A 57,671-nucleotide genomic window follows, 5' to 3' on the forward strand; every position below is an offset into this window, starting at 1 on the left:
AAATCAAATATTGTTGTATGTCCAAGTGATTTTGCTGCTCAGGAAATTAAAAGATATGGTTGCACAACACCAACAGTTGTTATATCTAATGGTGTGATATCAGAATACCGTGATTTGCATTTAGAAAAAAATGAAAATTATTTTACTTTGCTTACTGTGGGTAGAAATGCTGCAGAAAAAGGCAAGATATGTTGATTAATGCAGTGGCACAATCAAAATATAAGAACAAAATTAGAGTACAAATTATTGGTGATGGTCCAAAGCGAAAGTATTTAGAAGGCTTAGCCAATAAGTTGTTGCCCAATCAAGTAGAATTCAAATATTTGCCTACAGAAAAAGTAATTGAATATTATAACAAAGCAGATTTGTATGTGCATTGTGCTGCTGTAGAAGTAGAATGTATGACTGCGTTGGAAGCAATAGCATGTGGCTTACCTGCATTAATTTCAGACTCAGACTTGAGTGCTGCAAAACAATTTGCCATCAATAAAGAATTTGTATTCTCAGACATTAAAAATTTGGCTGAAAAGATTGATTTTTTCTATGAAAATAGAGACTTGTTGGCTGATGCAAAAACTCAATATCTTGAGAAATCTAAACAATTTAGCATAGAAAAATCATATCAAAAGTTGATTAATACATACAATTCTTTGTTGTAAAATAATTCTTTCTAAGTGCTGAATTCAAGTTACAAATGCAACTTCATTTAAAATCTTATTTTTATACTTTAGATGTCATATTGTTGTATCCACTTCTGATTTGCTTACTCTAACTAATATAATATTTATTTTTAAAAATATTTGAATTTACTTTCTTAACGCTATTTTTCTAATGCATTAACCTTTTATTATAATCTTATAAGTAATTAGAAATTTGGACTTATGGTAAACGTGACTCTAAATCTTTTGGTATCTGGTTTGTTTTTTTGTGTCAATCGCCAATTGAAATCTACTCTAAGTAGTTTTGCAATACTCTCGATACCAAAACCAATTTCTGCATAAAATCCATTTAATCCTTGTATATGATGTGGCAAATCTGAAAAGGTTACTTTGTTTTTGTCAAGACTACTGAATGCCATTTTAGTAAAAAATACTTCTCTTAGTCCTAATTTTTTCCATAGTGGAATTTTATTAAAGAAAAAACCATCAAAATGATGTTCTAAGTAGAATGAAATCTGTTGGTCTGCAGCAAATTCAGCTTCATTCATCATATTAAATCTTTTGTACTGTACAAGCAAAGATTGATTACCTGGATGTATAAACAACAATGGATATGGTGCACTTCCAAATAGTTTGCTGGCTTGTAGCTGCATGAGTGTTCTTCCTATTGGTGAGTTTAGTTTTTCTTCGATTAATAAATCTAATTTATGGAAACTGAAATCGCTGATAAAGCCTTTGAAACTACCAGTGTAGCTAAGTGTAAATCGTGGTAGATTTCCTTTTAAAAATATTTTTCTATTGCCTGTTTGCAAAAATTTTGCACCTGGTGTGGCAGAAATAATTAGCTGTGGTGAGAAAATATCAAAACTGTTGTGTCTTACTACTGTGCTGTCTGCTTGTGTTTTTACAAATTCTATTTTGCCAGGAACGGTGATGTATTTTTTATAATTAAATGAAAGATTAGTAGAGAAATTTGGTATCCATGTTCTTGCATAATATATGCTTGCATTTCTTACATATACTAAATCTGGAATATTTCTTCGTCTTAAAAGTGTATTGACAATATGGTCATATTCTAATGCATTTGGCTCTAATGAGAATCGTTGATAGTCATCTTTGTAACTAATACCAATGCTGTGTGCTTTATTTTTCTTATCAGGTAGTTTTGAGTTGACTTCTACGCCAAATTTGAATTTCTTATCTTTGGTGCCAATAGCTGCATAGGTTTTAAAATTTACCCATTCCCTCAATCTCCAATTGCTTCTAAAATTTAATCTTAATCTTACGCCTTCAACATCATTCCAACTTACTAATTGGTATAAATTTCCTAAATCAACTTTATTAAATCTATAATGTCCGCTCGAAAAAAAGGAACCAACTTTTGATATTCTTTTATAGAATTTTGTATTTTTTAATGAATCTATTAAGAAATAAACATTGTTTTCTACTTTGCTTAATGTATCATGTCTTTCTGCTACCCAAAAACTATCTGTTCTTCTTCTATAATCTTTTATTATAGTTGGGTTGCTTGGATTAAATATTGTATCAATAATTGGTTGGTTGAGTTTGATGTCATTTTTAGATTGATATCGATACAATCTAATGCTTTTTGATTTTTTTCGTTTTGTAAAAGCAACATTTGAGCTTCTTTCCTCTTCTTGTAAAAACCATCCTACATTCTTTTCTTCAACAAAAGTTTGTTTGAGCATGTAGTCGTTTATAAAATTTAAGTTGGAGCGTTTATCTATACTAATTTCTATCTTTTTTATTGCATAAGATGAATCTTGTATCCAAGCTCTGCCTAAGAATAATAAATCGCTTTTGCTTTTGGGAACAAAAGCTAATTGATATGTCCAAATACTATCAGCTGCTTTTACACTATCTACAAAATAATAATTGTATAATGCTAATCCGCCTTTTGCAAAAGGTAATACAAATGTTTTTCCACTTACTATGGTTTGTTCTCCATACATGTCTGTGTTGTCGTACACAATGTCTAATAAGTCAGAGAACCTTAATTGCTCAATTCCTGAAACTTTACTTGCTTTTAGAATGGCTTTGTCTTGGCTTGGCTTATCTGTGTGGTAGTGGTCTGTTATTGTTTCTTTTAATATTAGTGGAATATAGCGAACACCATATTCTGTAGTGTCTTGGTTTTCTAGTACAAACCTGAATGGTTTTAGTATTTTCCTTTTAGATAATTTTGGACTTATATTATACAAAGAAGCTACTGTTTTTGAATATTCTTCGTATTGGTAAGAATCGTATGCTTTAGGTTTATTTTCGTCTTTGTTTTTTACAACATTTCTAAATATTCTAATTGCAATGGTGTCTTTTTCTTTTACTCTGCGTTTGGCTTTTACTACAAATTCTTGTAGCATATAACCTTCTGGTTCTAATTTTATATCAAGTGTATCTTTTTTTAAATAGTCTTTGTTTTAGTGAAAGTTCTTTATATCCTAAATACGAAAAAATTACTGAATCTGTTTTGCCACTTACTTCAAATTCAAAATAGCCTAAATCATCAGTAAAATAAGTTTCTGTATTACTTACTGAAATGGTTACATAAGTTAATGGTTCTTTGGTTTTGCGTCTGTTACAAATCCTTTTAGAATAGTTGATTGAGCAAATGACTCTAGGAAACTTACAAGGATTAAAGAAATAAGTAATAAATTTTTGTTCATTTTGTAGTATTAAAACAAAAAACTTGCCAAAGACAAATATATTGTTTTACAACGTATTATATTATTTTTTTTAGTTATTATAATGTTACAAAACAACTAATTATGCTTGTTGCACTATTTCGCTTACAGCATCTACCCAAGTATCATTACTATTTAAACTTGGTACAAGTTGTAAAACTTCGCCACCATGTTCTTGGAATAATTCTAAGTATTCTTCTGTTATTTCATAAAGTGTTTCTAAGCAATCTGCAACAAATGCTGGCGACAACACCAATATTTTCTTTTTTCCTGATTTTGCTAGTTGTGGTAAAACTTCTACTGTGTATGGCTCTAACCAAACTTCTTTGCCCAATCTTGATTGAAATGATGTGCTATATTTTGATTTATCTATGTTTAGCTTTTCAGTTATTAATTTGGTTGTAGCATAGCATTGCGCTTTATAGCAATTTTGGTTTATTTCATTAATTACAATACAACAATCATCTTTTTGTAAGCAATGTTTTTTGGTGATGTCAGCATTTTTTAAATGTCTTGCGGGCAAACCATGGTAACTAAATAAGATATGGTCATAAGCATCTAAATCAAATGCAGCTAAGTTTTCTACAAACGATTGTATAAATTTTGGGTGACTATAAAAATGATTGATGTACGTAAGCTTTGGTAGCGATAGCCACGTATTGGTTATCTCTTGTACTTTTTGAATAACTGAGCCATTGCAAGCAGAAGAATATTGTGGAAATAAAGGCAATACAATAATTTCTGATACATTTTTTTGTCTAAGATTTTCAAGTGCTTTTTCTAAACTTGGATTTTGATAGCGCATTGCCATTTCTACTATTTTTGTATCTAGCTGGAACAATAATTCCTCTAACTAAAAGATTACGTTTTAACCAAGAAAAATCTATTACTCTTTTGTCTAATAGAAATTCAATTAAATACTTATAGACATCACTATTGGATGCTGAGTCTGGTGTGCCTAAATTGACAAGTAAAATACCTTTTTGATTCATTATTATATTAAAAAATTAAATAAAATAGGATTATTATTTATCGTAGTAAAATCAATATTATATTTTCTCATTCTATCTAATAAACCATCGTAATCTTCTTTATTTTTAAGTTCTATTCCAACCAACGCTGGTCCACTTTCTTTGCTATTTTTTTTAGTATATTCAAATAGTGTTATATCATCATCTGGCCCTAAAACTTTATTTACAAACTGTTTTAACGCACCAGAACGTTGTGGAAATTTTATCATGAAATAATGCTTCAAACCTTCGTATATCAATGATCTTTCTTTCATTTCTGGCATTCTTTCAATGTCATTGTTTCCACCACTTACAATACAAACAATATTTTTTCCCTTTAGTTCAAAATCTACAAAATCTAATGCTGAAATGGCTAATGTACCTGCTGGTTCTGCTACAATTGCATCTCTGTTGTATAGTTTTAATATCTGCGTACAGATTCTTCCTTCTGGAATTAAAACCATTTTATCAATATTGTTTTTGCATATCTCAAACGTTAGATGTCCAACTTGTTTTACTGCTGCGCCATCAACAAAATTATCTATTTGTTTGAGTTCTACCAGTTTGTTTTGTTCCAATGATTGTTGCATTGCTGGTGCACCCAAAGGCTCCACACCTATTATTTTTGTTTTTGGAGAATATTTTTTGAAATATGTAATTATTCCAGAAATTAAACCACCACCACCAATTGGAATAAAAATATAATCAAGTTTCTTTTTTCCTAATTGTTCTAATATTTCTAAGCCTACTGTTCCTTGTCCTTCAATGATAAGTGCATCATCAAATGGTGGAACAAATATTTTATCTTCTTTTTGTGCATATTTCTGAGCTGCATGTTTTGCGTCATCATAAGTATCGCCATATAGTTCTATTTCAATATATTCTTTACCTAATCTTTGTACAGAATTTACTTTTTGCTTAGGCGTAGTTTGTGGCATAAATACAACTCCTTTTATCTTTAATATTGCACATGATAATGCAAAACCTTGTGCATGATTGCCAGCACTTGCACATACTACACCATTCTTTCTTTGTTTAGAGTTTAGTTTTGAAATAAAATTATAGGCACCTCTAATTTTATAAGATCTAACTTTTTGTAGGTCTTCTCTTTTAAGATAAATATTTGCTTGATAAAGTTCTGAAAGATTAATATTCAGTTGTAAAGGAGTTTTTTCAACAATGTTTTCTAGTACTTTGCTTGCTTCTTCAATTCCTTCTGTTTTTGGTAGCCTTGTTTGCATAAGAGTAAATAATGAACAATATTACAAAAAACAAAGAATATAGAAGTAAAAATAAGTATTACAAAATTGCAAATCTATTGTAGTGAGCAAACCATACGTACTGGTTGGTGATCTGAATATGAGAAATCTACATCAATTCCTTGCACATTTATGAGTGAAACATTAGGCGATAATAAATAAAAGTCAATAACAGTTGTATATGTTTTATTTGATTCGTAAGGTTTATCTACTTTTCTATTTGTTGGTGTTTTTCCATCAAATGCCCAAGTCCAGTTTTTTGGTAAATATGAATTTGGAATTTCCATTTCTTCGTAGCCACTATTTTTATCTTTTGGTGTGTATCCTGGTGGAATTTGATTCCAATCGCCACCAACAATTACATAGTTTCCAGCATTGTATTCATCAACTAAATATTTTTTAAAATATTCCATTTCTTGTTTTTTTAGTGTACCACCATCATAAGCTGAATTATGTGTGTTGATTACAATAAGGTTTTTTCCATTTTTTAGTTTGAAAGTATGTTTTACAAAACATCTATCTAAAAAGAATAATCCTTTTGGAAATGAAAAATTTGATGGAAATTGATATCTGATTGGTGTATTTTCTAATTTATAAGGAAAAAATGTTGCAATGCCACCTAAAACGCCACCCATTGGATTTGTAATTGGAATTGGAACATATCTTACTTGATAGTTTTTTCCAAAAACTGCATTAAAATCAAGCATTTCTTTTATACCTTGTAGTTGATTTTGTCCCCAACTTCTTCTTGAGTCAACATCAACTTCTTGCAATAAAATAAAATCTGCATCTTGTTTCCATTTTAAAATAGTTTCTTTTACGCCAGCATAATTTTTGTTTACCAAATCTCTAGTTGAACGCACCATTTTTCCACCATCATAAAAGAAATCAGACTCAGCTCCTAAACCACAATAGCCAATATTCCAATCATAAAAAACCAAAGTATCTTTAGTAATACTGCTTATTTCGTTGTCTGTTTTTAATATTTCAGCATCAGATTCTGGTTTTGGTCTGTAATCTGTTATCCAAGCATATAGAATTGCCAATACAACATAGGCACCAAATGCAACCGCAGATATTAGCAATAATTTAATTAAAAACATAAATCTTTTTTTCATCTACAAAAAATTAGTAGTTTTATCTTCTAAAAATAGTAAAAATAATTAATATAATGAGTACAAAAGAAATAAATTGGACAACAAGTGATGGTATTTCTATTTATGGTAAAGTATGGAATACTACAGAAACACCCAAATATGTAATCTGTTTAGTACATGGAATGGGTGAACACATCAATAGATATGAGCATGTGGCTCATTTTTTCAACAAAAATAATATTGCAGTTTTTGGATATGACCAACGTGGACATGGTAAATCTGGTGGACAACGTGGACATTTCCCAAGTTTTGATATCTTCTTAGATGATGTGACATTGTTCATACAACAAGTAGATAAAGAATTTCCAAATATAAAAAAAATATTAATGGGACACAGTATGGGTGGAAATGTAATAGGTAATTATTTAATAAAGAGAAATCAAAATTTTAGTGGTGCTATATTTTCTTCTCCATATTTAGAATTAGCATTTACTCCACCAGCTATAAAACTAAGCTTAGGGAAATTAATGAAAGGTTTGTTGCCATCATTAGCATTGCCAAGTGGTTTAGACGCAAGTGCAATATCAAGAGATAAAACTGTAGTAGATAATTATCTTAAAGACAAACTAGTTCATGATAAAATTTCTGCGATAATGGGTGTTGAAATGATAGAAACAGGAAAAGATGTTATTAATCAAGCCAACAAAATAAAAATTCCAGTTTTAGTTTATCATGGAACTGCTGATAGACTCACATCACATGATGGTAGCCAGAAATTTGCCAAAAACGTTGGCAGTAATGCAACATTTATTAGTTATGATGGTTTGTATCACGAAACTCATAACGAACCAGAAAAGGATAAAGTATTTGAAAATATTATTCTCTGGATTGATAAACTATAATATTCTATGCCTAATAATGAATTTCTAAAAAAACTTTTAGTAAAGCTAAAAAGTGGCGATGCACGTTCTATACATTTGAATGCTTTACCATCGAACTTAGGTAGAATTGATATTTTTGATTTTGTAAATCTACATCAAAGTTTGCACCTACAATTTTTACAACAACTATTTACGCAACCAAAGTTTAGTTTTAATATTTCAGTTGACTCATCTTTATTGGCTAATAAAAATGATGACGAGAAAAAAGTTATCCAACAATTGATTAAAAAATTTAATCATCTTTATTTTCAAGATGAAGAAAATGAACAAGAGCATGGCTATCATTCATTTGGATTTGGCTATCCATTGTTGGTAAAAAGAGACAACACCAATAAAGACAAAATTATTAAAGCACCATTGTTTATTTGGTACTTAAAGATTGAGAAAGATTTAAGAAAAACCAATTCTTGGAATATTTCTAGAGATGAAGATTTGCCTGTAGTATTAAATCCAGTATTGATTTCTTATTTGCAGAGCAATGAAAATATTTCATTTAAGGAACTAGAAATTATGCTTGATGATGAAATGATTTCGGAAAAAGAACTCTTAGATGCTACACAAATTATTACAGAAAAATTAGGCAACAAACAACCTTTAGATAATTTTGTAGCAACTATTTTGCCATGTACCAACAAAGAATCTATTGAATTACTTACAAAAGACAATGCGTGGATACGATTTTCTGGTGTGTTTGGATTATATAAAACAATCAAACAAAGTATCATCAATGATGTTGAGCAATTGGTAGAAAGCAATACGATTGCAACATTGCACCAAGCAAACCATGAGTGTACTTACACTGATGTAATTGCAGCAAATGAATTAGATGATACACAAGAAGCAATTTTGTTTGCACTAAATAAAAATCAAAAAATTATTATTCAAGGACCACCAGGAACTGGAAAAAGTCAAACACTTACTGCAATTATTGCTAATACATTGTTGAATGAAAAGAAAGTATTAGTGGTTTGTGAAAAGAAAACAGCATTAGAAGTTTTACAACAAAATCTTAGTAAAATAAATTTGGCAGAACTTAGTGTATTGATAGAAGATGTACACGCTGACAGAAGAATAATTGTAGAGAAAGTTAGAGATTACATAGAAACAAAATCAACGCAAGAACTACGATTTAGACAACACGAATATGAGCAAACAAAAAATAAATTTAATGAAAATAGAAGCATCATTAATAATGCAATTGATGCTACCTATCCTGTAATTTTTGGTGATGACAATTGGATAGATTTATTATTATCTGTGAGTGAAACACAACAAAAAATAGATGTCTATAAAGCAAATAATATCCAACAACAAATTAAAAATGCTTTATTTCAATTTAATTATGATGAATACATTGCATTAAGAAATGTTGTACAAAATGCTAAAGATTTGTATCAAAAATGCAATAATTATACATCTTTCCAAAGCATAGACAATGAAGTAATTCAAAAATTTGATGCACCTTCAATTGAAAATGCAATAACTGAATATAATAAAGCATCTGATGAAATTATTGCAAACATCAACCAAAATAAAAACAATAAATATTATAATACACTCAGTGGCTGGTTGAGTTTTGTGTATAAGATTTTTGCCATATTTTCAAGCAACATCAGGCAACAAAGAGAAGCACAACAACATGATTTAAAACTAATCAATGATTTTATTTCAAAGTGGAATGCTTTACCATTGTTTGATTGTAGCTTTCAACAAGCAACTAATGTAGTACAAGAATTTGAACCGTCAATACACAATTGGAAACAGAAATTTCAAGCAATTTATAATAATACTACATATTTTAAAGAATACTATCAATATCAAAAATTTGTTTTAAACCAAAATGAAAACTCTAAACATATAATTCAAGTTTTAGAAAGTGCACAGTTGGATAATTGGTCTGAATATTATAATTATTGGTATCGTCACCAAATAATTAGCAACTACGCTTTTGAAAATAATATTCATCAACTCAATGCACAAAATATATCAGCATTGAAAATACATGATGAAGATGCAAAGAAAGTAATACCACAAAAAATTCAACATCTATGGGAAACAAAAAGGCAAAATTTAATTGCAAATAAAGACATCACCAATCTAAAATACTTATACAATCTTAGAAAGAACAAACAATTTGAATCTAAGAATACATTGAGAAAAGTAGTACAAGATGATATCGATTTTTTCACCACTTTTTTCCCAGTTATTTTTACCAATCCTAGTGTGTGTACTTCAATATTTCCTGCACAAGCAATTTTCGATATTATTATTTTAGATGAAGCATCGCAATTAAAAATTGAGGAAACATACAGTAGCTTATTGCGTGGAAAACAACATGTGATTTCTGGCGATAAACATCAAATGCCACCAAGTAATTTCTTTGGCAGCACACCAATTTTCTGGACAGAAGAAAGCGAAACAGAAAGCACAGACTTCTTAGCAGATAGCCAATCTTTATTAGAGTTTGCAGATGATGCTGGCTACAAAAATCATTACATAGATTTTCACTATCGTTCAAAACATCCAGATTTAATACAGTTTTCAAACCATGCATTTTATGAGTCAAGGTTGATTCCAATGCCAGCTTCCAAAAACTATCAAGCAATAGAATATTATGCTATAGAAGGAATTTATGAAAAAGGCACTAACCAATTAGAAGCACAAGCTGTAGTAGATTTTATTTTTACATTAGATATAGCTGCAGCTGTACCAAGCGTAGGTATTGGAACTTTTAATATTTTTCAAAGAGATTTAATTTTAGATTTAATCTATGAGAAAGCAGCAGAAAATACAAGCCATAATCAACAATTAGAAACATTGCTAGCAAAAGGATTGTTTGTCAAAAATCTTGAAAACATACAAGGTGATGAACGTGATATTTTAATACTATCAACAACATTTGGAAAAAATAAAGAAGGGAAATTTAGACAATTATTCGGACCACTATCACAAGAAAAAGGTTACAAATTATTGAATGTAATTATCACAAGAGCAAAAGAGAAACTCATCATTTTTACATCAATACCTAATGACAACATACAACAGTACCACGATGAAATAAGCACAAAAGGCAACACAGGAAAAGGCATACTGTATGCTTATTTAGCTTATGCAAGACAAGTTTCTGCAAACAACGAGCAGCAAAAGAACTTTATCTTAAATCAATTACAAAAAAATACAAAAAGCAATACATCAACTACAAATCATATTCAATACGTTGAGCATATCTATCAAACATTACACAATAAATTCGGAAACAATATCGCTAGAAATTTTTCATTAGGTGGCATACAACTTTCATTAATACTCAAAAAAGACGAACAAATTGTTGCCTACTTAAATCTTGTAGATGTTGATGTTTTGCCTAAAGAAAGCAATTATAGAAAGCACATACACTTAGAAAACATACTCAACAATTACAATATAAAAACGATTGTCATCACAAGCTATGAATGGCAAACAGCACAAGAAAAAATAATAAATGAAATTGAAAAGTATCTAAAATAAGATTATATATTATGAAACGACCACCAAAAATACAACGTTGTGCAACTGCCACCGATGTTGTGCGTTCGTTCATTTTATTTCGTTTCTTCTTTTAATAATATTTCAAGTCCTTCGTCAGCAACATCTACTACGTGAATTTTATTTTCCTCTGTGTAAAATTCTTTGTATTCGTCTATAAGTTCGTTTAGGTCTATTTTATTTTCTCTAATTGCGTTCAAAATTTCAAGTTTTTTGTCCATTGTTGTTTGATTGTACTCGCTTGAATTTGGGTCAAATAAAGTTCTCAAAGTTCTATGTTTCCATAAACTTCCTTTTCCAAATATTTTGTCTAATTTCTGTTGATAGTGCATATTAATTTAGTCCGTTTGTAAACCCAAACATATCAATAATTTTTGCTTTTGGGTAAGTTATGTTTGTCTTTTCACCTGTTAAAAAATCAGTTGTAAAAGTTTCGTTGGCAAGTTTGTCTATTGTCATTTGGTTGTTGTCGTAAAATTCTTTTAGACAATTAAGTGAGTTATTGTTCACAACAGTAAAGCCACATTTGTTATTAAATATTTCGTTGAAAGTTTTACAGAAATATTTGTCATAAGCAGGTATAAAACCAAAAACTCCTAATAAAATTTTCGTTGTCAAAGTCAAATGTGTATTATTTTCAATTATTACATTTTCTTTGGTCTTTTTGTAAATTTCAATGATTTTAGAATTGGTTTCAATAGAATATTTATCAACGTCAATAAGCCAAATATCTTTGTCAAGTGTTGAATAAAATTCAATTAATTTTTGAAAGTGTTTTGCACTCTTTTGAAGTAAAAAACTTGAACCTCTTAACATTCCCCAACTTGCTAAATAAAATCCCAAAACCAAACAACTTTTTTCAATGTCTTTGGTTAGGTCGTTAGTGTTTTTGAAATAGTTATAGCAATAGTCAAATGAAGTGTATCGGTCAGTTGCGGCTGCTTTGCTTTTAAACTCGTCAATATGTATTTCTAAATTTTCAATTTTCACGGTGTTAGTTTTGAATGACGCACAACGTGCATGGATTTGCGAAGTTACGAACTGCAAACGAAGTTTGCAAGTGAAGTAATTTTGCAAATCCGTTGATGTGTTGAAGGTCGAGCGTAGCGAGCCTAAACGCATCATCGGATGTAATCCGCGACGATGTGCAAAAGGCGAAGCGTAGCGAAGACTTTTGCACATCGGACAGGGCTTGGCGAAGGCGGGGGCTAAAAAGCACTTCCGCCAAACCCTGCACAAAATTTATTTAATAGCACTACCGTATAAAGTAGCACTTTCGCCCCCGCTTTTCGCCAAACCCGTGTTAGCGTAAATAACAAACCTTGTGTAATTAAATTCTTTGAAATGCCTATTAATAAAGGATTTATGAAAATATCTACTGCAAAATAAAGCAAATAAAAGCACACAAAATATTGATTTGTTGTACTAATTGTTGTACCTTTGTATCGTAATTCTTCCATTTGCATAGCCCAATAATTCAAGGCGAAATTTGCGAAGATGCTACAATGATTAACTATTAAAGTTTCAAGATATGGCAAGCGTAAAACTAATTTTAAGACAGCACCAAACAGACAAGGCAGGGCATAGTCCTTTGTATTTACGAGTTATCAAAGACCGTAAAACTAAATTCATTACTACCAGTGTAAAGCTATTACCAAACGAATGGGATGAAGCTAAACAGAAAGTAAAAAAGAACCACCCCAATAGTGCCAGGATTAATGCTTTTCTATCTCAACAGGTAGCCGATGCAGAAGGGCAAGTAGCAGACCTTGAAAGAAAGAAAAAATCTGTATCAGCCAAGAAGTTAAAAGAAGCTATCAAAGGAAAAGACAGCACTAATTTTTTTACTTATGCTTATGACCGTTGCGAAAAAATCAAAAGTACATTGGCTTTAAGAACCTATATGAATTACAAAAGGTACACAGAGAAGTTTGAAAAATTTGCAGGTACTAAAGAATTGTATTTTGATGATATTACAGTAACAATGCTCAAAGATTATGTCAATTATTGTAGTACAACTCTAAACAATGGCAATACCTCTGTAAGATATTCTATTATGATTTTGGCTATAATGTTCAAAGAGGCAATCCGAGAAGAAATAATACCTGCTAATGTGTACCCATTTTTAAGTATCAAATTACGAAAAGATAAGGGCAAAAGAATATACCTAAATGCAGACCAGTTACAGCGTTTCCAAGACCTTAAAATTACTTCTGAGGGCAAAGCTGAACTAAGCAGAGATAAGTTTGTATTCTCTGTATTTGGTGGTGGTTTAAGATTTGGCGATGTTATGGAGCTTCAATGGAAACATTTTGACGAAGAAAATAAGAAGATAAATAAAACCATTCGTAAAACAGGCAGACAGCATAGTTTCAAATTAGGCGAAACAGCTTTGAATATTTTGAAGAAATACAGAACACCACTAACCAAGCCAGATGATTTTGTTTTCAATATGATTAAAGATAGAGAAAGGTATTTAGCAGATGTAAATTATAAATATACCGAAACAGAAAGAAATGGACACATTGCAAATTTTCATTTAAGAAACATTGGTAAAGAGTTAGGTATTCCATTCAATGTAAGTTTTCACATTAGCCGTCATACTTTTGCTACTACAGCTCTAAACAATGGAATGAGAATTGAACACGTCAGTAAGTTAATGGATCATACCGACATTGGTACTACACAAATTTATGCAAAAATCATTAGTGAAGAATTAGACAAAGCCGTTGACCAGTATATTAAATAAGTAGTCTAAATTCTAAATAGTCTAAAAAGTATGGATATAATGGTAAATTTGCATTTTGATTTTTAGTAAATGAAATTAGATTTAAGCATATATCAAAGTATTTTATTTTACGATTTACGGCCTTGGCTTGACAACAACAAGGACGACAATCGTTTTAGAGCAAAATTAACGCCTAATTTCAAAAACCCTGCTCAATCTTCAATAGACTTTGATAATGCTATAAATAAAGCCCTAATTGATTATAAAAGCACATTAAACGAAGAAGATTACCTATTTGAATTAGCAGACGACCAAGTGCAATTTAACGGAGTTGTAGATGAAATTTTATATCCACTAATTGAAGTTATTACAGATGAACCTACAAACAACAAAGCTACATTTTACTATTATCTAATCAAGAACGAAGCCACACGACTAATAAACAACCTCTATAAATTCTCATACTTAAAAATTAGTGAGAGTGAAAAAAAGAATGTGTTTATAGTGGCTATCAAAGGCATTAATTCGCTTATCCAAAGAACCGAACAGCAAAAATACAAGTTTCCAAATATGGAAACCACAACCAAGACCCCAACAATGCTTTTATACTTCACTTTTTAGGTATTACACTTATTCGTTTGCATTTAGAAGTAAAAGAATTGTTTGAAAAATATGTTACAGGAAATGTATATGATGAAGCAGGTATTTACAGCACTATCATAAAGAAAAAACAACCCACAGAAAGCCATATAAAAGACACTGTAGGGCTTAATCACTTCAAGGTTACTGCATATATCAACCAACCAAAAAACAAGAAAGAAACTACCTTAGAATGGATTTTATACACCTTAGAAACCTACGCTAAATACTTTGAAACCGACACCACCAGTAAGGAGGTAGCCAAAAGAAAAAAAATATTATTAGAAGACTTACAAGCATTAGAAAACTTATACTTTTTACAACACTATAAAATCAAGTTTGAAAATACTAACTATACCAATTTATTAGATGCAGAGTTATTAGAACCTATATTTAACGATACTTTCCAAGAAATTACAGAAGCAGTAGAAGTACCAACCATAGCCAGTAAAAAATTAGTAGTTATCAATAAGGAGCTTCAAAAATTGGACTTCCTAAAATACGATATTGATATAGAAAATATAGCTTACCTACAATCCATTCCAAGATTATTACAAGATGCTTTAATAGGTCTAAAATCTTTTGTCAATGCCAATTTAAGTATTGATTTTTCTAAGATAACCGAACCAAAAACCAATCCACTCAAAACAGGGCTTACTGTTCCTCAAATTGCTTTCCTATTTAAGATACTTTCAGAGCATAACGACATTGGTATAGAAACAAAAACTAAGACAGAACTATACAATTTTATTTCTCAAAATTTTGCTACTAAAAAATCTACAGAAAAAGGAATTAGTATCAAAAAATTAGCTGAATATTTCAACGAACCTGACCCAGATGCACAAGCATTTTGGTACGGAATTATAGCTAATTGGTTTACCGATAAGAAGAAATTCAACAAATTTTAATCCTCTTAAACCCTTTATAGTCAAGGGTTTTGCTTAGGGTGGTATCACCCTATGCCACCTCTTTTACTGCACTTCCATTCACATTTTTGCATTGCAATTACGCAATAACATTAAATATTTTAAGCAATGGAAGTAATAACAATCCAATCAGAAGCATTCCAAGAATTAGTTAAGAAAATGGACGAAATCCAAACCAAACTAACAGCTAAGGAAAAAGAACCAAAAGAAATTTGGTTAGACAATCAAGAGTTCATTCAATTACTCAAAATCTCAAAACGAACTGCACAGCATTACCGAGATACAGGGATGATTTCTTTCTCACAAGTAGGTAGCAAAATTTACTATCGTATGAACGATGTAGAGGAACTATTGAAAAAGCATTACAACAAAGCATTTAAGAAATAAGCAACCTTAAACACTTTGATTTTTTAACAAATTAAAAAGCAGTAGAAAAATGTCTAGAGAAATAAAAGATTATCCTTTAGTGTCATTATACAAAACGGTAATGGACACCACAGCATTTGAGCAAAATCCAGTATTACAAGTATTATTCAAAATCAATAATGGTACTTACAGGCATTTAGTTGACCCAGCTACCAAAGCATACCAAGAGGGCAAAGCTGATGTATATGCAGAACTCAAAAAGAAAATTCCTTCATTCATTATTTCAGGCACTTATGAGGGTGGCAGAAAAGCCGAAAACCTAAAAGACTATTCAGGATATATCATTTTGGATATAGACAAATTGCCTAAAGATGAAATCAAAAACTACAAACAAAAAATTGCAGAAGTACCATTTACATTTGCTTGTTTCATTAGTCCTTCAGGTGTTGGCTTAAAAATTATTATCAAAATAAGTTCCAATCCTACAGAGCATTTACAAGCATTCAACCAACTAAAAGCAATTTACGAAAAGGCAACAGGTGTAGAAATTGATAAGTCAGGCAAGGATATAAACCGACTATGTTTTTTCAGTTGCGATAGTAATATTGTAATCAATTACGAAGCCCAAAAATACTTAGTACAGCACGAAGAAGTAAAGCAAACAACTATTGCACCAGTGCCACAGTTTACACAAGGTACAGACGACCTAAGTATTTTTCAAAAATGTGTAGAGCTTACCAATAACAAAATGGCTTATGTAGAGGGCAATAGAAACAATTATGTAAATCTATTAGCCAATAATTGCAATCGTAATGGCTTATCCGAATTGTCAGCAACTCAGTACATAAATTCACATTACAATTACAACGATGCAGAAGTAAGCCAAACAATCAAAAGTGCCTACCATAGCCATACAGCAGAACACGGTAAATTTTCCAAGCAATCTACGCCAGTAGTACCAATCAAAGATTTTTCAAAAACAGGTGCAGTTCCACTAAAACAACTCATTCACAGAGCCAATACCGAACCTGATACACCTTTTATTTGGAGTGGCATTAAGGAAAATTCCTTTGGTTTTATTTTTGGACCTTCCAAAAGTGGTAAAACTACCATTTGCGAAAACTTGGCTATGGCATTGGTGGCAGGGCTTACAGAGTTTATGGGTCAATCCATTACCAAAGGTGATTACAAAGTGTTTTTTCTATCCTTAGAGGAGTATTGGAAGCCAAGAAGCCAACGAAACGCCAAACAAACGCAATACCTTATAGAGCATATTGGTAATGATAATTGGTTAGATAATTATTCAGCAAATGATGATACTGTTCCTCGTCAAATTTCAAGTGAAGAAGAATGGCTATTATTAGAAACATTAATCAAAAAAAATGGTGCAAATTTCGTAATTATAGACAGTTTAAGCCGACTTTACGAAGGTGGTATAGAAGATAGTGGATTAGCTAAAAAAGTGGCTCTAAGGCTACGAGAATTATGCAATAGGTTAAAAATTACCCTCATTATCATACACCATACACCCAAACAAATTGGCAGACCCATTACAATAGATAGTTTGGCAGGTAGTCGTATGTTAGCACAGGAAGCCGATTTTATGATAGGCGTAGGCAAAAGCCCAGAGGGTAAGCGTTATATCAAAGATGTTGCATTTCGTTACAAGCAAGAAGATAGCGAAAATGTAATGACCTTTGATATAAACAGCTATCAATATGCAGTAGAGGGCATTCAATTACCTGAAACCGTTTTACTCAAAGAAACAGACGGCAGAGAGGACAGCACCAATGCAGATGCTATTTTAGAATACATTGACGAGAAATCTAAATCACAAATAGGTGGTTGCTATTTGAAAGACCTTACAGAGCATTTTGTTACAGGCAAAATAATTTCAAGAGCTACTTTGTTCAACTGCCTTGAAAAACTTCAAAAAGACGGCAAAATATCCAAGCCCTCAAAAGGACAGTACAAGTCCACCCAATAATAACCCCTTACTTTTTACTTAGACTACTTAGACTACTCAAAGTTTTGCACTTCATTACTTTGATTTGCTTTTTATTGCTTACATTTGCCTAAATTTGACAAGTTAAAAAAAGCAAATCAAAATGTTTAATCAATTCGGTTCTAAAGTTCGGCAATTAAGAGAAGCTAATAATTTGCTATTAAGGCAGGTAGCACCTTTTATTGATATAGATACACCACACCTCAGTAAAATAGAACGAGGCGAAAGAGTATTAAGAAAAGAGAGTGTACCCACTTTAGCCAAAATATTAAAGACTGATGAAGATGAGTTAATGACCCTATGGCTTGCCGACCAAATGTATAATGTGATAGATGGAGAGCCATTAGCAAACGAAGCAATTAAACAACTTACTAAAAATATCAAAAAGCCCTAATTTATTGTATATGGCAGAACAAAACTTAATATTAAATATCCTAAATTTTTCACACCCAGTACAAACAGTAGAGTGTTCTTTTCAATTGGCAAAAGCCGATGGCTTTTACCCTGTTAAAGTCAGTAGCTTACCAGTCAATATTGAAGACCTCTTTAATAAAGAAGAATTAGAAAATGTAGAGTATGCTTATACTAATTTCAAGGCAGAAGATAATATATCAGTTCCAGTAAAAGTTGATTTAGAAAAGAGTAAACGATTTTCTAAATTGTACTACACATATATTCTTTATAACTATTTCATAAACATTGCAGATGCCATAAAAACAAACTTCATTAGTGATATTTCATTATGGTTTTTGGATGCCAAAAAAATAAACAAAGACTTTGATACCTACACAGTGTACACTATCAAAGTACAAATAGCAAGAGCCACCAAACTACCTGAATTAGTTATTTCTTACGATGGCAAGTCAAGAGTATGTAAGCAAAGTAGAGAACAAATACATTGCGATGAAGAAATATTTTCTTCATTCTTATATAATAAGCGAATCTATTACAAAGACAATTTACCAGAGGAAGCAGGGTATCATTTAGATAAACAATTTCCTAAAATCAATTTCTTTTTATCCAAATTCTTAGGGCTTCAAACCACACCTGACAAACCAAGCAATAAATACAGTGCTTATTTTTTAGAGGTATCAGCATTTTACGATAAGTACATAAATACAGCAGAGTTCAAAGCAGTAGTACCCATTACCTCAAATGGTTTTATTACAATAGATACAGACAAAATAAAACAAACTACAGAGAATAGTAATTTAATGCAGTTTGGTCAAAATCATACCAACATTATGCCACATTATGGCTTAGGGGTTGGAGGTCCTTATGAGCTTTCACCTCATAAAAATATTAAATTCATTTTCTTATTTCATAAAGAGGATAACACCTTTGCTAATACAGTATTCCAATGGTTTGAAGGCAAAAAAGACGGCTTCAAAGGGCTTAAAAATTATATCAAATTAAATTACAGCATTGATAAAGAGAACAGCATAATATTTGAAAATAAAGAAAACCCTATTGAAGAAATAAGACAGCAATTAACAGAAAAATCCTTTGCAGACGATGTAAGATACTTAGCCGTTTATTTATCCCCCATTTCTAAAGCCGAGATAGACGAAGAAAAACATAAAATTTATTACCAAGTAAAAGAAGAATTATTAAACTATCGTATCACTTCACAGGTTATTGATAGGGATAAAATAAACAATTCAGCTTTCAAGTATTACTTGCCAAATATTGCTATCGCAATATTGGCTAAACTAAACGGTGTACCGTGGCGTTTACAGCGTAATCTATCCAATGAATTAATAGTAGGTGTAGGAGCTTTCAAAAATGCCGAAATAGGAAGTAGATATATAGGCAGTGCCTTTTGTTTTTCAAACAATGGCCACTTTAGAGGTTTTGAGTGCCACCCAGCTACCGATACTTTTATGTTAGCAGGAGATATAGGCAAAGCAGTTCGTAAATTCAAAAATGATAATGCAGATGTAAAACGCCTTATTATTCATTTCTACAAATCAATGAGCAGAAAAGAATTAGAACCAATAGAAAAAGAGTTAGACGAATTAAATTTAGATATTCCAATAATCATAGTTTCTATAAACAAAACAGAGAGCAAAGATTTTGTAGTATTTGATACCAACAGCACCCATACAATGCCTATAAGTGGTACATTTATTAAAACAGGTTGGAATGAATATCTATTATGCAACAATACAAGATATGGTTTATCAGCTACCGAAAAAATAGAAAGTTATCCATTTCCAATTAAGCTAAAACTAAAAGCTACAGACGAAACAATTTTAGATGATAGCAAAACCACAAAGGCAATAGTTGACCAAGTATATCAATTCAGTCGTATGTATTGGAAAAGTGTAAAGCAACAAAACATACCAGTAACAATCCTCTACCCAGAAATGGTTGCAGAAATATTCCCACATTTTGAAATACAAGAACTAAAGCAATTTGGCAAGGATAATTTGTGGTTTTTGTAGTTTTTGTATGAAAAGTTTTTAATACACAATTTTTCGTTTTTTTTACTTATCTTTGTCCAAATGAAATTATTTGCATTCTTTATGGCTATCTACATTTTGGTACTCAGTGCAGTACCTTGTAGCGATGTGCATAACGATTGCAACGATAAAAAAACAAAAACAGAACTTACCCAAAACCACGACCACCAACAAGACCAAGACGACAATTGCACCCCTTTCTGCACCTGTGCTTGTTGTAGTGCTTCGGTTATTGCAGTAGATTTTGCACCTTTTAAGTTAAAAAACCCTACGGTTTTTCATATCTCAGAGAAAGTAAGTCTTCGTAACTTTACTTTCATATCCAATTTCTTTGGCTCTATTTGGCAACCCCCAAAATTAATGGTTAATTGTTAGTGATTAACGATTAAGACATTCCATTAATCTTCACATTTTTTTGCTCATTTGCATTTAGCAAATAGTATCGTTAATCATTATTGTTTACTCATTATGGTATAATGGCATTTAGGTCATTAAACATTCACAATTAATCATTAATAATTAAATAAAAGTGTTAGATAAAATAATAAAATTCAGTATAAAAAACAAAATTGTCATTGGTATAATGACTTTGTTACTCATTCTTTGGGGTGTTTGGAGTGCCACCAAACTACCCATTGATGCCGTACCCGATATTACCAATAATCAGGTACAAATATTTACAACTTGCCCCACATTGGCAGGGCAAGAAGTAGAGCAATTGGTTACTTTTCCTATTGAACAAAGCATTGCCAATATTCCCAACATTGAAGAAGTCCGAAGTATTTCTCGTTTTGGATTATCGGTTATTACAGTAGTGTTCAAAGACGAAGTAGATATATACTTTGCGAGGCAACTCATAAACGAAAAAATAAAAGAAGCCGAAGAAAAAATCCCTAAAGGAATAGGTACACCAGAGCTTGCACCAGTAAGTACAGGACTTGGCGAAGTGTATCAATACATTATACACCCCAAAAAAGGCAGTGAGCATAAATACAATGCGAAAGATTTGCGTACTATGCAAGATTGGATTGTAGCAAGGCAACTCAATGGCACACCCGGTATTGCCGAGGTCAATAGTTTTGGTGGCGAACTTAAACAGTACGAAGTATCTGTAAATCCCAATCGCCTTAAAGCAATGGGTATAAGCATTCCAGATATTTTTAACGCCTTAGAAAAAAACAATCAAAACACAGGCGGTGCATACATAGACAAAAAACCAAATGCCTATTTTATTCGGGGCATTGGTTTGGTTACTTCTATAGAAGATGTACAAAATATTGCAGTTAAAAACACAGGAGGTATTCCCATATTTATAAAAGATGTTGCCGAAGTTCGTTTTGGCAATGCTGTACGCTATGGTGCATTAACCTTTAATGGTGAAGTAGATGCCGTAGGTGGTGTAGTAATGATGCTAAAAGGAGAAAATAGTAATGAAGTGGTAAATCGTATAAAAGAGAAACTACCTACTATTCAAAAATCACTACCTGATGATATTGTAATAGAACCTTATTTGGACAGAACCGATTTAGTAAAAAGAGCCATAAGCACAGTAGAAAAAAATTTAATAGAAGGAGCTTTAATTGTAATATTTGTTTTAGTTCTCTTTTTAGGCAATTTTAGAGCAGGTCTAATAGTCGCTTCTGCTATTCCTTTATCTATGTTGTTTGCATTAGGATTAATGAATGTATTTGGTGTAAGTGCCAATCTAATGAGTTTAGGTGCAATAGATTTTGGTTTAATAGTAGATGGAGCAGTAATTATTGTAGAAGCCACTTTACACCATTTAGGATTACGAAAATCAATCAACAGACTTACTCAGTCCGAAATGGATGATGAAGTATTTGTATCTGCTTCCAAAATTCGTAGCAGTGCAGCTTTTGGAGAAATTATAATACTAATTGTATATATCCCAATTCTAACATTAATAGGCATAGAGGGCAAAATGTTTCGCCCTATGGCTCAAACGGTGGGCTTTGCCATTTTGGGAGCATTAATTTTATCGCTTACTTATATTCCTATGATGTGTGCTTTATTCTTACCTAAGTTGATAAGCCACAAAAAGAATTTTAGCGATAAAATGATGGATTTTTTTCAAGGCATTTATCAACCTTTATTACAAAAAGCCATACAAATAAAATATTGGTTAGTAGGTGGCACGGTAGCATTGTTCGTTGTTTCATTAATTGTGTTTAGTCGTATGGGAGGCGAATTTATTCCCACTCTTGCCGAAGGCGACTTTGCTTTTCATTGTATTCTACCACAAGGTAGTTCGTTGAGCCAAAGTATTGAAACTTCTATGCAAGCTTCAAGAATTATCAAGCAATTTGATGAGGTAAAAATGGTAGTAGGTAAAACAGGAAGTGCTGAAGTACCAACTGACCCTATGCCACCCGAAGCCACTGATATGATGATAATTCTGAAACCACAAAAGGAATGGAAAAAAGATAAATCGTATAATGAGTTGGCAGATGAAATAATGGAAAAATTAGAAGCCATACCAGGTATATTTTTTGAAAAAAACCAACCCATACAAATGCGATTTAATGAATTGATGACAGGCATTAGGCAAGATGTAGCAGTAAAAATATTTGGCGAAAATATGGATACTTTATCTGCCTATGCCAATAAAGTAAATCAAGTAATTTTATCTGTACAAGGAGCAACAGCCCCACAGGTAGAACGAGTAAGTGGTTTGCCTCAAATAAATGTAGAGTATGACAGATTAAGATTAGCAAATTATGGTTTAACTGTAGAAGATGTAAACGACATAGTTAGCACAGCTTTTGCAGGTAAAAGTACAGGCGTAGTTTTTGAAAATGAAAGAAAATTTGATTTAGTAGTTAGGTTAGATAGCACTTACAGAAGCAGTATAGACGATGTAAATAATTTAATGATACCTACCAATACAGGTAGTCAAATTCCACTTTCACAGGTTGCCAATATCAATTTCAAAGTAGGTCCAGCACAAATAAGCCGTGAAGCAGGTAAGCGTAGAATAGTAATTGGCTTTAATGTAAAAGGAAGAGATGTACAAAGTGTAGTAAATGAAATTCAGCAAAAATTAGCAACACAAATAAAATTGCCTTCGGGTTATTATTTTACTTATGGTGGTACTTTTGAAAACCTACAAAAAGCCAGTAAAAGATTAATGATTGCCGTACCCATTTCACTATTATTAATTTTTATGTTACTCTATTTTACATTCCGTAGTTTCAAGCAAGCCAGTTTAATTTTCACTGCAATACCAATGAGTGCCATAGGTGGCGTATTTGCATTATTGCTTCGTGGTATGCCATTTAGCATTAGTGCAGGTATTGGATTTATTGCTTTGTTTGGAGTAGCAGTATTAAATGGCATTGTTTTAATAGGCACATTCAACCAATTAGAAAAAGAAGGATGGGCTAATATTTTAGATAGAGTTATTGAGGGTACAAAAATTAGATTAAGACCAGTTTTAATGACTGCCACCGTTGCCTCATTAGGTTTTTTACCAATGGCATTAAGTAGCAGTGCAGGTGCAGAAGTACAAAAGCCATTAGCTACTGTTGTAATCGGTGGGTTAATAACAGCCACATTCCTTACGCTATTTGTATTACCATTATTGTATATCATTTTTAATACTAAAATTTCACTAAAGAGAAAACCCAAAATGAAACATATAACAACAGCAACAACAATACTATTATTAATGTTTGCTATAAATACAAATGCTCAAACTGTTAAGCAACTTACGATAGACGAAGCAATTAATTTGGCAATTCAAAGCAACCAATCAATAAAGGCAAGTGGTATAGATATTCAAGCTACTGAAAGTTTGAAAAAAACAGCCAATGAATTACCCAAATTAGATTTTAATACACAGCTTGGGCAATACAATAGCATTAAGTTTGACAATGCTTTTCAGCTTTCGCAAACAATACCTTTTCCTACTTTGTTTGGAGCAAAAAAAGAACTGATAAATGCTGAAGTAAAAGCAAAGCAAATACAACAACTGCTGTCTATTTACGAAATCAAAAATCAGGTTCGTAGTTTATATTATCAAATTGAGTATTTACAACACAACAAGCAAATATTACAAAGTTTAGATAGCTTATACAACGAGTTTATACGAGTTGCTAAATTGAGATATAAAACAGGTGATACCAAGAAAATTGAAATTAGCACAGCCGAAACCAAAAAGGGTGAGATAAATTTATTAGCACAGCAAAACCAAGTGTATTTACAAAATGCGTATCAAAGTTTACAAACTGTAATAGGCATAAAAGATAGTATTGTAATTCCTTCAAATAATACATATACGCCTTTACAAGTAAATAGTTTAATAGATACCAATGCCATTGCAAACCACCCAATGCTACAAGCTATTTATCAAAATATGCAAATAGCAGAACAAACCAAAAAAGTAGAAAAAGCAGAAGGATTGCCTGATTTCAAAATTGGATATTCTAATCAATCTTTAATAGGCATACAAACTATAAATGGAGTAGATAAATACTTTGGTGCAGGGAATAGATTTAATGTAGTAAATATTGGAATTGTAATACCACTAACTTTTGGAGCTACCAAAGCAAAAATCAATAGTTTAGAATATAAAAAACAAAGTTTACTTATACAAGCAGAGTATCAAACCAAATTACTTAATACACAACTGCAAAATGCCTTAGCACAATATGAGCAAGATGTACAGCAATACAATTACTATAAAATACAAGCATTACCCAATGCTGATGATATTGTAAAAGCTGCACAATTAGGCTATCGCACAGGCGATATAAGTTATGTAGAGTATTTGTATGCTTTGCAAACAGCAACGGATATTCAATTAAAATATTTGCAATCCATACAACAAATCAATCAATCAGTAGTCAATATCAATTCAATAATCAATAAATAGTTCAAAATATGTCATTCAATATAAATATTAAAATAAGTGCTGTAGTCATACTATCTATGATACTCACAGCTTGCCACAATCACAAAGAGGGCGATGGCCATAATCACGGCACAACCGAAACAAAAACCGAAGCCAAAACAGAAGAACACCACGAAGAAGTGCCAAGTAACATTGCTTCATTAACAGACGAACAAATAAAAACAGTGGGCATTACTTATGGCACTGTAGAAATGAAAGAACTAACAGCTACTATAAAAGCCAATGGCAATCTTAAAGTGCCCAACAACAATAAAGGCAATGCAACTTCATTGTACGGTGGCGTAATCAAATCCTTAAATGTTCAAATTGGTTCTTATGTTCGTAAAGGGCAAGTAATAGCTACTATTGCCAATCCACAATTTATTCAATTACAAGAAGAATATTTAACCATAGCCAGTAAAATTACTTTTGCAGAGCAAGAATTAGCACGGCAAAAAGAACTTAACGAGGGAAATGCAGGTGCAAAGAAAAACTTACAAAGTGCCGATGCTGAATTAAAAACATTAAGAACTCGTAGAGCTTCATTACAACAGCAAATTCAATTAATGGGTATCAATCCTAACAATGTTTCAAACAGTAATTTACAATCTGCTTTAGTGGTTACAAGTCCTATAGGTGGTACAGTTAGTAATGTATTTGCTAAAATTGGTAGCTATGTAGATGTGTCTTCGCCAGTAGCAGAAATTGTAGATAACGGCTCTTTACATTTAGATTTGAATGTATTTGAAAAAGATTTGCCAATGCTAAAAGTTGGGCAAACCATTCATTTTACATTAACTAATAACCCAACTACTGAATACGATGCAGTTGTATATAGTATAGGTACTGCCTTTGAAAACGACAGCAAAACCATACCTGTACATTGCAATGTAAAAGGCAATAAATCAGGGTTGATTGATGGAATGAACATAACAGGTATTGTTAGCTTAAATAATGTAACAACACCAGCAGTGCCTACAGATGCTATTGTAGAAGCCGATGGCAAATTTTATATTTTTATCGTAACCAACAAAGAGCCAGAAGAACACCACGAAGAAGGAGAAGAAGGACAAGACCATAGCGAAGCAGAAAAAGGCAAGGAAACAGAACCTAAAAAACACACTAATTTTGAAAAAATAGAGGTGGCAAAAGGTGTTTCCAATATGGGTTATACTTCTATTACATTCATTAATGAAATACCAAAGGATGCTAAAGTAGTATCAAAAGGTGCTTTCTTTATCAATGCAAAATTATCAAACACAGGAGGACACGAACATTAAAATATAAAATTATGAATTGGTTAAAAATTTATTTACCTATTTACTTACTACTTTATTTATCAGTAGCATTTCTAATTCCAACTTATCGTACCTATAAGAAAACAGGTATAAATCCAATTACATTTGGCAAAGCTGATAATGCACACGATTATATTGGATTGATAATGAAAATACTCATTTGTCTTTTATTTGGTACAGTCTTATTGTTTTCATTTTCACAAAGCCTTTATTATTACCTAAGTCCCATTCTTTATTTGGAAGATCCATTAATTCTAATTATAGGTATTGTAATAATTCACATTTCTTTAGTTTGGATATGTATAGCTCAATATCAAATGAGTGATAGTTGGCGTATTGGTATAGATGAAATCAATAAAACTGAATTAATTACAAAAGGCATTTTTTCAATAAGTAGAAATCCTATTTTTTTAGGAATGATTGTAAGTGTATTGGGCTTATTTTTTGTAATTCCAAATGCGTTAATGTTTTGCTTAACGATTACCACTTACATAGTCATTCAAATTCAAATTAGGTTAGAAGAACAGTTTTTACAAAAGCAACACGGTCAAGTTTATATCAATTACAAAACAAAAAACAAGAAGATTAATATAATATTATGCAACACATTCATAAATACGATGCACAAGGCAAACAACTTTGTTGCACACAAGAAGAAAAAATAAATCTTATTGCCAATAAGCAATTAAAAAAAGAACATAAAGAAGTAGGTTGCTGTGCAACAGATGAACCCAAGCATAGCGAACATTCAGACGATGACGGACACGACCATTCAAGTGATAGCGATAGCACTTTCAAAATGTTTTTACCAGCCATAATAAGTTTGGTTTTGTTACTCATAGCCATTGCATTTGATAATTGGTTTCCTCAATCTTGGTTTACAGGTTGGGTTCGTATTATTTGGTATATAGTAGCTTATGCACCAGTGGGCTTACCAGTATTGAAAGAAGCCATTCAAAGCATAGGCAAAGGAGAAGTATTTTCAGAATTTTTATTAATGAGCATAGCTACAATTGGAGCATTTGCTATAGGCGAATACCCAGAAGCAGTTGCTGTGATGTTGTTCTATGCAGTAGGCGAAGTATTTCAAACATTAGCAGTAAAAAGAGCCAAAGCCAATATCAAAACCTTGCTTGACCAAAGACCTGATGAAGTAACTATTTTAGAAAACAATCAACCTAAAACAATAAAAGCAGAAACAGTACAAATAGGTAATATTATACAACTTAAAGCAGGAGAAAAATTAGGTTTAGATGGAGAATTATTAACCGACAATGCTTCCTTTAACACAGCAGCACTTACAGGCGAAAGCAAACCAGACACCAAAGCAAAAGGCGAAACCGTGTTAGCAGGAATGATAAACCTAAACACCGTAGCACAAGTAAAAGTTACTACTGCTTATACCGATAGTAAGTTAAGTAAAATTTTAGAATTAGTACAGAACGCCACAGCACAAAAAGCACCAACCGAATTATTTATTAGAAAATTCGCAAAAATATATACACCAATAGTTGTACTTCTTGCTTTACTCATTACAGTACTACCTTACTTCTTTGTAGAAAATTATATTTTTAGTCAATGGCTTTACAGAGCTTTAGTTTTCTTGGTTATCTCTTGTCCTTGTGCATTGGTTATCAGTATTCCATTAGGTTATTTTGGTGGCATAGGTGCAGCTTCTAAAAATGGAATATTATTTAAAGGCAGTAACTTTTTAGACATTATTGCTAACATTCAAAATGTAGTAATGGATAAAACAGGGACAATGACAGAAGGTGTTTTCAAGGTTCAAGAAGTAATATTAAAACCCGAATTTAATAAAACGGAAATACTACAATTAGTAAATGCCCTAGAAAGCCAAAGTACCCACCCAGTTGCTACTGCTATTCATAACTATGTAGGAAATGTTGATAGCAATATTAAATTAGAAAATGTAGAAGAAATATCAGGTCACGGACTAAAAGCAACAATCAATAACAAAGAAATATTAGTAGGTAACTTAAAGCTAATGGATAAATTCAATATTACTTATGATATTGACCCAACTACAATAGTTTATACTTTAATTGCCATAGCATACGATAAAAAATTTGTAGGCTACTTAACCATTGCTGACAGCATAAAAGAAGATGCACAAATTACCATTGATAAATTAAAAGCATTCAATGTGAAAACCACAATGTTAAGTGGCGATAAATCAAGTGTAGTACAATTTGTAGCCAACAAATTAGGTATTACCAATTCATTTGGCGATTTATTGCCAGAAGACAAAGTAAATAAAGTAAAAGAACTCAAAGCAAAAAATGAAACAGTTTGTTTTGTTGGCGATGGCGTAAACGATGCACCAGTTGTGGCATTAAGCGATGTAGGTATTGCAATGGGTGGTTTAGGTAGTGATGCTACTATAGAAACAGCCGATGTAGTAATACAAGACGATAAGCCAAGTAAAATACCGATGGCAATAAATATAGGCAAACAAACTAAAAAAATTGTTTGGCAAAATATCATTTTAGCATTTACTGTAAAAGCAATCGTTTTGATATTAGGTGCAGGTGGTTTAGCCACTATGTGGGAAGCAGTTTTTGCAGATGTAGGCGTAGCATTATTAGCTATATTAAATGCAGTAAGAATACAAAGAATGAAATTTTAACCCCCAAGCCAACGCACAAAAAAATACGGCTTAGGGCTTTGCCAAATCACAGAGCCAACACACAAAGCCCTCTAAGGTATTGCAGTCAGTTTTTAACTGTCATATTTTTTGTGGCTATGCTATCAAAGCACTTGGCACATTGCCTGTTCCATTTCATTCCACAGCCAAAGAGCCAAGCAAACCCACAGCATAGCTACAAAAAAACGCTTCGTTCCAACCACCACCACCACTTCGCTTATGCCAGTATAAAAACTGCCTGAAGCTAAATAACATAATGTGGCATTATAGTACATTTTTCCAACGCTTATAGACGACTATGCCAACGCAAAAAATGTCCTATAATAACATTATGTTAAATAGCCAATACCTTAGCACCCTTGCATTAAAAAGGGTAGAAGTTATTTTTCATAGGTTCTTTTTAATGCAAGTGTGAAGCCGTATTTTTTACCTACGCTTCACCCCCCAAATGAAGCGAAGCAAATTCACGAATACCATTGAAAAAATAAAAATGCAATGAGTAAAGCCACACACCCCAACCACCCTTTCAAAGGTGTAGAAAAAAATAAAGCATTTTCTATTGATGCCAATGTGCTAAATAAAGTGTTCATTTATTGCATTTCATTTCGTTTCGGCAGGCTATCGCAAATTTGCCTTCACTTCATTGCACTACATAAATTTCACACATTATTTTTAGCACCCCACAGCAAGAGTATTTCGTACCTCATACACTTGCTTTTAACCTACGCCACTACTATTGGTATGCTTTATTTTTTCTACGACATATTACCCCCAAGCCAACGCTTCTAAAATATCATTTTCATTTTTGAAATAAGTAAGTAGAAATAAAATTTAGAGATAAAATTAGTTTCCAAAGAAAAAAAATCACAGGAATAAAAAGGAAAGCAAAGTTAGGTGGTGGGCTAATAAAAAAGCAAAAAGACTACGGCATAATAAAAAGGAAAAAAAAGCTACGCTATCTATTTTTTTTCCTTTTTAGCCTTCGGCACTTATTCCGTTTCCTTTTGGCTTTTTTGCCTCACCACCTCTTTGAATGCTTTCTTTTTTTTCTGTTTTTTTCTTTGTAAAAATATTTGTTGGTTTTCGCCACAGCAAGGAACAAAGCAGGTAACAATTAAAGCAATGTTTCGTATGCAATCAGTAAAAATTTACACATTCAATCCAAAAAATCAAGTAAATGAATTTGACATTTACGCACTATGCAAAGGCTTAAATAGTGGCAAACCACTTGAAAAGCCTTGCCCTAATTGTTTTGTCTTAGCTTGTAAAAATCAAGCAGAAAAAGACTTTTACACTACCTTACTTTTCGGCTTATGGAAAGTAAAGCATTTCTACCCTTATCATACAGGGTCAGTAATTCCATTTATAAGAATATCCGACTTTAAGCAAGTGGTAAAAGAACAGGCAAACCGAGTAAGCATAAAGCCACAAGATTTCATTGAAGATGTACACAAATTCAGGCTCATAGAACGAAAGCAAAAACAGATTTACGAACAAATGGCATTGCTAAACGATGTAAAAAGAGCCTTGATATATAGGCATTTCCACAGCAAACGGTAGCAGTGGGCTGAAAGTGCCGATTACTGCCATAAAAAAAATATAAATATGCAAAAGTAGCAAGGGTGGCAACGCACAAAGCCAACCAAAAAAAACCAAAAGACTACGGCATAATGCAAAAAAAATAGTTGCAAGGCAAAGCCAAATTTGCACCTATTTTTTTGCACCCTTCGGGACTTATTCCGTTTCCTTTTGGTTTTTTTATCACCCTTGCTGAGAAAAGCATATTAAATTTTTTTTATTATGTCAGTACAGCACATTTCACAGTCAGCCACCCTTCCAGCAGTTTGCAGTTGTGGTGCCCCTCATTTAGGGTCTTTAGTTCCAGTTAGCCGTTATGCCTTTCAGCGTAGGGTTCGTAGGCGTTTTTTCTCTTGGTGTCCTTCTATGGGTTGCCGTGTCTATTCATTGGCTTGTGGTTGCTCTCTTTGGGTTTATTCCACAGGTCAGCGTTTCGTTTCGTCTTTGCCCTTTTAGGGCATTGACGATTTTTTGAAACTCTCTACATTTTCGGATAACTGAATTTGTAGAGCATACCGACCTAATCCCCACAGCTTGACGACTTCACAAAGTCCAACAAGTCTAATCAGTCTAACTATTTATTGACTTGACTATATTTAGACTATGACCCAAGTCCAACACAAACCAATACTTATATTATCTATACTACTTAGACTATTTAGACTACTTAGACCACGATATTAAATTTGATTTAATTGCTATTTGAAAGCAATATAAAGCACACATAAGCCCTATATATTTAACCCACCTACACAAATTTGAGAAATAGGATGCAAGGCATTACAGGGCATTGTATTTGAAAGCTATGGCAAGGCCATAAAACAAAAAACCCCACCAACAAGGGCAGGGCTTTCTGAAGCAGTAGAAAGATGTTAGAATACTGTATCGCAACGAAGTGCATTACCTTGAGCAAATAGGTAATAATTACCACCTACTTGTTGGTAAAACTCAATACCTATGCAGTTCAATACACTAACTGTTGCAGTCATTGTAGGAGTACCAGGCAAATTTGTTGTTACATTGGTTGCAGGTGTAGTAGCATTCAAAGGCAAATAAGCTGAGTAGCTAATATCACTCAATGAATTTAGTGTTGGATCTGTTGGCTCATAACTGCTTGTAGCAGGGTTATAAACCCAATCAGAAATTCCTACAATTGCATTAACCAATCTAAAGTGAGTAGCACCAGCAGGGGCGTTAATCAAATTAGCAGGGTTAAATGCCGGTACTGTAAAAGTTGCACTATCTCTTGCAGTTGTATTTGTAAGAGTGTACGGAGCATTGAAAATACCTGCCAAGCTCACATTGATATTGAAATTGATACCAGCTATCAAACTTTGATAAGCTGAAATTTCAATACTTCTTTGACCTCTTGGGTTTGCAGTATCTTCTAAATTGATTTGCTTCATTAAAGCAGTAAGGCGACCAGTCAAACGACTATCACTCATTTGTTTAATGATTTGCGACAAGCCTACACGAACTGCCTTACCTGCCGAAGCACACCCACCGAACTCACTCATATTTTCACGAGTTCTTTCAAATGCACTGTCATTGTAAATTTGTTCTGCTGTAGGACCACCTACAAGTCCTGCATAGTCGCCTTGCAGTCCTTTGATTTTGAAATGTCTTACCCCACCCATTGAGCCAGAGTATCTTAATAGACCTGTTTGTTTTGCCATTTTTATTAAATTTTTAAGCGTTAAACATTAAATTATTACGATACAAAAATAACGCTAACTTTGTAAATATTTAATACATAAATAGTTGATAATCAATGCAAAACAACGCAAAAGCACCGATAATAGTAGAAACTCATTTAGTCATTACAGAAGTGATAGACGGAGACAGTATAAAAGTGGCTTCAATCTTTAATAAAGATGAAAAAGAAATACGACTTTATGGGATAGACTGCCCAGAAAATAAGTACAACAGAAAAATGGTAGAAGATGAAAAGAAACTACATACACCAGCCGAGTTTCTTTTAGGTTTAGGACAACAAGCTCATAAATTCGTTTTAAGCGTTGCACCAGTCGGAATGAGTATAACTCTACAAATTGAAAAAGGAAACGAATTAGACCACTATAAACGCCATTTAGCCTATGTTATTCTACCTGATGGCAGTTGCTTAAATGAAATTATAGTAGCCAAAGGATATGCAAGAGCAACAGGCGATTACTTTTGTGAGGAATTACCCAAATATCAAGCCTTACAGCTTAGAGCAATGCAGAATAAACAAGGACTTTACAAGTATATTTCAAGGTTATAGGGTAGGTATAAAATGTTGTACTTATGTTGTACTAAATTGAGTTTTACAACTGTAAACCCTTTATTTATAGGGTATTCCGTAGCTATTTACGATAAACCAATGTTGGTGGCATTTTTTTTGTTCAACGGGTTAAGTGTCTGTTTACCACGTCCCTTGTCGCAAATATAACCATAATTGCTTGGTCTCTTGAAGGTATTGGTATTTTTTCGTTGTAGTGTACTGCTGTATTCCTACTTTTTGAAATTATATCTGCTACGCTGTTCAAACTTGGGTCAAGATATTGCGTTGATATGTTGTTCCTAATTGCTTTTATCATATTGCCTATCATTCTAATATTTGTCGTGTCAATTCCGTTGCTTTGCAACACGTCTGTCAAGCAAATTTCAAGTATCTTACCACACAAAGTTATGGTAGCAATATAACAATCATTCTGAAAGCAAATCGCAATTTCTTCAAGGCTTCTTATAAAATCGTCTTTGTAGTTGGCTCTAATCTGTTGTTGTTTGCAAGTTTCTATCAAATCATAGACTGATTTTGAAACTTCGTTAATTGGTTTCTCAAAAAGACTTTCCAATGTTTTTTCAAGCAAAATATTATCTTTTCCACAAGCAAGCCCTTCTTTTGAAAGCCCAAAACCTATCCACATTCCACCATTTTTACCGAAAATTGGTTGTGCGTCCTTAACAAGTCCAGTAAGAGATAATTTTTCAATATGTGCCGTTACTGGTGCAACTCCCGCATCTTTCAAAATTACGCTTTCACTTGGGTCTGTCAAGTCGCCATTCTTTTCAGTTCCCAATCTGATTATCTCTTTGGCTATGTCAAGGTTGAGTTTCATTTAGTTTTTTGTTTTTTAAAATTGCCACCAACGTGCGGCGGATTTCTGAAGGCGTGGTTGTCCAAACTTCAGTTTATTAGGATTAGGAATGATTGATATTATACTAACTTTTATTAGAACACTGTCAGCCACGCTTTTAGAAATACGACAGTTAGGTGCAGTTTTTATTTATTTTTACTTCCTCCATATACTTTTGCAAACGATTCAGATTCGTTTCGTTCTTCTGAAAATAATGAAGAGGCAAACATTCCTAATAAAACTCCTGCTGACCCTAAAAATAAACCTCCTATAAGTACATCTGCAATGTCAAAGTCATCATTAGAAGTTCTTCTATGACTTCTACCAGCAGTTTTTTTTGCAACTGCTTTTCGTTTTACTTGACCTTTTCTATTTGAATGACCAATTGGATTATTATCTTTTTTATATGCTCCCTGTTTTGCCATATTTACCTGCTATTTTATTTAAAGGACTATTTTGAGTAAGTTCTAGTATATTGTATTTATTGCCTTCTTCTACATTTGTGTCAATGATTGCAAAAGAATCAAAATATTTGTTGAATTGAGGAAAGTTTTTCAAACGATAATATGTCAACTGGCATTCATTGCAATATGTGTCAAAAATTCTACCAAGTGGAATATATCTATCTGTTTTTAAAAATCTTTGTAATGCTCTAACTGTTGCTACTTTTCTATCTAAGTTTATTAAAACTAAATGAACTTTATATTTCCACTTTTCATTTAAAATAACTGCAATGTCATATATGTCAGCCAAGTCGGCACCTATTCTTGGCAAAACAATATTGTTTTTAGCGTCACAACATTGTTCAATTAAAGGCTTAAACCCCATACTATGCGAAGTTTCATTGCCAAATACAATTACCGACGATTCTTTATGAACGTGATAAGCGCCTAAATATTTTTCTGACTTAAATTCAGGAAGCTTACGTTTTGCATAATCCGAATCAATTATAAGTGATCCTGTTAAATCTGCTATTGCATTTGATAATCCAGATTTTCCAGACGCTGGTAATCCTATAATAATAACAGCTTCTTTTTTATTTTTCAAATTTGAACTTGGTAATGCACCTCCTTTTCCAAGCTTGATTTTTTCATCGTCATCAAGTCTCTTTAAGGTCAGTAATTCTTTATTTATTTTATCTCTTAGTTTCCAACGCAATTTTTCTTCTCTATATTTTGCATCTCTTACATCTTCTGAATGAAAGGTATTGTTTTTATACTGTCCCTTTTTTTCATAAGTGTCTATTAGGTTTTCAATTTGATTAATTTTACTAACTACATTTTCATTGAACTTGTCAAAACCTAAAGTTTTTGACAAAAATTGTTCAATTAATCCCTTATCATTTAAAGGTCTTGAAATGTTTTTATTACTCATTTTCTAATTTCGCTCGTCATCTAAAATTGCACCTAACATGCGGCGGATTTGCGAAGTTACGAACTGCAAACGAAGTTTGCAAGTGAAGTAATTTTGCAAATCCGTTGATGTGTTGAAGGTCGAGCGTAGCGAGCCTAAACGCATCAACGGATGTAATCCAGCCACGATGTGCAAAAGGCGAAGCGTAGCGAAGACTTTTGCACATCACACAAATATACGCAATAAATGGAGTTGCGTATATTTTTTTGTTAAAAATATTTTTTCCTTATAATCTTCTTATTATCAATATTCTATATTAAATATGTTTTTGCGTATTTTAAATGGGTTCAATACTATTGTATAAAATCATAGGCTCGCCTAGCTAAACTATAGGCAACTCTTCTAACTTGACAGGGTTGCTTAGCTAAACCATAGGCAACCCTGCTAACTTGACAGGGTTGCTTAGCTAAACCGTAGGCAACCCTGCAAAACTGACAGGGTTGCTTTGCCCAAGTGTAGGCGCTCCTACCTAATTTGTAGGCAACCCTAGCTAAACCATAGGCAACTCTGCTAACTTGACAGGGTTGCTTAGCTAAATCGTAGGCAACCCTGCAAAACTGACAGGGTTGCTTTGCCCAAGTGTAGGCGCTCCTTGCCTATTCCTAATTTTACTTGACATATTTTTTGTTTATGCTTTGTTTTTCTGTCTTTGTTTTTGCTTATTCTTATTTTTGTATTACAGGACGCTTTATTTTTTACTTACTTTCTTTGTCTTGATACAAGAGTGTAATACTTACTTTTTTTCTTGATAAAAAAAGTAACAAAAAAAATCAAGTTCAAGCTGAGGCACTTTGCCACGCTCTTGGCTTCAGCTTGAAAAATCTTACTTCTTTAAATCATCTTGTTGGTTTTGTTTGTGCTTGTTTAGTGTTGGTATTACAACATAAATATCTTGCTGTATCTTTTTTTGCACGATGATTTCAGCCGTTTCAATTTTTCTTCGCCGCGTGCTAACGCTTGAACGTTCTTTATGCAAAACTTTCTTTACGCTCGACGTTTATTTTCTTAACGCTATTTTTCTGATGCCAATTTCTTTTTCTTATATCAGAATATAATTTCAGGCGTTTCGATTTTTCTTCGCCGCGTGCTGACGCTTGAACGTTTTTTTACCTTATTGTAATTTATTTTAGATTGCTTCTTTTCGTTCGCAATGACGCAACTTTTTAATGCTATTTTTCTAATTCTATGATAGAGGCAACTAATAAGCAATTAAAATATAGGTTCTTATATCATAAAACAATTACTTCTTTTGATGATTTAAAAATCTATATGCAAAGTGCAGTGCAAGATTATAATAACAGACCTTACCATGCATTGGGTGGACAAACGCCTTTAGAAGTTTTAGCTGGCAGTACTACCAATTATAAAATTTTAAAAGCTGATAGCATAAATGCAAGAACAGTACGCAAGCAATATAACCAACAACAATGTTGTATAGCTTAGATGCTGAATTGAAGCTATATTTTATAGCAAACAAATTAATAAATTTAAACTATTTATTTTAACCACGAAGTACGCAAGGTTGGCACTGAAATAAGACAAATAAATTAGCGCATACCAATAATTTTATACAACAAAAAATACTAACATATAAATACTTGGTTTTTATTTATGTACGGATAACCGAACACTTTATAACATAAAAGCTGTAAAGGTTGCTGTGCTGTTTTACAAATACTTATGTTTTTTGTTGTTGGTAGGCACACGCTTGTTGCCTACGCCCCATACCAACAACGGCGAGAGAGTTGTGTAATCACTGTTTAAATGGTATTTTTATGATGTTTAAAAAATGGACATTTCGTTTTAAAAAATTGTACATTTCGTTTTGCCGATTATAATAGAACCTAAAGAAGAATTTAATAAAATAAATGATTATAGAGAAAAATATTTAAAACCTTTTATTAAAACTTGGGAACAAGCTGAAAAGATTATTAATGTTAATTATTCTAAATCAAATTTGATAGCAGATTTAAAAGATATGTCAAAAACAGTTTCTCTTGCAGGAAACACACCAACAACTTCTACAAACGGAAATATCCCCATAAAGGATATGGATAGAGCTAAATCAATTATAGATAAAGCAAAAGGAGATACAAAAAAAGAAATTCAATATACAACAGCTATGGCAAATTCAACAATAGATAAATCTAAATTACAATTTAGAGGAGATGCAATGAAAAAATTAGGTAAAGATAATTTAGCAAAAATATTTTATAATAAATTAAATGAATCTAAAATAAATAAAGTATCTGATTTAATTAAGTTAATAGAATCAAAGACAGGAAAAAAAATTGTTTTAAAAAATGTATAACTTTTTTATAATAAAGTTTGATAATTTTAATAACCAATAGAAGCAGAAATTTTATTTTCAAGATTTAAAAATATTTATTTTAATAAGTATATCTACTATCTAAAGTAGAATAATATTGACCATCTATTAAATAATCTGTATTAGCAGCCAATAGAATTTTACATTCTATTTTATTTGTATTTTTTATATGCCTTATCATAAAGCCACTATTATCATAACTAAGGTCACGAATTTCTTTGCTATAAATGTCATATGAGGTATATACTTTATAAAAGTATTTTGTTTCATATGAGTTTTCTTCTTTTCTTAAATATTCAAATTCTAATTCTCTTTCTTTACCTGACCAATCTTTAGCCAAAATTAACCCAGGAATTTTAACAGAATATTTATTAAGGTCATTTACTTTTTTAAAAACTAATTGTCCTTGATATCTTATATCTCTAATATATGTTGAACCTGAAAAAATACCTTGATTTTCAAAAAAAGTTAATTCATTAACTACTTTTTTTTCTGGTGAAGTATCAATTATAGTTGTAGTATCATCAACAATTGGGTTATTTGGTGTTACATTTTCGTTTTTTGAACATGATATTAATAAGAATGTCATTAATAATATCATAAAATTTAATATCTTCATTTTTTTTTATAATATAAATATACAATAAAAAGTACAAAAAAACAAGTTTTTTGATAGTATTTTTTATTAATTTACTTATTTTATTTAAAATTAAGCTATAAAAACAAGATATTATAATACTCTGCCTTTGTTGGTTTTTAACCAACAAACTACAAATTCTTCATAAACTTCATTCAACTAATATAATATTTATTTTTTGGATTTATTACAAATATGCGCATTTACTTTCTTTGTCTTGATGGAATTGTTTAATGTCATTGCCTTGAAAAAGGCAATCTCCTAATTCTAAGTAATAATGAGATTACCACTTTCGTGGTAATGACAATTACGCTTCTGTATGATAAAAACTTTATCTTCTTACGCTATTTTTTTAATGCTTTTTCCTATTTATACTGCGAGACAAAAAAGCACTGAATATTTTATGTCTGGTTGGCAATCGAATGATAACAACTATTTCATGCGAAGGTTCTAATCCAGAGATATAAAGGTTACAGGTAAAACAAAATGAATATATTCTGAGCAAGGCTCAATTCCTTTTAATTCGTTTAGTAAATTTATTGCATATACATAGAACTCTTTCTTCTGTATTTTAGATATATTATTAGATTCAATTTGTTTAATACGTGTGTTAATCACATTGCCTTTTGTGTCAAAAACGAACTTAACATGAATTTTTAGAATCCCAGTTATTTCTAATGAATCATATTCTGCATTTATTATATTTTCTCTTTCTATTATTTTAGAAATAACATTTTGTACTTCAATTATTGTTTTTTCACAATTAGTCTGTGTAAAATTATATTTTGAAATAAAAAAAAATATGAAGAATAGTATTAATTTAATAGAATATCTAATGCTCATGCTTTATTAATTTCAGAAAGTTTTTTTTAATTCACTGTCAAAATCATTACGAATATATGAAAATACGCAAATTATTTTATTTCTTACAAAGTCTTTAAAACAAATATTTTGTTGTTCCAATTACTAACAAAAAGGTACAGCCTATTTCTACTATGATTAATGAAAGCATAAATATGCTTAGTAAATAACTTGGCAATGTATATTGTGCCATCTTGTGTGGTGTTCTAAATTGATTGGTGGTATCTTTTAATAATCCATGAAAAATATAACTCATTACTGATAGTGCAAAAAAGAGAATATTGCCACTTACTAAAAAACAGTTTACATCTTCTGATAATACAGTAAACTTAGCTAATACTGCCAAAATTAAACATGCTGGTGCATATAGCAATGATGCTCTGTGTGCAATATCTACATAGTAGTGTGCTCTAGAATTTTGTGATTGTCGTATTTCCCAATATTTCCACGCTCCTGTTATCATTCCTATTAATAAAAATATTCCACTTGATAGAATGCCTATTTTACTTCCTATTGCTAATTCCATTCTTCTAAATTAGTATTTATTTTTCGTAAATAATTTTATTTACTTACTTTTCCTTGATGAAATATGTGTATTTACTTTCTTTGTCTTGATACTTACTTTTTTTCTTGATAAAATGTGTCTATTTACTTTCTTTGTCTTGATACAAAGAAAGTAACAAAGAAAGATCAAGTTCAAGCTGAGGCACTTTGCCACGCTCTTGGCTTCAGCTCGAAAAATCTTACTTCTTTAAATCATCTTGTTGGTTTTGTTTGTGCTTTTATGTTGTTTGAATTATAACATAAATATCTTGCTGTATCTCTTTTTGCACGATGATTTCAGCCGTTTCAATTTTTCTTCGCCGCGTGCTAACGCTTGAACGTTCTTTATGCAAAACTTTCTTTACGCTCGACGTTTATTTTCTTAACGCTATTTTTCTAATGCTGCGGCAGTTGACAGTCAGCTGAGTGATGACGATTGAACGCATGGCGGTCGACGGTCGACTGTTGACAGTTGACAGTCAGCCATGGATTGACGTTTTTCTTACTTGGCTTAAAACAAATATTTTGTTGTTCCAATTACTAACAAAAAGGTACAGCCTATTTCTACTATGATTAATGATAGCATAAATATGCTTAGTAAATAACTTGGCAATGTATATTGTGCCATCTTGTGTGGTGTTCTAAATTGATTGGTGGTATCTTTTAATAATCCATGAAAAACATAACTCATTACTGCTAGTGCAAAGAAGAGAATATTGCCACTTACCAAAATACAACTTACAACTTCTGACAATACAGTGAACTTGGCTAATACTGCCAAAATTAAACATGCTGGTGCATATAGCAATGATGCTCTGTGTGCAATATATACATAGTAGTGTGCTCTAGAGTTTTGTGATTGTCGTATTTCCCAATATTTCCACGCGCCTGTTATCATTCCAATTAATAAAAATATTCCACTTGATAGAATGCCTATTTTACTTCCTATTGCTAATTCCATTCTTCTAAATTAGTACTTATTTTTCGTATTAGTTTGAAATGTTGTGTTTCTTTTTTTGATATATATCTTGTACATACTTTCTTAGTCCTAATAAATAGAAAGTATCAAAGAAAAAATCAAGGCTTACGAAAAATACGCTAAGAACAATTGTCTTCACTATAAGTTCTTATATTTAGTGTGAGATTGCTTTTAGCCCGATAATAGAGCAAATTAATGTTATAAGAAAAAGTATTCGCAAAAATGTTGCAGGTTCTTTAAATACAAAAATACCTACTAATACAGTTCCTACTGCTCCAATTCCAGTCCATACTGCATAAGCAGTACCTATTGGCAATGTTTGCGTTGCTTTGATTAATAGTCCCATGCTAATTGTAAGTGCGCAAAGAAAACCTAGATACCAAATATACATTTCGTTTCCTGTTGTACTTTTTGCTTTTCCTAAACAGAAAGCAAAGAGTACTTCAAATAAACCAGCTATAACTAATACAATCCAATTCATTTTTTATGTGCTACAAAGGTATGTCTTTTTATCTGCTTTGAATTATATTTTTATTGAAATATTGCTTTTGTTTTACTTTCATTTCCTAGATATACATGTGTATTTATTTTCTTTTTCTTGATAAAAAAGTAATAAAAAAATCAAGGCTTACGAAAAATGACGTTTATTCTTTCTCTTACTTTTTACTTGATAAAATTGTTTGATATCATTGCCTTGAAAAATGCAATCTCATATTTCTAAGTGCTTATGAGATTACCACTTTCGTGGTAATGACAATAACACTTCTGTATGATAAAAACTTTATTTTCTTAACGCTATTTTTCTGATGCCGATATTTATTTCTCTTTAGATTATGATTTCAGTCGTTTTGATTTTTCTTCGACACGTGCTGACATTTGAACGTTTATATTTTGTTGCTTTTTGGATTGCTTCACTTCGTTCGCAATGACGCAACTTTTTTATGCTATTTTTCTGATGCCATGACAGTTGTCTGTCGACAGTTGACAGTCAGTCATGGAAAGACGCTTGAACGCATGGCAGTTGTCAGTCGACTGTCGGCGGTCGACAAATTCTTATTTGAATTTATTGCTGACTGTTAGTTCTTTGCTTCCTAAAGTGTAGGTGTAAAATCCTTCGCCTGTTTTTATGCCTAGTTTCTTTGCTGTTACCATATTTACTAATAATGGACATGGTGCATATTTTGGATTGCCAAAGCCATCATACAATACATTGAGTATAGACAAGCATACATCTAAGCCTATGAAATCTGCTAGTTGCAATGGTCCCATTGGATGTGCCATTCCTAGTTTCATAATATTATCTATTTCTGAAACTCCTGCTACGCCTTCGTGCAAAGTATAAATTGCTTCGTTAATCATTGGCATCAAAATTCTATTGGCTACAAAGCCTGGATAATCATTGGCTGCAATTGGAATTTTCTGTAATTGCTTAGTAAGTTCAACAATCGTTGCTGTTGTTTCTTCGCTTGTATCATATCCATTTATTATTTCTACCAATTTCATTACTGGCACTGGATTCATAAAATGCATACCAATAACTTTTGGTGCTCTATTGGTAGCTGCTGCTATTCTTGTAATTGAAATAGATGATGTATTGCTAGCTAAAATTGTATTGGATTGGCATATTGCATCTAGTTCTTTAAATATTTTTTCTTTGATTTGAAAATTTTCTGATGCTGCTTCAATTACTATATCACTGTCTTTGGCTGCTGAAAGTGTAGTAGCTGTTGCAATATTACTAAGTGTCTTTTGTTTATCATCTTCTGTAATGATGTTTTTTTGTACTTGTCTATCTAAGTTTTTTGAGATATTGGCAATTGCTTTTTCTAATGCTACATCACTTACATCTATTAAATTTACTTTGTAGCCATATTGTGCGCATACATGGGCAATGCCATTTCCCATAGTTCCTGCTCCTATTACACTTATATTTTGTACTGTCATGTTTTTTATATTATTTTTGACAAAGATACAAAATAAATGAATGTCTTAAAATTCAAGAAGTTTAAGTTAAGCTATACCATTAATGGTGCATCTAAGCATATTGAGCATAGCAAATTTGACACATTTATTAATGAAGATTTAAGTATTGAGTTTTTAGTAGAACAAGATGAGGCAAGTAACAACAATATTTACAAATCTATTATTAATCCAAAACATACTATTACCTTAATTAATTTTGAAATTCTTACTGAGCTTAACTACGCTGATACTTTTGGTGTTTATTGTAATGGTTTTCAATCGTGGACAGAAAGTAAAATATTTTATAAAGATGACACGGTATTGCCTGCACGCAAGTTTTTGAAAGGTATTGCTTATACTTATGGTGATTATAATTTTGCAAACTATACTAAAAAATCTGGTGATGTACATAGTTGGTCGTACACTTATATTAAACTAGAAAAAAATAAAATACAATTATTAGCATCATTAGATGAATCTAAAGCTTATACTTGTTTCTACCATTCGTACAAGCACAATCAACTTATTGTACAAAAAGATTGTGCTGGAATGCAGATTGACAGTAAGACAAATATCTTAGATTTAATAATAATTGAAGACCGTGAAGCATTTGCATTTGAGCAACTTCAATTGCATAATACAAAAGAAAACACAAAAGCATTGCCTGCAATTGGCTGGACTAGTTGGTACAATTATTATACTAAAATTGACGAAAAAATCATTCTCAAAAACTTACATAATTTTACTGATAAAAAATATTCCGATAGAAATATTTCAGATTGATGATGGTTGGCAAAATGCAGTTGGCGATTGGCTGAATGTGAAACCAAAATTTACTAATGGCATGAAGTTTTTAGCTGATACAATTAAAGCAAAAAACATTTTGGCTGGTTTGTGGTTAGCACCTTTTGCATGCGAAAAAAACTCATTTATCTATAAAGAAAAACAAGAATGGATATTAAAAGATGAGCATGGTAAACTTGTAAAAATTGGTTATAATCCATTGTGGAGTGGTTGGTTTTATGCTTTAGATTTTTTTAATGCTGATGTGAAAAATTATATACAAAAAGTATTGGCAACAATTTTAGAAGAATGGAATTTTGATTTGGTAAAAGTAGATTTTATGTATGGTGCTGCATCAATTCCACAACATGGAAAATCGAGAAGTGAAGTGATGCATTTGATGATGGAATTTTTAAGAGCTTGTGTTGGCGACAAAAAATTCTTGGTCAGACGTTCCACTTTCTCGTCACGCACACAACACTGATTACTGTAGAATTGGGCCAGATATACATTTGAATTGGGAATTTAAATTACTCAAACATCTTGGTGCAAGAGAACGTTTGAGTACTTACAATGCCATTCAAAATACTATATCCAGAAGACATTTGAATAAAGTTGGATTTATTAATGATCCTGATGTATTTATTTTAAGAAAAGAGAATAATAAGCTAAATGATGATGAGCAATATTGTTTATTATTAGCCAATGTATTATTTGGTGATTTGTTGTTTAACTCTGATGATATAAGTACTTATAATGCTGAAAAACTATTTTTGTATCAATCTATTTTTCCGTTGGTGCGCAAAAACAATATTATTGTACAACAAGAAAAAGATTTTTTTCAAGTAAATTTTAGCATCAAAGACAATTACTATTTGGCATTGTTTAATTTGACAAACGCTGATAAAATATATAAACTATCTAATTCTTTGTTTTATGACAATAGAACTCAAAAATATTACAAAGGCAATAAAAACATTACTGTAAAAAAAAGAAGTGCTTTATGCTTACTAAAAATTAGCTCAACGCCATTTGCATTGTTGGGTAGCAAAGGACATATTTTTAGTGGCACAGAAATTGAGCAGATTTATATTAGCAATAATATTTTAGAGATAGAATGGAATAAATCTGTTATTAATCCAATAACTGTTTGGTATAGAGTTCCAAAAAACTATGATATAGAAATTAGTAGCAACTCAAAAATTGAAGAAAAAACTGAAGATGATGATTATATTACTTATAAAATTTCTCCTAATTGATAAATAAATTATACATATTAATATTCTTTACACTAATATTTACAACTACACATGCTGAAGAACATGCATTTTTGCAATTAGGAAAAATGTATTATCAACAAAGAAATTACAATAAAGCTTTAGAGCAATTTTCAAAATACACTAAAGAATTTAGTAAAGATGCAGAAGGTTTTTATTGGCGTGGCATTACCTATATTCAACTCAATGAAGGTTTGTTTGCACAAGGAAACTTGGAAGAAGCACTAAAGCTAAATAATAAAATGGACAAAGCTTATAATGCATTAGGTCATTTATACAATACTAGAGGTGAATATCAAAAGGCAATACACTACCTCAACAAGGCAATTGAAATAAATGATAAAAATGCAGAAGCATTTAATAATCGTGGCATGAGCTACTATAATTTAGATAATTTTTTATCTGCCAGAAAAGATTTTTCTACAGCAATAAGTTTGGATAGTACGTTTGCTATTGCTTACAACAATCGTGGTTCTGCAACTTATAGCCATCAAGATATTGCTGAAGCTACCAAACAAGACTTGCTCAATGCTGAAGCTGATTTCGTTAAATCTATTTATTATGATAATAACAATCCATTAGCATATAGAAATTTGGCTTATGTTAGATATTATTTAGAAAAATATACAGAAGCATTTTTTGACATCAATAGAACTTTAGATTTATCACCAAACGATGCATTTTCTTATCGGATTTCTGGGCTAATTTATGCTAAAGTTGGCAAAACAAATGAGGCAATTGTCGCTTATAATAAAGCCATTGAGCTAAAAAATTATTATGCTGATTTTTATTTTGAGCGTGGTGTTTGCTTAATGAATAATAAACAATATGTTGATGCTGAAGCAGATTTTAAACAAACAATTATCATTGATAAAGAACAGAACTTAAAAGGCAAAGCATATTACTATTTAGCACAGAATGCTGCGTATCAAGATAATTTGAATGAATGCTTGTCTTATCTAAAATTGGCTAATAAGCAAAAATTATTTTTGAAAAATAGTTTCTTGGTAGACTTTAATAAAAATGAAGTCTTTAAGAAATATCAAAATGAAGCAACGTTTACAGAACTTGCTACTTTAATAAAATATGGAAAGAAATAAATTATTTTTTTTAGCTTAATGTTCGCGTTCTGAATGTTCGTGCTGTGCTCCTTCTGGTGCATTTATTTTTGCTTGAGTTGCCCAATCGGTAATAGATTTTTTCTGTGTATCACTTAGCTTTGCATCTCTATGAATAATTGTATAAGAAAACAAAGGCATCTCATTCTCTTCGATAACTTCTATAATTTCTTCATAATCTTTTTTAGATAATGTTTCATCGAAATTTAGATGTCTTTTACCATTTTCAATATGTTTGTTGAGCCACCAAGCTACTGGTTGAATATTGCTGTACCATGGATAGATTGTGTTATTGCTATGACAATCGTAGCACGCAACTTTCAAGTCTTTTAAAACATTATCTGGAATTTGGTTAATATTTGTTTGTTCTGTGTTTATATTTTTTTGTGGTCTTACAAATTGTATTGCAAGCAAAACTATTGCTAAAATTATTAATATTTTCTTTTTCATATTTAATATTATAATGTATTATAAAATCTAGACAATCTATGTTCTATTCTTTCTTTCAAAAATCCTGATTTTTGCATTGATACAATAATTGGCACAACTGATTCTTCTGCTTCTTTAAGAATTACTTTTTTGTCTATGCCATTATCTTCCAAAATATCTGCAATAGATTTTTTTCCATCATACTCAAAGAAATGATCAATAATAAAATGTGTTAATTCTTTTACAGCATCTGCTGCAATCAAATCTTTTGCTACGTTTTCGCCACCTTCTACTATTCTTACAATATGTGATGTTTTTACATTTTTTGCTAAGTCTTTTATTTTAATATCTTCGGCTTTGTTCCAAATATTTTTTGCTATCATTTTCAGTTTAGCATCACTCAATCTTTCTTTCAAATTCTCTTCACTATCTTCTAATGCTTTGGATAAATTAGTAGAGATAAATTTTTTGATATTTTTGTCGATATTGTCTTGCACGCCTGAAAGTGCAGCACCTACTAAGCTTTTACCTAGATTAAAAATAGAACCACCAACAGTTTCATTTGTTGGTCCACTTTCAGCCATAAATGATTTGATACCATCATACAATGTATCAGCTAGCATTTCGCCATAAAATGGATTTCTAACTATTTTTTCAATAATATCTTCTCTTACTTCTTTCTGTTCGATAATGTAGTCTGCAACTTTAAAATAAGTTTCTTTTGTAATAAAATCAGACAAGTTGTGTTTGCTCTTTAATGCCAATTGATGTATGGCTTCTCCAAGGTCAATTAAATATTCTCTTTGGTGTTTGGTAAGTGTTCTATCTTTTAAATTTCTTTCTAAAAAATCTTTTACTTTTTCTGCTGAAGAAATATCATTCAGCGTTGTACTTTCCATCCATTTCCAAGCTGCATCTACTTCTTCTTTAATATTTGATTTTAAATTTTTACCATCAAATTGCTCTAATTCAAATGCTACATGAGCATCATATATTTTTTTTATATCTGCTTTCATTAAAATTTATTTTCTTTACAAGTTAAGTTATTTTTTTGAATATACATTAAAGATAGAATTTATTTTCTTTGGTTAATTTTTAATCTGCGTCTTTTTATAATTAAATAAATTAGTGCAAAAATAAACAAGCATAATGGCCACAATCGTACCATGCCCAAAATAAAATACAATATTCCATTCCAACCTTCAACAAAGCTTTTTCCTAGCTTACCAAAGAAGCCAACTGGCGCAGATGTTGTTTCATAAAATTCAATATTTATTGTAGATAATGTAGTTTGATGGTTGAGCATTTTCATTCTACCTTCGGCAATTTCAATTTCTAATCTTACTTGATTGAGTTGAGCTTCAACATTCAATATTTCCTCAACATTTCTTGCATGCTTTAGAATCTCAATATATCTTTGTTCTAATTCTTTTTTAGTTTTAATTCTTGTTGCAACATCAACATATTCTTCAGTTACATCCAAAACTTTAATGCTTTTTCTATCAAATTTATTTACATCATTCGATAATGAGTTTATGAAAGCATCAAAATCTTTTGCTGGAACTTTTACAGTCATCTTATTAGAAATTGTATAATCATCTTTGTATTGATTGTCATCAGCAATATAAGCATCAAACTTTTTTGATAGTTGAATAATACTTTGATGTGTCTTGTTGATGTTATTAGCTTCCCAAACTAAATCTGCTTCTTTTATTAATTTGCGTTCAGTTGAAATTGTATTTTCTTGACTAGATTCGGAAACATCACTGCTTTGTTTGGAATTGGGTGGTGCTTCAACAGTAGCATCTACAACTTCTTCGACAACTTCTTCAACTGTTTCTGGAATGCTTACATCCGTAATTTCTAAGGTCACTTCTTTTTCTTTCGATGACTTACATCCTGTTATTATAATTATATTAATAAATATAATTATAAAAAATAAATAGTATTTTTTCATTTTGCTAATTTGATTGGTTATATAAATAGCGTTAAAAACAAAAAATTATTTAAGTAAATATTGTTAAATAATATTAATTATCTAACAAATAGATAAATAACATAGGCAAGAAATAGAATGAATAAAATTTGACATTTCCATTTATTTAAAGATAGTTTTCTGCCAAGTGCAAAAAGAAACATCAATATTACATTAGTTATGATTACTAAAAATAAATCGAAATTAAATTTTGGATTAAATACTATTGGTTGTATTATGGCACAGATACCAAATATTGCCAATACGTATAAAATATTGGTGCCTAATAAGGTACTAAATTCAAATTTAGTTTGATTGGTTTTAAAGTTTTTTGTCCACCAAAACATCACAATAGAACCACCAACAGAAAGCACAAATTGACCTAAAAATCGTTGTGAGATATCATATTTTCTTGACAAATCTATCAGATTATCTACACACAGAATTGCGCCAGCATATAATGCAAGTATTCCTACTATAAAAAGTATTATAGAAAAAAATATATTGTAGTATTGAATTTCACTTGTATCGCCTCTAAACCAAATATTGTGATTCTTCTTTGCATTAAAATAGCCATAAGTCATAAAAATAATAAAGAAAACTAGCATAATAATTCCATCTATTTTTGAAAGAATATATGCGTTATCATATGATACTAAATTAACTGCATTATTACTTAATATATATACCAAGACAATACTTAGTATAGAAAATGGAATTCCAATAAGCAAAGTATACCTATTCACTCTTATTACTCTAGAAAATCCAACAAAACTTACAATTCCTAATAAGTTCACTAAATTAGAACCAATGATATTGCCTACAAGCAAATCGTTATAGCCATTCATTGCTGCAATAATATTTGTAAATACTTTTGGAAGTGTTGTGCCAAATGCTACAATTGTAAATCCAATAGCAGATTCTGGTACTTTTAGTCTTCTTGCAATTGATGATGCACCATCAATCAACATACCTGCGCCTCTATTTAATAAAAAGAAGCCTATAAGTAACAATGGAATATTTAATACTAATGTTTGGTGCTTAAAGAACATAAACATTCCAAAGATAAGTAAATCAAATAATAGTTTTAAAATTTTATTTAAACTATAGTAGCATATGCCACATAGTTAATAATTTAGTTAGGAATAATATTAGATTAATTTCCTAATAAAGATTTAAGTGCACTCAACATTGTAAAAGGCGCATCAACAGATGCAATATTTGCCATACTTTCTGGCAATCCACCACCAGGAGAACTATATGCTTGGTGAGTAACTTCTACTGTTCCATTAGATTTTGGTGCAAATTTCCAATATCCTTTCATTTCTGGTACTCTTACAAAATCTGGTTTGTATGGTACTAAAGTTGGTGCCGCTTCTAAATATATTGTAACTGAACCATCTGGACTTGGTGGACTAAATTTAAAATGTGTAATTGCATCTCTGTTTTTTACTAATGGTGCTTCAAAAACCATGTATGTATAAAAATCATCATCATTACTTTTTTTAACTAATGATACAGAGCCTTTTTTACACTTATAAAATAATTTTTCGTGTGCTTTTACATTTTTAAATACAGCCAATAATTTATCTACTGAAGTTTGTACTATTGTTACACCTTTGTATTCTTTTAATTTTGATCCTTCTCTTTTCTTTGTCCAAACTTTAATGCCATCTTTTTCTTTCTCCAATTCCCAATTATTTTGTGCACTAGATATAATGTAAGTTGACATCATTAATGTTAAAATCAAAACTACTCTTTTCATGAATACAAAATTACAAACTTCGTGCCATTAATAAATGTATAAAAAGTTAAATTTTTTAGATATTTTTGTATAGAAAAAAGATTGAATGATAAGACTACTACAAATTTTATTTTTAACATTAACTGTAATATCTGCAAATGCACAAGGATATCTAGGTGTCGTTATTAGAGACTATGACCAAGATAATATATTAGGCGCTAGAATTATTAATATTTTAGATGATGGTGCTGCAAAACTAGCTGGATTAAAAGAAAATGATATTATTACAGAATTCAACCAAAAAAATATCAATAACAAAAACACCTTAGTTGATTTGCTTAAAAAATCATCTTGGGGCGATGCTGTAAAACTTAATATTATCAGGAATAGTGAAATTTTGTCAGTGGATTTAAATCTAGGCTATCAAAAAGACACTAAAACTTATCAGCTACACAAAACTCAAATTAAAGACGAGCAGCACTGGTTTTTTGAAGATGATAGCACAAATATTGTTTTAGACAAAAACGACCAAGCTATTTCAATTGAAAAAAAGAGAAGCAATTGTCTTTTAGATAAATGGTATGTAAATGAAGTATACAAAGAATCAGAACTTCCACAATGTTTTTTAGATTTGAATGATAAATTGTATGCAATAACAAGAATCAAACAAGACCAAGCAAGAAGAAATGTAAAGATTGACTACATCACATATATCAAAACATTAATTGAAAATGACAGTGATAAATCAATTAAAGTTGAACCTTTAAAAGAATTGAGTTTAGAAACATTCTCTATTTTCCCAAATCCAAATAATGGGCAATTTACTATAAAATTAGAATCTTCAGACTACTCACCTTTTAATGTAAATATTTTTGATGTAACAGGAAAAAAAGTCATTCAAGAATATGTTGGAACTTTTGAAGGAATGTATCTTAAACAATATGATTTTAGAACTTTAGCAAGAGGAACATACCTTATCCAAGTTATTCAAAATGAAAAAAGAATTGCTAAAAAAATTCTAATACAATAATAATTGGCAACTATTTCGGTTGATATCAATGAAGCTAAATCTTATTTAGAAAAAGGAGAAGCAATAGGTATTCCAACAGAAACAGTATATGGATTAGCTGCAAATGCACTTGACAAAAATGCTGTTGCAAAAATCTTTGAAATAAAAAACAGACCAACTTTTGATCCGCTTATTGTACATTGCGCTTCTATTGATGATATACAAAAGTACGTTATAGATTTCCCAACAGATTTGAGAAATCTTGCTAATAAATTTATGCCTGGTGCATTTACTATTTTACTACCAAAAAATAATTTAATTCCATCATTAGTTTGTGCTGGATTAGAAAGAGTGGCCTTTCGCGTACCAAACCATCCATTAACCATAAAATTATTACAATCACTTTCGTTTCCATTGGCAGCACCAAGTGCAAATCCATTTGGATATATTAGTCCAACAACTGCGTACCATGTAGAAAAACAATTAGGCAATAAAATACCTTATATTTTAGATGGAGGCAAATGTGATATAGGTATTGAATCTACTATAGTTGGAATAGAAAATAACCAGATTACAGTACACAGATTGGGTGGACTTTCTATCGATGAATTGGAAAAAGAAATTGGCACAATTGAATACAATATTAATTATTCATCCAATCCAATTGCACCTGGACAAATTAAAAGTCATTATGCACCAAAGAAAGCATTTTATGTAGGAAATATTGACGATTTAATCAAACTACAAACTGATAAAAAAATTGGACTATTAAATTTTAATAATAAAATATATAACAATATAGAATTTGAATTAAACTTATCTAAAAATGGCAATTTCAATGAAGCAGCTACAAATCTATTCGATTATATGAGAATTTTAGACGAAAGTGATGTAGATGTTATCATTGCAGATTATGTACCAAATATTGGACTTGGCAAGGCAATTAACGACAGATTAAAACGAGCTTGTACGGTTTAATTTCTATCTTCAACAGCCTTTTTAAATTTATCTCTAACAGATTTTGCATCAACTGTTCTATTCATCACAACTTCATTATCTATAATTAATTTTACAAAATATTTATCGTGTGTGTACACTTCAAAGTCAAATTTATAAGCAATTTTCTCATTCTTTTTTGGAAGAAAATTAGTTTGATTAAATAATTCTCTGACTAAAATTCCAGTTGTATCAAACATAGCAACTTGAATATGATGTGGCGATTGCATACCAAATTGAAAATAACCACTTAGCGTTTCTTTTGGCGTTGGCGGAACATAATAATTATATCTATAATCATTTAATTCTTCCATACTATTAATTTTTAATCCAGCATTATCTGCCAAAAATTTTCTTAGATTTTTTTGTTCAATAGTATCAGCACCATAAACATTAGATAAGGAATTTCGTTTTACTAATGTCCAAACAGCGCCTTGCCCACAAGATGTAAAATACTTTTGTTTAGAAATGTAATTTGCTAGTTTCACCAAAGTATCATTATTATTCTTTTTTGCAGTGTAAATAGATGCATCACTTCCTGCTCTGTCCCAAGGTTCTGTACACATAGCTTTTAGTAAGATAGATTTTGATTCTTTTGGCAAAAGCTTAGCATAAATATCTTCTACAGCAATTAAAGTTTGTTCTGCTTGATCTTTTGGATAAAATAAAGTACCTGCAGGTATGGATACGTTTAGTGCATTAAATGTATTGTTTTGGATTGTCATTTCCATTGGCTCATGATAATGCGTACTCTTATCATTTCCAGTTGTACTAACATTTACCTTAGCTTGCTGAATTGCTGTTAAGATATCTAGTTTAGAATTAATATCAGAATTGTTGCTAAAAAGCAATAACAACAATATGCAAAAAAGTGAACTGTATTTCATAATATTTTCTATTTAATTTGATAAACGAAATCCTTTAAATTTTATTTATTTACAAAAAATGCCTTCCAAAATGGAAGGCATTAAAATTTCTAGCGTTTAATAATTATTACACAAAATAATATTATTCACCTGATAAATAAATATCAACTCTTCTATTTTTTGCTCTATCAGCTTCTGCATTTTGGCTATCAGTTACCCAGCTGTTTTCACCATATGGTAATAATAAAATTCTTTGAGAGATTCCAACACCTTCTAAATATTTTTTGATAGCATCACATCTTTTTGCAGATAATGCTTGGTTATACTCTGTATTACCTTCAGCAGAAGCATTTCCTGCTAAATAGATAAAGTAGTTACCTTTCATATCTGCTAATTTTGCTTTAAATGCATCTAAGCTTGCTTTAGCTTCATCAGTTAAAATATCTTTGTCATATTCATAATAGATAGAACCAAATTTTTTGAACACAATATTGTCTAATCTTTCACTTATTTTCTGAATATCTTTCTCATTTGAATTTAATTTCTCAAACGCTTCTTTAGTAGCCTGATCAACTTTGTTTATTTTATTACCTAATTCATCAACTTTTTGTGCAACTTCATTTGCTTTTGCTCCAGCTTCATCAGCTTTTTGATTTACTTTAGCTAACTCATCATCAGTTTTTTGTTTGTTTTTATCGTACTCGTTTTTATCCACTTTTCTAAACAAGTTAAACTGTAAAGTAACTTCATGTGTGTATCCAAAATTGCTTCTAACATCTTTCATTGGCATTTCGAAAGTGTAGAAAATATTTGCTCTTTCTTTAATTCCAACTCCAGCAGTTACATGGAACCCAGCAGCATTTGGCTTAAAGAAACCACCAACACTACCACCAGTTCTATAACCACCACCTAACCAAATTAATTGTTTATATGCCATCATTAAATTGATATCGATTTGTGGGTCAATAGTTTTATATTTTCTAAACAAAACTGATGGTGTGATCATCCATGTTTTTTATCTTTCCCACCAAATCTTGCTTCATAACTTGCATGTACTATATATTCTCTTTCATAATGAAATTTAGGCACATCGCCATCTGCACCATTACTTCTAAATTTAGCTTTACCATTTAAAACCTGTGGTACAGAGAAGCCTACGTTTAAACCTTTCCAATGATAATTGATACCTAATGTTAAGTCAAAATTCGTAGTTCTAGAATTTACTCCAACTAAAGCTGGATCTATTGAAATTGCATCTGTAGTAGTTGCATCTAAAAAGTTAAATTTCTGAGAAATAATACCTGCTTGAATACCAATGTTTAAACTATGAGTCTTGTCTTTTTTAAATGGTAATCTATAGTTATATGCAACTCCAGCCATTGTATTCATGATTAAGTTATTCACTCTGTCATGAGTTAAAGTTAAACCTAAAGCCATATTACCATCTTTTATTCTTGAATCCCAAGTTGCATTTCCTGTAATTGGACCATAAGGTATTCTATCCCATTGTTTTCTAAAGCCTAGGTTAATAACACCGCCATTTTCATTATCGTCTGCACGAGCTGGATTATATAAAAAAGGATTTACTGTATAATTATTATAAACTGGTAACTGTTGTGCATCTGCAAATTGACTTACAATATTCAGTGCCAAAAGTGCTATAAGATATTTTATTGATTTCATGATATGTTATTTTCTATTTTATTAATTTTTGTAATGCTTATCTTTTAATCGTTAAAGTACCTTTATAAACTATACCACTTGATAATTCTATTGCATACCAATATGCCCCATCAGGCAACTGTTTATCTTTGTATGTACCTGTCCAGTTTTGACCATAATTAGAAGTAGACATCACTAAAGCACCACCTCTTGCATATACATTAATCACATAAGTTTCATCTAAATTCTCAAGATATTTGATATACCATACATCATTAATTCCATCACCATTTGGTGTAATTAAATCAGGAATACCTAAGTTAGATGTGTTAGCTAAAACAGTAATTACAACATCATCGTCATCTGAACAACCTGTTGCAGCATCCCAAACAGTCAATGTTTTAGTTACATTACCAACAGCACTCGAAATAAATACTGGATTTGGAATATTTGTTGTACTTAGATATTCTCCTGTTGACCATAAATAAGTTGCACCTCCTGAACCATTTAATACCAATGGTTTGTCTTGATAAGTCGTATCGTCTTGTCCTGCATCTGCTACTGGATTTGCATACACTACAACTTCTGTAGAAACTGGTGCTGAATTACAATCATTATCACCAGAACCATCTAATGTAACTACTAATGTATATGCACCTGAGTTTGCAGTTGTTACATTTTCTATAACTGGATTTCTAACATTTGAAGTAAATCCGTTTGGTCCAGTCCAAGAATATGATGCTCCAAATACATTAGTAGCATCTAATTGAATATCATTGCCTTCACATTTTGGACCATTATTAAGAGAGATAATATTATCTGGATATTTATTTACTACTACCCAAACAGAAGTAACATCTGACTTACATCCATTATTGTCTGTAATTGTTAATGTATAAGCGCCTTGGTTATCTGCTTCATTTACATCTTGTATCGTTACAGATGATGTATTATTTGTATATCCATTTGGTCCTGTCCATACATATGTTTGAACTGTTGACGTTGTACTCGATGTAATATTTAATGTTTGATGTTCACATAATGGTGAATTATCATCTACAGATACTACTGGTTTTGCATTTACAACTAATGTAGTTGTTGCAGTTGACGACCAACATCCATCTTTATAAATACTTACACTATAATCTCCTGCTGCTGCAGTTGTTATATTTGTAATGTTATTTGTTTGTAATGATGATGTAAATCCATTTGGTCCAGACCAAGCATAGATAGCTCCAGCTACTGTGCTTGCACTAACTACTGCATTTGTACCTTCACAAACTACCATTATTACTTGCAGTCGGTGCTTGGATACCTGGATTTATATCAACTTGTACACTACTAGACATTGAGGTACAGCCTGTAACATTATCTGTTATTGTTAATGTATATATACCTTGATGAGTAGCTTTTACAGCAGATGCTATTTGTGGGTTCTGAACATTAGATGTGTAACCGTTTGGTCCAGTCCAATTATAAGTAACATTTCCTGTAGCCGTAGTTGTTAAATTAATACTAGCACCTTCACAAACTGGTGAATTTGAATTTACAACTGGTTTTGCTGGTAATGGATTAACCACTACAGTTGCCATTTCTGAAGAACTTTTACATGTACCATTAGAAGATACAGCGTAATAATTTTTCGTTGTTGTTAATCCTGGAATTACTAATGTATTTCCTGTACCTACTGCATTTAATAAAGTTGCATCTGAATACCAAGTTATTGGATCATTTGATGTAGCAGTTAATGTTGCCACTTCACCAACACAAATTGTATCATTAATAGTTGTTACATCAGCTGCAGCTGGAAGTACATTTACAATAAATGTAGCAGGAATACTAGTACAAAAAATATCTCCATATTCAATAATGTAGTAATTATAATATCCAGAATTACCAAGTGCTGGTATTTCTACCTCAGTAACGCCTGAAATATCATTTATTGTTGCCTCTCCAACATTTCTTCCATCATAATCGTATATTACTACATTACCTATGAAATCATAATTTGCTATTCTTACAGTAACTGGTTCGCCTACACATGTTGGGTCTGCTTCAGCTGTGACTACTTGAGTTGGCTGTACTACTTCAATAAAGAATGATCCAACCTCACTATTACAACCTGTCTCTAAATTAACTACTTCATAATAGAAAGTTCTACTTTGATATAATAAGTAATCATCAATTACTGCAAAATCAAATATATTATCTGCAAAATCAATATAACTTGCATCAGTCATATTTATATCTGAATAAACATATACTACTTCATCATCTGATAAGTTACTTACATCAAAATATGCTTCTGTTTCTTCACCTGGACATGCTGGATAGAAAAATTGTCCTAAGTAATCAACTAGTTGTGGTTTTTCATATACTTCAATTGTAACAGGTCTTGATGCTGTACTTTCACAATCACCATTTTTACATGTAGCATAATATGATGCACCATCAATTGGATTATTCAATACTAGACTCACTCCTATTGATACTAATTCATCATTAGAATTATACCATCTAGCTTCGTTTCCACCACAATTTGCAGTTAAAGTAATACTTTCTCCTTCACATACTGGTTGATTCCCTGTGATTTGGGGTGCTACTGGTGTTGGCAATACTGTTACTAATACTTCAATAACATCACTAACACAATCTCCATTTTCATTTCTTAAATAATAAGTTGTATTCGTATTTAATATTGGTGTTGTATATGTAGTTCCTGTTGTTAATGCAGGAATATATAATGCTGGATTATCGTACCAAACTGTATTTGAATTTCCTCCTGTTAATATTACACTAGTTCCAGAACATATAGAAGTTCCTTGTACTATTGGTGCATCTACATTTTCTGTAACATTTATTGTAACTGAACCAAATAAGCTTGGACAATTTGAATTTGTTTCATCTCTTGCATAGAAAGTAGTTGTTGATAATATTTCTGGAGTAGTGAATGTTGCTCCTGTTCCTACTTGTGTTATTCCTGCATCACTATACCATACTGTATTTGCTCCAGCACTTGAAGTTAGCTCTGATGTTTGACCAGTGCATATTTCAGTTGGATCTGCAGTTAATATTGGTGCAGAAGCTGGAGTTATAACGCTTATTAATACAGTAGTTGCATCACTCTCACATCCGTCTACTGTTTGTGTAACATAATATGTGGCATTGCTTGTTAATACTGGTGTATTTAACAT

52 protein-coding genes and 1 pseudogene (2 of these 53 only partly in view) are annotated in these 57,671 nt (G+C 31.3%); 26 read left to right on the forward strand and 27 right to left on the reverse strand.

The features are described 5' to 3' along the window. A protein-coding gene (locus IPK18_02280) for a glycosyltransferase (protein QQR98379.1) crosses the window boundary here: on the forward strand, positions 1-195 show its 3' portion. It extends 468 nt beyond the left edge of the window; only the last 195 of its 663 coding nucleotides appear in the window; its start codon lies off the left edge, out of view; the stop codon is at positions 193-195. Further along, a complete protein-coding gene (locus IPK18_02285; GenBank protein QQR98380.1) occupies positions 189-659 on the forward strand; it encodes a glycosyltransferase in 471 nt (156 codons plus the stop codon). Before IPK18_02280 ends, IPK18_02285 begins: the two co-directional genes overlap by 7 nt. 206 nt (positions 660-865) lie before the next feature. On the opposite strand, the gene IPK18_02290 is transcribed toward IPK18_02285, so the two are convergent. The 4 genes and pseudogenes from IPK18_02290 to IPK18_02305 form a co-directional block, all read right to left on the reverse strand. Then, entirely contained in the window at positions 866-3,040 is a 2,175-nt protein-coding gene (locus IPK18_02290; protein QQR98381.1) for a hypothetical protein, read from the reverse strand. A 403-nt stretch (positions 3,041-3,443) separates the two neighbouring features. Beyond that, positions 3,444-4,353: pseudogene (locus IPK18_02295) on the reverse strand (ferrochelatase). A gap of 2 nt (positions 4,354-4,355) precedes the next feature. Next, positions 4,356-5,612, reverse strand: a complete 1,257-nt coding sequence (gene ilvA, locus IPK18_02300; protein ID QQR98382.1) for a threonine ammonia-lyase — start codon at positions 5,610-5,612, stop codon at positions 4,356-4,358. A gap of 74 nt (positions 5,613-5,686) precedes the next feature. After that, entirely contained in the window at positions 5,687-6,748 is a 1,062-nt protein-coding gene (locus IPK18_02305) for an endonuclease/exonuclease/phosphatase family protein (GenBank protein ID QQR98383.1), read from the reverse strand. Between the two features lie 53 nt (positions 6,749-6,801). Here IPK18_02305 and IPK18_02310 point away from each other — a divergent pair, with 53 nt between their 5' ends. After that, positions 6,802-7,629 carry a lysophospholipase gene (locus IPK18_02310; protein ID QQR98384.1) on the forward strand — a complete coding sequence of 276 codons (828 nt, stop codon included), beginning with the start codon at positions 6,802-6,804 and terminating at the stop codon, positions 7,627-7,629. Positions 7,630-7,635: 6 nt separating this feature from the next. Beyond that, positions 7,636-11,175 (forward strand): DEAD/DEAH box helicase family protein, encoded by a 3,540-nt coding sequence (locus tag IPK18_02315; protein QQR98385.1) that lies wholly within the window; start codon positions 7,636-7,638, stop codon positions 11,173-11,175. A 74-nt stretch (positions 11,176-11,249) separates the two neighbouring features. Here the strand turns inward: IPK18_02315 and IPK18_02320 are convergent, their stop codons facing one another. The 3 genes from IPK18_02320 to IPK18_02330 all read right to left on the reverse strand — a co-directional run bounded on the left by IPK18_02320 (position 11,250) and on the right by IPK18_02330 (position 12,653). Beyond that, positions 11,250-11,525 (reverse strand): hypothetical protein, encoded by a 276-nt coding sequence (locus tag IPK18_02320; protein ID QQR98386.1) that lies wholly within the window; start codon positions 11,523-11,525, stop codon positions 11,250-11,252. A gap of 1 nt (position 11,526) precedes the next feature. Then, entirely contained in the window at positions 11,527-12,183 is a 657-nt protein-coding gene (locus IPK18_02325) for a hypothetical protein (GenBank protein ID QQR98387.1), read from the reverse strand. A gap of 218 nt (positions 12,184-12,401) precedes the next feature. Then, positions 12,402-12,653, reverse strand: a complete 252-nt coding sequence (locus IPK18_02330; protein QQR98388.1) for a hypothetical protein — start codon at positions 12,651-12,653, stop codon at positions 12,402-12,404. 71 nt (positions 12,654-12,724) lie between these two features. Here IPK18_02330 and IPK18_02335 point away from each other — a divergent pair, with 71 nt between their 5' ends. The 13 genes from IPK18_02335 to IPK18_02395 all read left to right on the forward strand — a co-directional run bounded on the left by IPK18_02335 (position 12,725) and on the right by IPK18_02395 (position 30,757). After that, positions 12,725-13,942 (forward strand): site-specific integrase, encoded by a 1,218-nt coding sequence (locus IPK18_02335; protein QQR98389.1) that lies wholly within the window; start codon positions 12,725-12,727, stop codon positions 13,940-13,942. Positions 13,943-14,011: 69 nt separating this feature from the next. After that, on the forward strand, positions 14,012-14,542 hold the full coding sequence (locus tag IPK18_02340; GenBank protein ID QQR98390.1) for a hypothetical protein: 531 nt from the start codon (positions 14,012-14,014) through the stop codon (positions 14,540-14,542). A 17-nt stretch (positions 14,543-14,559) separates the two neighbouring features. After that, complete coding sequence (locus IPK18_02345; GenBank protein QQR98391.1) at positions 14,560-15,468, forward strand: hypothetical protein; 909 nt, start codon at positions 14,560-14,562, stop codon at positions 15,466-15,468. Between the two features lie 126 nt (positions 15,469-15,594). Next, the gene (locus IPK18_02350) at positions 15,595-15,873 is read left to right on the forward strand and encodes a helix-turn-helix domain-containing protein (GenBank protein ID QQR98392.1); all 279 of its coding nucleotides are present in this window, start codon (positions 15,595-15,597) and stop codon (positions 15,871-15,873) included. A gap of 49 nt (positions 15,874-15,922) precedes the next feature. After that, a complete protein-coding gene (locus IPK18_02355; GenBank protein ID QQR98393.1) occupies positions 15,923-17,839 on the forward strand; it encodes an AAA family ATPase in 1,917 nt (638 codons plus the stop codon). A gap of 121 nt (positions 17,840-17,960) precedes the next feature. Next, on the forward strand, positions 17,961-18,251 hold the full coding sequence (locus tag IPK18_02360) for a helix-turn-helix domain-containing protein (GenBank protein QQR98394.1): 291 nt from the start codon (positions 17,961-17,963) through the stop codon (positions 18,249-18,251). 10 nt (positions 18,252-18,261) lie between these two features. Next, positions 18,262-20,304: a hypothetical protein gene (locus IPK18_02365; GenBank protein QQR98395.1), complete on the forward strand. Its 2,043-nt coding sequence runs from the start codon at positions 18,262-18,264 to the stop codon at positions 20,302-20,304. An 81-nt stretch (positions 20,305-20,385) separates the two neighbouring features. Further along, positions 20,386-20,697, forward strand: coding sequence for a hypothetical protein (locus tag IPK18_02370; protein QQR98396.1), 312 nt, complete (start codon positions 20,386-20,388; stop codon positions 20,695-20,697). Between the two features lie 154 nt (positions 20,698-20,851). After that, the gene (locus tag IPK18_02375; protein QQR98397.1) at positions 20,852-25,216 is read left to right on the forward strand and encodes a CusA/CzcA family heavy metal efflux RND transporter; all 4,365 of its coding nucleotides are present in this window, start codon (positions 20,852-20,854) and stop codon (positions 25,214-25,216) included. 8 nt (positions 25,217-25,224) lie between these two features. Beyond that, positions 25,225-26,514 (forward strand): efflux RND transporter periplasmic adaptor subunit, encoded by a 1,290-nt coding sequence (locus IPK18_02380; GenBank protein QQR98398.1) that lies wholly within the window; start codon positions 25,225-25,227, stop codon positions 26,512-26,514. An 8-nt stretch (positions 26,515-26,522) separates the two neighbouring features. Next, entirely contained in the window at positions 26,523-27,197 is a 675-nt protein-coding gene (locus IPK18_02385) for an isoprenylcysteine carboxylmethyltransferase family protein (protein ID QQR99283.1), read from the forward strand. Continuing rightward, the gene (cadA, locus tag IPK18_02390) at positions 27,131-29,179 is read left to right on the forward strand and encodes a cadmium-translocating P-type ATPase (GenBank protein QQR98399.1); all 2,049 of its coding nucleotides are present in this window, start codon (positions 27,131-27,133) and stop codon (positions 29,177-29,179) included. The genes IPK18_02385 and cadA overlap by 67 nt, the downstream gene beginning before the upstream one ends. A 1,149-nt stretch (positions 29,180-30,328) precedes the next feature. Beyond that, on the forward strand, positions 30,329-30,757 hold the full coding sequence (locus IPK18_02395) for a hypothetical protein (GenBank protein ID QQR98400.1): 429 nt from the start codon (positions 30,329-30,331) through the stop codon (positions 30,755-30,757). An 890-nt stretch (positions 30,758-31,647) separates the two neighbouring features. Here IPK18_02395 and IPK18_02400 read toward each other — a convergent pair. Next, positions 31,648-32,451 (reverse strand): hypothetical protein, encoded by an 804-nt coding sequence (locus IPK18_02400; GenBank protein QQR98401.1) that lies wholly within the window; start codon positions 32,449-32,451, stop codon positions 31,648-31,650. Positions 32,452-32,546: 95 nt separating this feature from the next. Here IPK18_02400 and IPK18_02405 point away from each other — a divergent pair, with 95 nt between their 5' ends. Beyond that, positions 32,547-33,038: a thermonuclease family protein gene (locus tag IPK18_02405; GenBank protein ID QQR98402.1), complete on the forward strand. Its 492-nt coding sequence runs from the start codon at positions 32,547-32,549 to the stop codon at positions 33,036-33,038. Between the two features lie 121 nt (positions 33,039-33,159). Here IPK18_02405 and IPK18_02410 read toward each other — a convergent pair whose 3' ends face one another. The 3 genes from IPK18_02410 to IPK18_02420 form a co-directional block, all read right to left on the reverse strand. Further along, positions 33,160-33,876, reverse strand: coding sequence for a hypothetical protein (locus tag IPK18_02410; protein ID QQR98403.1), 717 nt, complete (start codon positions 33,874-33,876; stop codon positions 33,160-33,162). Between the two features lie 164 nt (positions 33,877-34,040). Next, entirely contained in the window at positions 34,041-34,319 is a 279-nt protein-coding gene (locus tag IPK18_02415; GenBank protein ID QQR98404.1) for a hypothetical protein, read from the reverse strand. Further along, positions 34,297-35,268: a zeta toxin family protein gene (locus IPK18_02420; protein ID QQR98405.1), complete on the reverse strand. Its 972-nt coding sequence runs from the start codon at positions 35,266-35,268 to the stop codon at positions 34,297-34,299. The genes IPK18_02415 and IPK18_02420 overlap by 23 nt, the downstream gene beginning before the upstream one ends. A 1,224-nt stretch (positions 35,269-36,492) precedes the next feature. Here IPK18_02420 and IPK18_02425 point away from each other — a divergent pair. Further along, a complete protein-coding gene (locus IPK18_02425; protein QQR98406.1) occupies positions 36,493-36,750 on the forward strand; it encodes a transposase in 258 nt (85 codons plus the stop codon). Between the two features lie 382 nt (positions 36,751-37,132). After that, positions 37,133-37,618, forward strand: a complete 486-nt coding sequence (locus IPK18_02430) for a hypothetical protein (protein ID QQR98407.1) — start codon at positions 37,133-37,135, stop codon at positions 37,616-37,618. Between the two features lie 79 nt (positions 37,619-37,697). Here the strand turns inward: IPK18_02430 and IPK18_02435 are convergent, their stop codons facing one another. The 6 genes from IPK18_02435 to IPK18_02460 form a co-directional block, all read right to left on the reverse strand. Further along, complete coding sequence (locus IPK18_02435; GenBank protein ID QQR98408.1) at positions 37,698-38,255, reverse strand: hypothetical protein; 558 nt, start codon at positions 38,253-38,255, stop codon at positions 37,698-37,700. A gap of 468 nt (positions 38,256-38,723) precedes the next feature. After that, positions 38,724-39,116, reverse strand: a complete 393-nt coding sequence (locus IPK18_02440; GenBank protein QQR98409.1) for a hypothetical protein — start codon at positions 39,114-39,116, stop codon at positions 38,724-38,726. Positions 39,117-39,210: 94 nt separating this feature from the next. Continuing rightward, positions 39,211-39,660: a hypothetical protein gene (locus IPK18_02445; GenBank protein QQR98410.1), complete on the reverse strand. Its 450-nt coding sequence runs from the start codon at positions 39,658-39,660 to the stop codon at positions 39,211-39,213. 528 nt (positions 39,661-40,188) lie between these two features. Then, entirely contained in the window at positions 40,189-40,638 is a 450-nt protein-coding gene (locus IPK18_02450; GenBank protein QQR98411.1) for a hypothetical protein, read from the reverse strand. Between the two features lie 172 nt (positions 40,639-40,810). Next, complete coding sequence (locus tag IPK18_02455) at positions 40,811-41,137, reverse strand: multidrug efflux SMR transporter (protein ID QQR98412.1); 327 nt, start codon at positions 41,135-41,137, stop codon at positions 40,811-40,813. Positions 41,138-41,709: 572 nt separating this feature from the next. Then, on the reverse strand, positions 41,710-42,600 hold the full coding sequence (locus tag IPK18_02460; GenBank protein QQR98413.1) for a 3-hydroxybutyryl-CoA dehydrogenase: 891 nt from the start codon (positions 42,598-42,600) through the stop codon (positions 41,710-41,712). A 36-nt stretch (positions 42,601-42,636) separates the two neighbouring features. Here IPK18_02460 and IPK18_02465 point away from each other — a divergent pair, with 36 nt between their 5' ends. Genes IPK18_02465 through IPK18_02480 form a run of 4 tightly spaced genes read left to right on the forward strand, consistent with a single transcriptional unit; the run spans position 42,637 to position 45,778 of the window. Continuing rightward, positions 42,637-43,401 (forward strand): hypothetical protein, encoded by a 765-nt coding sequence (locus IPK18_02465; GenBank protein QQR98414.1) that lies wholly within the window; start codon positions 42,637-42,639, stop codon positions 43,399-43,401. Further along, positions 43,325-43,885, forward strand: coding sequence for an alpha-galactosidase (locus tag IPK18_02470; protein QQR98415.1), 561 nt, complete (start codon positions 43,325-43,327; stop codon positions 43,883-43,885). Before IPK18_02465 ends, IPK18_02470 begins: the two co-directional genes overlap by 77 nt. Before the next feature lie 28 nt (positions 43,886-43,913). After that, positions 43,914-44,660 carry a hypothetical protein gene (locus IPK18_02475; protein QQR98416.1) on the forward strand — a complete coding sequence of 249 codons (747 nt, stop codon included), beginning with the start codon at positions 43,914-43,916 and terminating at the stop codon, positions 44,658-44,660. Further along, on the forward strand, positions 44,657-45,778 hold the full coding sequence (locus IPK18_02480; GenBank protein ID QQR98417.1) for a tetratricopeptide repeat protein: 1,122 nt from the start codon (positions 44,657-44,659) through the stop codon (positions 45,776-45,778). The genes IPK18_02475 and IPK18_02480 overlap by 4 nt, the downstream gene beginning before the upstream one ends. Before the next feature lie 15 nt (positions 45,779-45,793). Here IPK18_02480 and IPK18_02485 read toward each other — a convergent pair whose 3' ends face one another. The 5 genes from IPK18_02485 to IPK18_02505 form a co-directional block, all read right to left on the reverse strand. Further along, entirely contained in the window at positions 45,794-46,246 is a 453-nt protein-coding gene (locus IPK18_02485) for a heme-binding domain-containing protein (protein ID QQR98418.1), read from the reverse strand. 8 nt (positions 46,247-46,254) lie between these two features. Continuing rightward, positions 46,255-47,241, reverse strand: a complete 987-nt coding sequence (locus IPK18_02490; protein ID QQR98419.1) for a hypothetical protein — start codon at positions 47,239-47,241, stop codon at positions 46,255-46,257. Positions 47,242-47,300: 59 nt separating this feature from the next. Further along, positions 47,301-48,182 (reverse strand): DUF4349 domain-containing protein, encoded by an 882-nt coding sequence (locus tag IPK18_02495; GenBank protein QQR98420.1) that lies wholly within the window; start codon positions 48,180-48,182, stop codon positions 47,301-47,303. A gap of 77 nt (positions 48,183-48,259) precedes the next feature. Then, positions 48,260-49,252: a sodium:calcium antiporter gene (locus tag IPK18_02500; GenBank protein QQR98421.1), complete on the reverse strand. Its 993-nt coding sequence runs from the start codon at positions 49,250-49,252 to the stop codon at positions 48,260-48,262. A 104-nt stretch (positions 49,253-49,356) separates the two neighbouring features. Then, on the reverse strand, positions 49,357-49,965 hold the full coding sequence (locus tag IPK18_02505; protein QQR98422.1) for an START domain-containing protein: 609 nt from the start codon (positions 49,963-49,965) through the stop codon (positions 49,357-49,359). Positions 49,966-50,050: 85 nt separating this feature from the next. Here IPK18_02505 and IPK18_02510 point away from each other — a divergent pair, with 85 nt between their 5' ends. Both IPK18_02510 and IPK18_02515 read left to right on the forward strand, forming a co-directional pair. Beyond that, on the forward strand, positions 50,051-50,974 hold the full coding sequence (locus IPK18_02510; protein QQR98423.1) for a PDZ domain-containing protein: 924 nt from the start codon (positions 50,051-50,053) through the stop codon (positions 50,972-50,974). Between the two features lie 3 nt (positions 50,975-50,977). After that, positions 50,978-51,931: a threonylcarbamoyl-AMP synthase gene (locus tag IPK18_02515; GenBank protein ID QQR98424.1), complete on the forward strand. Its 954-nt coding sequence runs from the start codon at positions 50,978-50,980 to the stop codon at positions 51,929-51,931. On the opposite strand, the gene IPK18_02520 is transcribed toward IPK18_02515, so the two are convergent. From IPK18_02520 to IPK18_02540, 5 genes are all read right to left on the reverse strand, one after another. Further along, on the reverse strand, positions 51,928-52,800 hold the full coding sequence (locus IPK18_02520) for a hypothetical protein (GenBank protein ID QQR98425.1): 873 nt from the start codon (positions 52,798-52,800) through the stop codon (positions 51,928-51,930). The two genes, IPK18_02515 and IPK18_02520, sit on opposite strands and share 4 nt — an antisense overlap. A gap of 157 nt (positions 52,801-52,957) precedes the next feature. Then, positions 52,958-53,821: a type IX secretion system membrane protein PorP/SprF gene (locus tag IPK18_02525; GenBank protein ID QQR98426.1), complete on the reverse strand. Its 864-nt coding sequence runs from the start codon at positions 53,819-53,821 to the stop codon at positions 52,958-52,960. Continuing rightward, the gene (locus IPK18_02530; GenBank protein ID QQR98427.1) at positions 53,818-54,498 is read right to left on the reverse strand and encodes a PorP/SprF family type IX secretion system membrane protein; all 681 of its coding nucleotides are present in this window, start codon (positions 54,496-54,498) and stop codon (positions 53,818-53,820) included. The genes IPK18_02525 and IPK18_02530 overlap by 4 nt, the downstream gene beginning before the upstream one ends. 37 nt (positions 54,499-54,535) lie before the next feature. Beyond that, a complete protein-coding gene (locus IPK18_02535) occupies positions 54,536-55,765 on the reverse strand; it encodes a T9SS type B sorting domain-containing protein (GenBank protein ID QQR98428.1) in 1,230 nt (409 codons plus the stop codon). Next, positions 55,752-57,671, reverse strand: partial view of a hypothetical protein gene (locus IPK18_02540; GenBank protein QQR98429.1) — the 3' portion only. Its footprint extends 60 nt past the window's final position; 1,920 of the gene's 1,980 nt are visible here — the last part of the coding sequence; the start codon falls outside the window, past its right edge; its stop codon occupies positions 55,752-55,754. Before IPK18_02540 ends, IPK18_02535 begins: the two co-directional genes overlap by 14 nt.

The organism is Sphingobacteriales bacterium (assembly GCA_016699615.1).
Lineage (GTDB): Bacteria > Bacteroidota > Bacteroidia > Chitinophagales > JADIYW01 > JADJSS01.

Coding starts and splice junctions, on each gene's coding strand:
- IPK18_02350 (QQR98392.1), top strand. CDS start 15,595: ATGGAAGTAATAACAATCCAATCAGAAGCATTCCAAGAATTAGTTAAG.
- IPK18_02425 (QQR98406.1), top strand. CDS start 36,493: ATGATAGAGGCAACTAATAAGCAATTAAAATATAGGTTCTTATATCAT.
- cadA (QQR98399.1), top strand. CDS start 27,131: ATGCAACACATTCATAAATACGATGCACAAGGCAAACAACTTTGTTGC.
- IPK18_02440 (QQR98409.1), bottom strand. CDS start 39,116: ATGAGCATTAGATATTCTATTAAATTAATACTATTCTTCATATTTTTT.
- IPK18_02415 (QQR98404.1), bottom strand. CDS start 34,319: ATGGCAAAACAGGGAGCATATAAAAAAGATAATAATCCAATTGGTCAT.
- IPK18_02355 (QQR98393.1), top strand. CDS start 15,923: ATGTCTAGAGAAATAAAAGATTATCCTTTAGTGTCATTATACAAAACG.
- IPK18_02315 (QQR98385.1), top strand. CDS start 7,636: ATGCCTAATAATGAATTTCTAAAAAAACTTTTAGTAAAGCTAAAAAGT.
- IPK18_02360 (QQR98394.1), top strand. CDS start 17,961: ATGTTTAATCAATTCGGTTCTAAAGTTCGGCAATTAAGAGAAGCTAAT.
- IPK18_02530 (QQR98427.1), bottom strand. CDS start 54,498: ATGAAATCAATAAAATATCTTATAGCACTTTTGGCACTGAATATTGTA.
- IPK18_02490 (QQR98419.1), bottom strand. CDS start 47,241: ATGAAAGCAGATATAAAAAAAATATATGATGCTCATGTAGCATTTGAA.
- IPK18_02525 (QQR98426.1), bottom strand. CDS start 53,821: ATGATCACACCATCAGTTTTGTTTAGAAAATATAAAACTATTGACCCA.
- IPK18_02420 (QQR98405.1), bottom strand. CDS start 35,268: ATGAGTAATAAAAACATTTCAAGACCTTTAAATGATAAGGGATTAATT.
- IPK18_02410 (QQR98403.1), bottom strand. CDS start 33,876: ATGAAACTCAACCTTGACATAGCCAAAGAGATAATCAGATTGGGAACT.
- IPK18_02370 (QQR98396.1), top strand. CDS start 20,386: ATGGCTATCTACATTTTGGTACTCAGTGCAGTACCTTGTAGCGATGTG.
- IPK18_02435 (QQR98408.1), bottom strand. CDS start 38,255: ATGAAGATATTAAATTTTATGATATTATTAATGACATTCTTATTAATA.
- IPK18_02460 (QQR98413.1), bottom strand. CDS start 42,600: ATGACAGTACAAAATATAAGTGTAATAGGAGCAGGAACTATGGGAAAT.
- IPK18_02405 (QQR98402.1), top strand. CDS start 32,547: ATGCAAAACAACGCAAAAGCACCGATAATAGTAGAAACTCATTTAGTC.
- IPK18_02310 (QQR98384.1), top strand. CDS start 6,802: ATGAGTACAAAAGAAATAAATTGGACAACAAGTGATGGTATTTCTATT.
- IPK18_02445 (QQR98410.1), bottom strand. CDS start 39,660: ATGGAATTAGCAATAGGAAGTAAAATAGGCATTCTATCAAGTGGAATA.
- IPK18_02335 (QQR98389.1), top strand. CDS start 12,725: ATGGCAAGCGTAAAACTAATTTTAAGACAGCACCAAACAGACAAGGCA.
- IPK18_02485 (QQR98418.1), bottom strand. CDS start 46,246: ATGAAAAAGAAAATATTAATAATTTTAGCAATAGTTTTGCTTGCAATA.
- IPK18_02535 (QQR98428.1), bottom strand. CDS start 55,765: ATGGTAGTTTGTGAAGGTACAAATGCAGTAGTTAGTGCAAGCACAGTA.
- IPK18_02380 (QQR98398.1), top strand. CDS start 25,225: ATGTCATTCAATATAAATATTAAAATAAGTGCTGTAGTCATACTATCT.
- IPK18_02290 (QQR98381.1), bottom strand. CDS start 3,040: ATGCTACAAGAATTTGTAGTAAAAGCCAAACGCAGAGTAAAAGAAAAA.
- IPK18_02395 (QQR98400.1), top strand. CDS start 30,329: ATGCAATCAGTAAAAATTTACACATTCAATCCAAAAAATCAAGTAAAT.
- IPK18_02465 (QQR98414.1), top strand. CDS start 42,637: ATGAATGTCTTAAAATTCAAGAAGTTTAAGTTAAGCTATACCATTAAT.
- IPK18_02340 (QQR98390.1), top strand. CDS start 14,012: ATGAAATTAGATTTAAGCATATATCAAAGTATTTTATTTTACGATTTA.
- IPK18_02500 (QQR98421.1), bottom strand. CDS start 49,252: ATGTTCTTTAAGCACCAAACATTAGTATTAAATATTCCATTGTTACTT.
- IPK18_02495 (QQR98420.1), bottom strand. CDS start 48,182: ATGAAAAAATACTATTTATTTTTTATAATTATATTTATTAATATAATT.
- IPK18_02320 (QQR98386.1), bottom strand. CDS start 11,525: ATGCACTATCAACAGAAATTAGACAAAATATTTGGAAAAGGAAGTTTA.
- IPK18_02400 (QQR98401.1), bottom strand. CDS start 32,451: ATGGCAAAACAAACAGGTCTATTAAGATACTCTGGCTCAATGGGTGGG.
- IPK18_02505 (QQR98422.1), bottom strand. CDS start 49,965: ATGAAAAGAGTAGTTTTGATTTTAACATTAATGATGTCAACTTACATT.
- ilvA (QQR98382.1), bottom strand. CDS start 5,612: ATGCAAACAAGGCTACCAAAAACAGAAGGAATTGAAGAAGCAAGCAAA.
- IPK18_02455 (QQR98412.1), bottom strand. CDS start 41,137: ATGAATTGGATTGTATTAGTTATAGCTGGTTTATTTGAAGTACTCTTT.
- IPK18_02365 (QQR98395.1), top strand. CDS start 18,262: ATGGCAGAACAAAACTTAATATTAAATATCCTAAATTTTTCACACCCA.
- IPK18_02285 (QQR98380.1), top strand. CDS start 189: ATGTTGATTAATGCAGTGGCACAATCAAAATATAAGAACAAAATTAGA.
- IPK18_02305 (QQR98383.1), bottom strand. CDS start 6,748: ATGAAAAAAAGATTTATGTTTTTAATTAAATTATTGCTAATATCTGCG.
- IPK18_02330 (QQR98388.1), bottom strand. CDS start 12,653: ATGGAAGAATTACGATACAAAGGTACAACAATTAGTACAACAAATCAA.
- IPK18_02510 (QQR98423.1), top strand. CDS start 50,051: ATGATAAGACTACTACAAATTTTATTTTTAACATTAACTGTAATATCT.
- IPK18_02450 (QQR98411.1), bottom strand. CDS start 40,638: ATGGAATTAGCAATAGGAAGTAAAATAGGCATTCTATCAAGTGGAATA.